The sequence below is a fragment of the Haemophilus parainfluenzae genome, assembly GCF_014931375.1.
Classification (GTDB): Bacteria; Pseudomonadota; Gammaproteobacteria; order Enterobacterales; family Pasteurellaceae; genus Haemophilus_D.
On sequence record NZ_CP063117.1, the window covers coordinates 1,763,870 to 1,821,540 of the forward strand.

Below are 57,671 nucleotides of genomic sequence, written 5' to 3' on the forward strand. Positions count from 1 at the left end.
CAAAATTGCTCTCTTATTTGGGATGATGAAAAAAATGCTGCAATTATCGATCCTGGTGGTAATGCGGAAAAGCTTATTCAACGTATTGAGGAATTAGAATTAAACCTAAAAGCCGTCTTATTAACGCATGGGCATCTTGATCATGTAGGGGCTGCTGAAGCGATTCGCGATCATTTTAATATTGAAATATGGGGCTCACAGGAAGAAGATCACTTTCTGTTTGAAAGTCTACCACAACAAGCTCAGCAGTTTGGTTTGCCTTATATTTCTGCATTTACACCCGATCGCTGGTTTAATCAAGAAGGCGAAAAAATTCAAATTGGTACATTTACCTTTGAAATTTTTCATCTTCCTGGCCATACACCTGGTCACATTGGTTTTATTGAACATGAAAAAAATATTGCTTTTACCGGTGATGTGCTTTTCCAAAACAGTATTGGTCGTACAGACTTCCCTCGCGGTGATTTCGACACATTGATCTCATCAATCAAGAATAAATTATTTACATTAAACGATGATATGGTTGTCATTGCGGGACATGGCCCTTACACAACTATTGGACAAGAAAAACGAAGCAATCCGTTTTTGAAGTAAAGATCTGAATTTTGGGTAAAAAAAAGCTCCTAATTTCTTAGAAGCACCAAAAAGGAATTTATGAATAAAATCTCTAAAGTTTAGCTTTATCAAAGGAATCTCGATAAAACGCTAACGATTATATTGACATATTCTGACAAATGCAAGCTTTTTCTTTACACTAATTTACAAATCTTTACAGTTTGCTATTTTTATAACCACTTCGACGGCTTTTTCCATCCCTTCAAGGGTCACTAATTCATGTTTGCTATGGAAATTATAGCCACCAGTAAAGATATTTGGACAAGCTAATCCTTTTTCCGCTAAAAATGCGCCATCGGTTCCACCCCGTATTGGTTTGTGATTTGGTGTAATACCGCAAGCGTTCATTGCTGCATCAGCAAGTTTAATCGCCTGTGGAACATTTTTGACTGTGTCATACATATTTTTATAACTGTCTTCAATAACACATTCCACAGGGTCTTTTAGGCTTTTCTCTCTATTAAATTTTTCTACAAGTTGATAAATAAACGCTTTACGTTGCTCAAAATTAGCTTGGTCAAAATCTCGAATGAGGTAATGTAGTTCAACTTTCTCAATATCCCCTTTAAAATCATCTAGATGGAAAAAACCCTCTTTTCCTGATGTTTTTTCGGGGACATCATCTTTTGGAAAACCTTGTTGAAACTCACAAGCTAACGTAAGCGCATTCACTAATTTGTTTTTCGCATAACCAGGATGAATTCCCCGTCCTTTAAAGGTTATTTTTGCCGTTGCTGCATTAAAATTCTCATACTCGAGCTCGCCCACTTCTCCTCCATCGATGGTATATGCCCAATCACAAGGGAAATCATCCAATGGGAAATAATGCATTCCTAAACCAATTTCTTCATCAGGCGTAAATGCCACTCGAATATTACAATGTGGTATATTTTCCCGTTGCAAGACAGAAAGTGCGGTCATAATTTCTGCGATTCCGGCCTTATTATCTGCACCAAGTAAAGTGGTTCCATCTGTCACAATCAAGGTTTTGCCAATAAGCTGATGTAAAAATGGATAATACACAGGACTAATAAACTCTTCCCCTAAACCTAATGCAATATCTCCTCCCCGATAATTTTCGATCACTTCAGGTTGAACATTTTTACCACTGCATTGAGGGGAAGTATCTAGGTGGGAAATAAAACCTATGGTTTGTGTTAAACCGGGATGATTTGAGGGTAAATAAGCCGTGACGACGGCATGCTTAGTCACATTGACATCTTGTAAACCAAGTTCAATTAATTCTTGCTGCAAATGCAAAGCTAATTTCATTTGTCCTGGCGAACTGGGTGAATGTTTTGCAGACGATTTAGATTGCGTATCAAACGCGACATAAGTTAAAAATCGCTGTAATAATTCATTGTTATTATGTTCTTCCATTTTAAAATTCTCCTTTATATCGGCACTAGTCTAATCCCAAAATTCGTTACAGTTCTTGATATATAACAATAAAGTAGAGAGTTATAAGATTTTCTGAAAAAAGTGCGGTCAAATTTTCGATAATTTTTTCCTAAAAACACGATTAAATCCTTTTCATCATTAACAATTCGCTATATCATATCTGTTCAATTTTATGTCGCCCCTGCATCATTTTTTGCAGGTTTATTTCTACTCAGTACCGATTAAATTGGTGAAATTAGGGAGAAAACCAAAGCTAGTGGAAAATCTGGTTCAAAACAAGCCTATTATTGAGCTTCGTTCTATCAAAAAATCCTATGGTTCCAACACAATCATTAATGATTTCAATCTAACCATTAATAACGGTGAATTCGTCACAATTCTTGGCCCTTCTGGCTGTGGTAAAACTACAGTTTTGCGTTTATTAGCGGGTTTAGAAGAATTAGATGAAGGTCATATTATTTTGGACGGTGAGGACATTACTAATGTTCCGGCGGAAAAACGCCACATTAACACCGTATTCCAAAGTTATGCATTATTCCCGCATATGACTATTTTTGATAACGTGGCTTTTGGTTTGCGTATGCAAAAAGTGGCAGAAAGCGAGATTAAACCTCGTGTTCTGGATGCATTGCGTATGGTGCAATTAGAGGAAATGGCCGACCGTAAACCAGCTCAACTTTCTGGTGGTCAGCAACAACGTATCGCGATTGCTCGTGCTGTTGTGAATAAGCCAAAAGTGTTGCTACTGGATGAATCTTTATCTGCGCTGGATTATAAGTTACGTAAACAAATGCAAAACGAACTTAAACAATTACAGCGTCAACTTGGCATTACCTTTATTTTCGTTACCCACGATCAAGAAGAAGCGATCACCATGTCTGACCGTATCGTCTTGTTGCGTAAGGGTAAAATTGCACAAGATGGTTCACCACGTGAAATCTATGAAGATCCAGCTAACTTATTCGTTGCTCGTTTCATCGGTGAAATTAACGTATTTGATGCCACTGTGATTGAACGTAAATCTGACGATGAGCTACTTGCTAACGTAGAAGGTCGTGTATGTGATATTCACACCAGTATCTCTGCTGAAAAAGGTCAAAAACTACAAGTGTTATTACGCCCAGAAGATATTGTGATTGAAGAGCTTGACGAAAATGAGCACTCAAATGCAATTATCGGTCGCATTGTGGATCGTACCTATAAAGGGATGACACTTGAGTCTACAGTAGAATTTGATCATAACGGCAAACGCGTATTAGTAAGCGAATTCTTTAACGAAGACGACCCACATATGGATCACAGTGTTGGTCAACGTGTAGGTATTACATGGCACGAAGGTTGGGAGGTTGTACTCAACGATGAAGATAATCAATAATAAATTCCAGAAAATTACTGTTGCAATTATCTTCAGTTGGTTAATCTTCTTTGTGCTAATTCCAAACTTATTGGTTTTAACCGTAAGTTTTTTAACCCGAGATGGTAGTGACTTTTATGCTTTGCCATTTACTTTAGATAACTACACTAACCTGTTTAATCCGCTTTATGCACAGGTTGTGTGGAATTCATTGTATATGTCTGGCATTGCGACGATTATTTGTTTACTTATTGGCTATCCATTTGCCTTTATGGTCAGCAAAATTAATCCAAAATATCGTCCATTTTTGTTATTCCTTGTGGTATTGCCATTCTGGACAAACTCACTTATTCGTATCTATGGGATGAAAGTATTTCTTGGTGTGAAAGGTGTGTTAAATACCATGTTAATGGATATGGGCATTTTGAGTGAGCCTATTCGTATTTTAAATACCGAAGTAGCTGTAATCATTGGTTTAGTGTATCTCCTTTTACCATTTATGATTCTACCACTCTACTCTGCTATTGAAAAATTAGATGGCCGTTTATTAGAAGCGGCAAGAGATTTAGGCGCAAATGCGGTTCAACGTTTCTTCCGTGTTATTTTGCCTCTAACCATGCCAGGTATCGTAGCAGGCTGTTTATTAGTATTACTACCTGCAATGGGTATGTTCTACGTAGCTGACTTACTTGGTGGTGCGAAAGTATTATTAGTCGGTAACGTGATTAAGAGTGAGTTCTTAATTTCTCGTAACTGGCCATTTGGTTCAGCGATCAGTATCGGTTTAACCATCTTAATGGCATTGTTGATTTTCGTTTACTATCGTGCAAATAAATTATTGAATAAGAAAGTGGAGTTAGAATAATGAGTCGTTTACTACGTAATATTTTTATGTTTGTGGTATACGCTTATTTGTATATCCCAATTATTATCTTGGTGACTAACTCCTTTAACGAAGACCGTTATGGTTTAAGTTGGAAAGGCTTTAGCTGGAACTGGTATGAACGTTTATTTAATAACGATACCTTAATCCAAGCTGCATTCCACTCTGTCACGATTGCTTTCTTTGCTGCAACCTTAGCAACTATTGTGGGTGGTTTAACCGCGATTGCACTTTATCGCTATCGTTTCCGTGGTAAACAAGCGGTAAGTGGTATGTTATTTATCGTCATGATGTCACCAGATATCGTAATGGCGGTTTCTCTACTTGCCTTATTCATGGTTGTAGGGATTTCGTTAGGTTTCTGGTCATTATTATTGGCGCACGTAACGTTCTGTTTACCTTATGTTACCGTAACGATTTTCTCTCGCTTAAATGGCTTTGATGCAAGAATGCTTGAAGCGGCGAAAGATTTAGGTGCTAGCGAAGTCACTATTTTGCGTAAAATTATCCTACCACTTGCCTTACCTGCAGTGGTATCAGGTTGGTTATTAAGCTTTACTATTTCATTAGATGATGTTGTCGTATCGTCTTTCGTAAGTGGTGTAAGCTATGAAATCCTACCATTGCGTATCTTCTCTCTTGTTAAAACAGGGGTAACACCAGAAGTGAACGCATTAGCAACGATTATGATCGTGCTTTCATTAGGATTAGTAATTTTAAGCCAATTAGTCACACGTAAAAATAATCATTAAACATTGATATAAAAAGGTTTCACAAATCTTTTAAGATCAAATAGAATACGCCTTGACGCACAATCAAGGCGTTTTTTTATACCTGCATTAATGCAGGTGGTTTTTTACCCCTCTTTTACGGAGAACAAACAAAAATGAAAAAATTTGCAGGTTTGCTTACTGCCGGTTTAGTTGCCGCTACATTAACTGCTTGTAACGACAAAGAAGCCAAGTCTGATGCAACAAAAGCACAGGCTCCAGCAAATGATACTGTGTACTTATATACTTGGACTGAATATGTACCAGATGGTCTTTTAGATGATTTCACAAAAGAAACTGGTATCAAAGTTATCGTAGCAAGTCTTGAATCAAATGAAACTATGTATGCCAAAATGAAAACCCAAGGTGATGCGGGCGGTTATGATGTGATTGCACCATCTAACTACTTCGTATCTAAAATGGGACGCGAAGGCATGCTACAAGAATTAGATCACAGTAAATTACCTGTTATCAAAGAATTAGACCCTGATTGGCTCAACAAACCTTATGATAAAGGCAATAAATACTCACTTCCTCAGTTGTTAGGTGCGCCAGGTATTGCATTTAATACCAATACCTATAAAGGTTCTGACTTCACTTCTTGGGGCGATTTCTGGAAACCTGAATATGCAAACAAAATCCAATTATTGGATGATGCGCGTGAAGTATTCAATATTGCGTTATTAAAAATTGGTCAAGATCCAAATACCAAAGATCCTGCAATTATTAAACAAGCTTATGAAGAGTTGTTAAAACTACGTCCAAACGTACTTTCTTTCAATTCTGATAACCCTGCAAACTCTTTCATCTCTGGTGAAGTAGAATTAGGTCAGTTATGGAATGGCTCTGTGCGTATCGCGAAAAAAGAACAAGCGCCATTAAATATGGTGTTCCCAAAAGAAGGTCCTGTTCTTTGGGTTGATACTTTAGCGATTCCTAAAACCTCTAAAAACCCAGATGGTGCACACAAGTTAATTAACTACTTATTAGGTGCAAAAGCAGCAGAGAAATTGACTTTAGCGATCGGTTACCCAACAGCTAACCTAGAAGCGAAAAAAGTGCTTCCAAAAGAAATCACTGAAGATCCATCTATTTATCCAACAGCTGAAATTCTTCAAAAAAGCCACTGGCAAGATGATGTAGGTGATGCGATTCAATATTACGAACAGTATTACCAAGAGTTAAAAGCAGCAAAATAATGCGTTTTTAAGTGATAACAAAAAGTGCGGCCAAATTTGACCGCACTTTTTTATATTTACCATTTGGGAAGAAACTATTTATAACGTTTTTTTGATGCGTTTTTATCTTGCTCTTGTAAACGTTCAAGTTTTTCTTTAATTTGAATTTCCATACCACGGTTAGTTGGGAAATAATACTGCGTATCTTTCAGTTCTGGTGGGAAATAATTTTCCCCTGCAGCATAAGCATTAGGTTCATCATGTGCATAACGATATTCAGCACCATAGCCTAATTCTTTCATCAAAGCCGTTGGCGCATTACGTAAATGAGGCGGTACATCAAAGTCAGGAAACTCTTTTGCATGTTGTTTTGCTGCATTAAATGCGTTGTAAACCGCATTACTTTTCGGCGCTACGGCCAAATAAATAATGGCTTGAGCAATAGCCCGTTCTCCTTCATAGGCGCCCACTCTAGTAAAACAATCCCAAGCCGCTAGTGCCACTTGCATTGCTCTTGGATCAGCATTACCCACATCTTCTGATGCAATCGCTAATAAACGTCTTGCAACATAAAGAGGATCACCGCCTGCAGTGATAATTCGCGCATACCAGTAAAGCGCAGCATCTGTTGCGGAGCCTCGAATAGATTTATGTAAAGCAGAAATCAAATCATAAAAGCGATCACCTTGTTTATCAAAACGAGCTTGTCTCTCACCTAATACTTCTTTCAACAAAGTGCGGTCTAATTTTTTACCGTTTTCAGTTTCAGAAGCCATATCAACCATCAGTTCAAGACAATTTAAAGCCAGGCGAGCATCACCATTCACATATTCAGCTAAAACCTGTAGCAAATTCTCTTCTAAAACTAACCGCTCTTTACCTAATCCTCGCTCAGGATCAGAAATCGCTTGTTGTAGAACTTGTTCGATTTCAGCCACTGTCAATGACTTGAGTAGATAAACTCTCGCACGAGAAAGCAAGGCATTATTTAATTCAAAGGAAGGATTTTCCGTTGTCGCACCAATAAAAATAATCGTACCATCTTCAATATGTGGTAAAAACGCATCTTGTTGGCTTTTGTTAAAGCGATGCACTTCATCCACAAATAAAATGGTTTGGCGATCTGCAAGTCGATTTTGTTTCGCGCGCTCAATTGATTCTCGAATCTCTTTCACACCGCTTGTTACTGCAGAAATTCGTTCAACTTCTGCATTGATACGATGAGCAATAATTTCTGCTAGTGTTGTTTTACCTGTCCCCGGCGGTCCCCACAGAATCATAGAATGAACATGCCCTGCTTGAATCGCTTTACGAAGCGGCTTTCCTTCCCCAATTAAGTGCGTCTGCCCATAATATTGTTCTAAATTACTTGGGCGCATACGAGCAGCTAAAGGGCGAAAGTCATTTTCAGCAAAATCAAAATTAAGATTAGACATATTCTTTCCTTAATAAGCAAAAGGTGTGAAGATTATCATTCACACCTTATGGATTATTTTTTACCTTTACGTTGGTCATCCAATTCCACGCCTTTTGGTACGCTAAATTGGAATAAGCTATCAGCTAGTGTTTGATTTGTAATGTTACGCAACACATAAAGATTGGTTTGACCATCTTTTTCTGTGGTGCTGAAATTTTTTAACACACCATTTGTATCTACACGAATATCAAATTGTTTAATATTGCTATTTTTCGCCTTCGGTTTTAACACAAACGTATCCGCATTCTGCGTCACTGAATACTGATTCCAGTGGCTTTTATCGTTACTGGTTAAAAGCACGAAAGGGGTATTATTTACCGCGTCCTTCACCCATTGAGCGGTGACTTGTTGCACGAATGGATCGTAATACCAAAGGGTTTTACCATCTGCAATAATTTGTGTTTCTTGCGGTGATTTGGTATCCATACGGAAAAGATTTGGACGTTTAATTTGAAGTTTTCCACTTCCTTGTTGGACGTTTTTACCGCCAACAGAGGTCACGGTTTGAGAGAAATCAGCGCTCAATACTGTCACTTGATTTAAGCGATTTTGCAGCTCATCAGCAGCATCGGCAAAGGCAAAATTACTCGCACTTAATAGTGCAGTAAGTGCGGTCATTTTTAATAATGTTTTTTTCATTCTACTTTCCTTTTTGTAAAGTGAAACTTAAGAGAATTAATATTCGGAACGTCGAGCTAAAATTTCTCGTTTTCCATTTTTCATTGGGCCTAAAATACCTTGTTCTTCTAGCTGATCCATAATTCGAGCCGCTCGGTTAAAACCAACACTAAATTTACGTTGAACATAAGAAGTCGAGGTATTGCCTGTGCTTAATACAAACTCAACGACTTCATCAAATAATGCATCAAGATCGCCACTACTTGTCGTTGATTTCTCACCTGAGTCTTCATCATCCGCGCCATCTAAAATGCCATCAATATAATTTGGTTTACCACGTGCACGCCAATCATCTGCTACACGCGCCACCTCATCATCACTCATAAAGGCACCATGTACACGAACAAGATCCGAAGAGCCTTGTCCTGAATATAACATGTCACCTCGGCCCAATAAGGCTTCTGCACCGCCTTGATCCAGAATCGTTCTAGAATCAATTTTACTTGCCACTGTAAAGGCAATACGGCTTGGAATGTTAGCTTTAATTAACCCGGTAATCACATCTACTGAAGGACGTTGTGTGGCTAAAATCAGGTGAATACCAATTGCACGGGCTTTTTGTGCTAAGCGAGCAATTAACTCTTCAATCTGTTTACCTGCAACCATCATCAAGTCCGCAAACTCATCAACGATCACCACAATATAACTCAATTTTTCTAATGGAGGCGGCATTTTATCCATTGTATCGCCAGGCTTCCAAATTGGGTTTGGAATTGGCATATCGAGTTTTTCATATTCTTCAATTTTTTCGTTATACCCTTCAATGTTACGCACACGTAAGGCTGACAATAATTGATAACGACGTTCCATTTCATCTACGCACCAACGCAATGCATTCGCCGCTTTTTTCATATCCGTCACCACAGGGGTAAGCAAGTGCGGGATATCGTTATAAATAGAAAGCTCAACCACTTTCGGGTCAATCATAATAAATTTCACTTCGTCCGGTGTCACACGGAAAAGCAAACTTAAAATCATGGTATTCACACCAACAGATTTACCAGAGCCTGTTGAACCTGCAACAAGTAAGTGAGGCATTTTAGCCAAATCAACTACAACAGGTTTTCCGCTGATATCTTTACCCAAAGCCATTGAAAGCAATGATGTTGAGGAACGGAATTCATTACTATCGAGCACATCACGCAATGGCACTATTTGACGGTGTGCATTTGGCGTTTCAATACCAATATAAGGTTTGCCTGGAATCACTTCCGCCACACGAATCGCACGGAACATCAATGCACGTGCTAAATCGGTATCTATACTTGTTACTTTGGATGCTTTTACACCCGGTTGTAATTCAAGCTCATAACGAGTCACCACAGGGCCAACTAACACATCTTGTACCGTTGCTTTGACATTAAAATTCTTCAATTGTTGTTCTATGCGTGCGGATGTGTCTAAAATTTCTTCACGCGTAATGTCTTGAGCTTGCGTTGGACGATGCTCAAGTAAATCTAAACTTGGTAATGGTGTCGTTGGTTTTTCACGTTTATTCGTTGGTTGTTGGAATGCAGGATGAATAAGCGTATCAGAATACGGCTTATAGGTTGTTTCAGTTGCATTCTCAATATGAATTTCACGCGCTTTAACTGGTGAAGCTGTCGGCTCATTCAAGATCACTTTTAATGCATCTTCAGCATTTGAGGCTTTTGCTCGCACTTCCATTTCTTGCATACGAGCTTGCTCTTGCGCAGCAAACTGACGCGCTAATTCATCTTCTAAACCATCATTTTCTGATTCTAAAGATTCATCATAAGTTGGATAAAGTGCGGTCGTATTTTCAGGTGTTTTTAGTGACACTTTGGGTATGACATTTTCTTCAAAAATATCATCTGAATCATCCGCACTTTGAGCATTCACTTGTGAGTTTTTCCATGTTGCTGAAAAATCTTCTTTTGTTGGTAATTCAACGGAAGAAGAGGCAGAAATAGACACATTCGGTAAATTGTCAGATTCAACCGTGAAGCCTTTAAACTTATCTTCTAATTTTTCAACATCTGCCGGCTCTGAAGCACTCGGTGAGGATAGCCCACTGATATTAATTAGTTGCTCAGGCTTAACAAAGGCATTTCCAGGCTCGTCCTCTTTCTCATTTTCTATAGATTCAGTTTCCAATTGAGAATCAGAGAAAGCAAGTTGTTGAGGTGCCTCAATCACAATTTGTTCAAGATCATCTACAGAAGTATGTTCTGCTTGCTCTTCTTCTGCCGGTTGATTTTTCATAGTTAGCCAGTGGTAGAATTTCACAATTAAACGAATTAATGATGCACCGGAACAGAAAATAAAGCCTACAACTGCACAGATAAAGCCGACTAAAATACAGCCAAACTTACCGAGTGTAGGATATAAATTCACCACTAAGCTGCCACCAAATACACCACCAGCTAGATAGTAGTTCGTATTTGAAAGCAGCAATGTTGCCATCATGGTTAAGCCAACAATGAGAGCAATAAAGCCAAAGGAACGTAATGCAATGCGAGTTGCAGAGAGAGAATGAACCGCTTTGGTTTTCAGTAAATAAATCGGTACGATGAAAATGACAAACGGAATGAGATGACCTACATAGCCGAGAAAAACAAAAAACGCATCAATTAACCAAGCACCAAAAGCACCGGCTTTATTAATGGTTTCAGTTTGAAAACTTGCCGTCGACCAAGAGTTATCTAATGGAGTATAGCTTGACCATGCCACGATTAAATATAAACCTAAAAGTGCGGTCAATCCGAGTAATAATTCTGCTAAATATTGTTTCGGTGTAAATCGTTTTGTAATTCGTTTAATCATTTTTATTTTAGTACGAGATAATTAGTTTGTTTCACTTCTTCCATGACAACATAAGTTCGGGTGTCATTCACACCGGGTAAGCGCAATAATGTGGTACCCAATAATTTTCGATATGCCGCCATATCTGCTACACGTGTTTTGAGTAAATAATCGAAATCACCTGATACCAAATGACATTCGAGAATTTCATCAAGCGCTTGAATCGCTGCATTAAACTCTTCGAAAACATCAGGTTTACCACGCACGAGCGTAATTTCAACGATCACCAATAAAGGCGCATCTAGCAATTCAGGATTTAATAATGCCCGATAGCCCATAATCACACCTTGTTTTTCTAAGCGCTTTACCCTTTCTAAACAAGGTGTTGGCGATAACCCCACTTTCTTTGATAAATCGATATTAGAGATTTTACCGTTGCGTTGTAATTCATTTAAGATTTTGATATCAATGCTATCCAACGCTTTATTTAATTTCTTTTCCATAACCTTTCCTTATGTACGGCGCATATTCTATCTAATTTATCAAAAACTTTCAGTAATCAGACAACAATAGGACAACGTTTTTTTAGAAATTATCCAAAATGGCAAGTGCATCGGCGAGTTTTTTCACCGTAAAAACTTCCATATTTTCGACCGCACTTTTGGGTTTGTTGGCGAAAGGCACAATCGCGCGTTTAAAGCCATGTTTTGCCGCTTCACTAATACGTTCTTGACCGCTGGTTACCGGACGAATTTCACCTGCTAACCCGACTTCCCCAAAAACAACTAAATCTTGTGGTAACGGTCGATTACGGAAACTCGAAATTAATGCAAGTAATAATGCAAGATCTGCTCCAGTTTCCCCGACTTTTACACCACCAACTACATTCACAAAAACATCTTGATCCGACATTTGTAGTCCACCATGACGATGTAATACCGCAAGCAATAAAGCTAAACGATTTTGTTCTAGTCCTACTGCCACACGGCGCGGATTTGCAAGCATGGAATGATCCACCAACGCTTGAATTTCAACTAAAAGCGGACGCGTTCCTTCCCAAAGAACCATTACCGAGCTACCAGGCGTTTGTTCATCAGCACGGCTTAAGAAAATTGCCGATGGATTTTTCACCTCACGCAAGCCTTGCTCTGTCATACCAAATACACCCAACTCATTCACTGCGCCAAAACGGTTTTTATGGCTACGCAACGTACGGAAACGGGAATCAGCCTCCCCTTCTAGCAATAATGAACAGTCAATAGCATGCTCCAATACTTTTGGACCCGCAAGGGTGCCGTCTTTGGTGACATGTCCAACCATAATGATGGCAACTTGTCGGGTTTTCGCATAACGAGTCAGGAAAGAGGCACATTCACGCACTTGAGCCACACTTCCTGGAGAGGATTGAATATCTGAAAGGTGCATAACCTGGATCGAATCCACCACAATAATTTGAGGTTTCAACTGATCCGCCAGATTACAAATTTGCTCAACTGAGGTTTCAGATAACATATTTAATTTATCTGTCGGCAGATTTAAGCGATTAGCTCGCATAGCTACTTGTTGAAGCGACTCTTCCCCTGTTACATAAAGTGCGATCATATTTTTTGCTAATCCACACATCACTTGAAGTAACAAGGTACTTTTCCCTGCACCAGGATGCCCACCAATTAAAATGGCACTCCCCGGCACGATCCCTCCGCCTAATACGCGATCTAATTCTTTAAACCCACTGGTGAAACGCGGTGTCTCTTGCAAACTAATTTCAGAAAGCGTTTGGATTTTTGCGCGAGTTTCTCCTGCATACCCGCTAAAACGATCATTTTTTGTGGAATTTGAGGCTGAAATTAACCGCACTTCACTAATCGTATTCCACGCTTTACAGGCAGAACATTGCCCTTGCCAGCGCGAAAATTCAGCGCCACAATCATTACATACATAAGCGGTTTTAGGAGCTTTTGCCATTTTTACTATCCTTTAGAGAACCCGTTTTACGCCATCAACATCATTAAACCAAGCATTCTTTCAAAATACGCACGACTCTTTAGTAATGCTTTTAACTTTTCAATAGTTTGAACATTATCTTTTGTCTCACTATGAAAGGTAATCAAGCCTTTAATTTCATTTAGGAAAAACTGATTACTTGCTAATAACTCAGCTGATTGACTTTCTTCCAGTTTTTCAAACAAGGCTTTGTTGTCATCATAATAATGATAAAGGTTAAAAAATGCCCCCACACGTTCAACGGTTTTCATAAAATCGAAAGCAAACACATCTGTTGGGAATGAAAGCGTTTCTTCAATTAATTGTTGTTCCATTTTCATGACCGCACTTAATTTCTGGCGAGAATCTACCGCACTTTCCTCACGTTCTTCTTTTAAGAAATCACGCCATTTATTTAACCAATCAATCAGCAGTGGTTTGCTGCCTAATTGATAGCCGCGTTTTGCTTTGCTTGCTGAACTAAAATAAACATCCTGTTCAAAAGGTAAAAGTGAGACAAAATGGAAAAGATCTGAAACAAGCCCTTCTTTTAATTCGAATTCAATTTCACAAATAGGCTGTGTTTTTTCCCCTGATAAAATTTTCCCTTGATCAAAAGCCACTTCAATTTTTGATGCACCAAACGCAATTAACCAAGAAGTGCGGTTAAAATCTGTTGAGAAAATTGGTTGTAATGTAGCGGAAGGTAAGTTTTCAAATGGATACAATGAGGTTAATTGTTCCGTTGTGGGTACGGAATTATCAGGTATAGATAAATTGTATTCTGGACGGCTATGCAATCCGCCAACCACTTTTCCGTCTGTTTTTAAAGTGAGTGTGAAATCATTATTTTCCTGACGGACACGCAATCCCATTTTTTGTTTAGCCAAAAAATGATCGGGATAATCGAAATAAGTATTTCCTAGGAAGACAGTATTTTGTTCTAAGATTTTGAATTGATTGAGATGTGTTTTTAAGGTATCGAAAGCATCAGAGGTAACTGCAAGCTTTAATTCAACTTCATTACTCATTTTATTTTTCCTTATTATTTTTAACTGTTTAAATATACAGATAATTTTATACAAATCAAGATCTTTTTCGTGTATTTCCTTATAAAATCAGGTAATATGCAACCGAAATTTTAACCCTTGTTATGGAGTAAAACACCTATGGCAATGAATAATATTCTCGGATTATTTGCCCATTCTCCTTTAAAACCACTGCAGAAACATTCTGACAAAGTGACTGAATGTTGTGATTTATTAATTCCATTCTTCCAACATACCTTTGTAAAACAATGGGATGATGCAGAAAAAACACGTCTAGATATTTCTCAATGTGAACGTGAAGCAGATAGTTTAAAACGCGAAATCCGTTTGAAATTGCCTCGCGGTTTATTTTTACCCATTGATCGTACCGACCTACTCGAATTAGTTACCCAACAAGACAAATTAGCTAACTATGCTAAAGACATTGCTGGTCGTATGATTGGTCGCCAATTTGGTATTCCTGAAGAAATGCAGGAAGAATTTTTGCACTATGTGAAACGTAGTTTAGATTCTATTCATCAAGCTCATTTAGTGATTGAAGAAATGGATAAACTACTTGAAACCGGTTTTAAAGGCCGTGAATTAAAGTTAGTGAACCATATGATTCAAGAACTAGACAGCATTGAAGATGATACGGATCAAATGCAAATTAAATTGCGTAAAATGCTCTACACGATTGAAAGTCGTTATAACCCTATTGATGTGATGTTCTTATATAAAATCATCGAATGGGTTGGCGTATTAGCCGATCAAGCTCAACGTGTTGGATCTCGCATTGAATTAATGCTAGCCCGTTCCTAATTTTGACGACATTAACTACAACATAGGAAATCACTATGGAAATTATTAATGCATACGGTTCGTGGTTAGTCTTAATTACCGCGGTATTCGGTTTTTTTATGGCATTTGGTATTGGTGCCAACGACGTATCAAACTCAATGGGCACCTCAGTTGGTTCTGGGACCATTACAGCCAAACAAGCAATTATTATTGCCCTCATTTTTGAATCTGCTGGCGCGTATTTAGCTGGTGGTGAAGTAACTGAAACCATTAAAAGCGGTGTGATCGATCCCTCTCAATTCGTCGAGATGCCAGATGTATTGGCATTAGGGATGCTTTCTACTCTCTTTGCATCAGGTGCTTGGTTATTTATCGCCACAAAAATGGGTTGGCCTGTTTCTGGTACTCACACCATCATCGGAGCTTTAATTGGTTTTGCTTGTATTACGATTGGTCCAAGTTCTGTTGACTGGTCTACTATCGGTGGGATCGTTGGAAGTTGGTTTATCACCCCCGTGATCGCAGGACTTTTAGCTTATACCATCTTTGCAAGTATCCAGAAACTCATTTTCGATACTGAAGAACCACTGAAAAACGCACAAAAATATGGTCCTTACTACATGGCGATTACCGTATTCGTACTTTGTATCGTGACCATGGCGAAAGGGTTAAAACACGTTGGTTTAAATCTTTCTAACAATGAAACGCTCGTTATTTCATTGCTTATCAGCGTTATTGGTATGATTTTCTGTCATTTCTACTTCCGCAGCAAAGCATTTACTGCAAAAGCAAGAAAAGGATCATTCGGATCGGTTGAAAAGATTTTTAGTATCTTAATGCTTCTAACCGCTTGTGCAATGGCATTCGCACATGGGTCTAATGACGTAGCTAACGCAATTGGTCCGCTTTCTTCTGTGGTATCAATCGTGCAAAATGGCGGGAAAATCCTGAGTGGTGGTGATTTAGCCTGGTGGATTTTACCTTTAGGTGCATTAGGTATCGCCGTTGGTCTTATCGCAATGGGACAAAAAGTAATGGCAACTGTAGGATCGGGTATTACCGATTTAACCCCTAGTCGTGGTTTTGCCGCACAATTTGCAACTGCGATGACTGTTGTTGTCGCATCGGGTACAGGTTTACCAATCTCCACGACACAAACTTTAGTGGGCGCAATCTTAGGTATCGGTTTCGCACGTGGTATTGCGGCGCTTAACTTGACAGTTATCCGTAACATCATTAGTTCATGGGTTGTAACGTTGCCTGCTGGTGCATTCTTTGCGATTGTGATTTTCTACATCCTTCGCGCGATTTTCCACTAGTATAATTATTATAAGTGCGGTTTGTTTCATTTTCCGACCGCACTTTCTTCATGAATCTAGGAAGTATTATGTCAAAAGTGAGCAAACTTTTATTTTCTTGTGTTCTATTGGGATCAACCATTGGAACAGTACAAGCTGAAACGCAATATGTGACAGAAAATCTGAACACATATTTACGTCGTGGTGCAGGTGATCAATTTAAGATCGCGGGTGCAATCCAATCTGGCGAAGCGGTAACAGTCTTAGGACAAGAAGGAAAATATACCCTAATTCGTGATAATAAAAATCGCGAGGCATGGATTTTAACCTCGGAACTGAGTTCTACGCCAAGTAGCCGTGAAGAAAATCCAAAATTAAAAGCACAGGTACAAGAGTTAACATTAAAGCTTAATCGAGTCGATTCAGATTGGCAACAACGCACAAACGAAATTCAACGCCGTAGCAAACAAGCTGAACAACAAAGTAGTGAATTGCTTGAACAAAATTCACAACTTAAACGTGAATTAGAAATGACGAAAAATAAAAATCGTGACTTAGAAGCCATGCTTGATGCCAATAAACGTGAAATTGCGATTCAATGGTTTATTTATGGCGGTTCTGTCTTAGGCGTAGGTTTGTTAATTGGTCTCGTGTTACCTCACATTTTACCTAGACGTAAACGCCGTGATAGCTGGTAATGATTCATCATTGAGGTAGGCTTTTGCCTACCTTTTCTTTATATATTGTGGGAGAGTAAAATGGAAATTTATCTTGTCGGCGGTGCTGTACGCGATCAACTTTTAGGTTTACCAGTAAAAGATCGTGACTGGGTTGTCGTGGGAGCAACACCAGAAATGTTGCTGGCTCAAGGTTACCAACAAGTTGGCAAAGACTTCCCTGTTTTTCTCAATCCTGAAAGCCATGAAGAATATGCGCTTGCCCGTACAGAACGAAAATCTGGCAAAGGCTACACTGGATTTATTTGTGATTTTTCAGATGATATTACGCTTGAACAAGATTTAATTCGTCGAGATCTCACTATTAATGCCATTGCCCAAGATAAAGATGGCAAGCTGCACGATCCTTATCATGGTGTAGAAGATATTCATCAACGTATTTTACGTCATATTTCCCCCGCTTTTGCTGAAGACCCACTTCGTGTATTACGTGTCGCACGCTTCGCTGCTCGCTTTCATCATTTAGGTTTCTCTATTGCCGAAGAAACCCTTAAATTAATGGCTGAACTTACTAAACAAGGCGAACTCACCCACCTAACGGCTGAGCGCGTTTGGATGGAAACAGAAAAAGCATTAAACGAACCGAATCCTGAAATTTATTTTGAAACACTGCATCATGTGGGGGCACTCAAAGTGCTCTTCCCTGAGACTGCCGCCTTAGATGGGGTACCGAACCCTGCCAAATATCACCCTGAAATTGATAGTTTTGTTCATACCATGCTCGTATTGCAACAAGCCGTTAAACTCACTGAAAATAGCAATTGGAATAAAAGTGCGGTCCGTTTTGCAGCGATTTGTCATGATCTTGGAAAAGCCCTTACCCCAAAAGAAATGTGGCCAAGTCATCATGGTCACGAAAAAGCCGGGATTAAACCGACTCGTTCATTATGCAAACGTCTTAGAATCCCTAATTATCTTCAAGAATTAGCTGAATTAACTTGCGAATATCACACACATGCACACAAAGCATTAGAACTTCGCCCAGAAACAGTAGTGAAACTCTTTAATACTTTTGATGTTTGGCGCAAGCCTCAGCGATTTGAGGAATTTTTATTGGTATGTTTATCTGATACTCGCGGGCGAACTGGATTTGAAAATAAAGAATACCCGCAAATTGATTATCTCAAAGCGCTCTACCAAGCTGCTCTTGCTGTTGATGTACAGCAAGTCATTGCAGATGGTTTTGAAAAACAAGGTATTCGAGATGAGTTAACGCGTCGAAGAATTGCCGCGGTGAAAGCGGAGAAAACACGCTTAAATGCTTAATCCAGCTTTACTAAAAGTAAACTAACCCTTACAATATGTGCAATTTTTTAGTAAATATTTTGTTATGAAATTATTAAAATCTCTTCTAGCACCTGTATTTACAAGTGTGATCTTATCTGCTTGTACTCTTGATGCAGAGCGCCCAACAGATGTTCAACATATCGATAAAAACGATATTACGTGGCAACAGCACCTCAAAAAAATCAAACAAATTCAATCTTATAGCACAAAAGGACAAATTGGTTACATCAGTCCACAAGAGCGTTTTTCGAGCCGCTTTGAATGGCAATATCAAAACCCGAAAGCCTATAAGTTAAAACTCTATTCTCTGATTAGCAAAACGACGCTAACCATGGAAATGCATCCAAATGGCATGACGATTTCAGATAATAAAGGCAACCAACAATCTGATAAAAATGCCAAATTATTGTTACGTGAGATCATCGGAATGGATGTGCCATTAGAGCATCTATCTTATTGGTTAAAAGGTCAGCCAGCGGATAACGCGGATTATCAAGTTGGAACTAATCATCTTTTATCCGAATTTAGCTACCCGCTTGATGGTTCGATTTGGACAGCTGATTATCTAAGCTATCATCCAGATAATTCGATGCCTGAAAATATTCTATTAAAGAATAAAAGTACATCACAAACCCTAAAAATTCGTGTGGATGAATGGGCGTTCTAATGAAAACACATCACTTTTCGACCGCACTTTCAACTTCTCTTGGAAAGCCTAACCGCTTTCCAAGCCCCGCAAAACTCAATTTATTTCTCTATATAAACGGTAAACTGCCAAACGGCTACCACGAATTACAAACCCTTTTCCAATTTCTTGATTTCGGCGATTGGCTCACTATTGATATTTGCCAAGATAAACAAATCCGCATCTCTCCTGAAATTCCAGGCTTACCTCTAGAACAAAACTTAATCTATCGTGCAGCGACACTCCTACAAGAAAAAACAGGCTGTACACTCGGCGCAACAATTCATTTAGATAAAATTCTGCCAATGGGCGGTGGGATTGGCGGCGGCTCATCCAATGCCGCAACGACTTTGCTTGCTTTGAACTATTTATGGCAAACCCATCTATCCATTGATGAACTTGCCGAACTTGGGCTAAAACTCGGGGCTGATGTGCCTATCTTCGTTCATGGCCAAGCCGCTTTTGCAGAAGGTGTGGGTGAAAAAATTCAATACTGCAAACCACAAGAAAAATATTATGTGGTACTAAAACCTGAAACTGCGATTTCTACTGCTGTGGTCTTTAGTGATCACGATTTGCCTCGCAATACAGAAAAAAGATCCCTTGCCGAACTTTTGAATCAACCGTTTGCAAACGATTGCGAAAAAGTCGTGCGAACTCAATATCCTGAAGTTGAAAAAGTCCTACTATGGTTGCTACAATATGCACCAGCCAGATTAACCGGAACCGGGGCTTGTGTTTTTGCTGAATTTGATGATGAAAAATCAGCACAAGCTGTTTTCCAACAAAAACCGAAGGAATTTTTCGGCTTTGTTGCTAAAGGATTAAACGTTTCACCATTACATGCGATGTTGAAACAACTCTCGACCAACCAATCTATCTACACTCAACCTGAGGTTATATAAAATGCCAGACATTAAACTCTTTGCTGGAAATGCTACCCCTGAGCTAGCGAAAAAGATTTCTGAACGTCTTTACATTTCATTAGGCGATGCCACTGTTGGACGCTTTAGCGATGGTGAAATCCAAGTGCAAATTAATGAAAATGTGCGTGGTGCAGACGTGTTTATTATTCAATCCACTTGTGCACCAACGAATGACAACCTGATGGAATTGATTGTAATGGTTGATGCTTTACGTCGTGCATCTGCCGGCCGTATTACTGCCGTTGTTCCTTATTTTGGTTATGCTCGTCAAGATCGTCGTGTACGTTCTGCTCGTGTGCCAATCACTGCAAAGGTGGTAGCTGATTTACTTTCAACTGTAGGGATTGACCGTGTATTAACTTGTGACTTACACGCAGAGCAAATCCAAGGTTTCTTTGATGTACCAGTTGATAACGTATTCGGTTCACCGGTTTTACTTGATGATATCTTGAAGAAAACCGATCTTGTCAATCCTATCGTTGTTTCTCCAGATATCGGTGGTGTGGTTCGTGCACGTGCAGTCGCGAAATTATTAAATGATACAGAGATGGCGATTATCGATAAACGTCGTCCACGCGCAAATGTATCACAAGTTATGCATATTATCGGGGATGTTGCAGATCGTGATTGTATCCTTGTGGATGATATGATTGATACAGGTGGTACATTATGTAAAGCGGCTGAAGCATTAAAAGAACGCGGTGCAAAACGCGTATTTGCTTACGCAACCCACGCCGTATTCTCTGGCGCTGCAGCGCAACATTTAGCAAGCGATGCGATTGATGAAATCGTGGTAACGGATACTGTTCCACTTTCACCTGAAATGAAAGCGCTTGGTAAAGTGCGCGTGCTTACCCTTTCAACGATGCTAGCTGAAGCAATTCGTCGTATCAGCAATGAAGAATCTATTTCAGCAATGTTTGAATAATTCTTTCGCTTAGTATTCGTTTTATAAAGTGCGGTCAGAAAATCCAGTGTTTTTTGACCGCACTTTTTTATGCTTAGACTAAAAATAAGGCAAAAAAAGTGCCCCACTGGGGCACTACTCGGAAAGCAAAATAGATGTCGGCTATTTAAAAATAGCACTTGTTTTTAGTGATTTAAGAATACGGCAAAGTCCTTTATATTGCAAATAGCAATGTTCAAATTTGTGAGCTAAATCACGCTTTTTCTTCACTTTTTTATGTTTAATCATTTTCGTATAAAAAAAGAGGAGCATACAGCTCCTCTTCTCTAGAAATAGAATTAAATTAACCGTTAATAAATTTTTCGCCTAATTCAATATCTGCACGCAATGTTGGTAACATTGCTTCTAAAGCTTCTTGTTCAAATTTGCTTAAGGTACCGATTGGTAAAATTTCTTCTACACCTTCTTTACCTAAACGAACTGGTTGAGCGAAGAAACGTGCATATTTACCGTTACCTTCTACATAAGTACATTCAACCACAGTTTCGCCACTTAAGCCTTTCACTAATGAACGCGCAAAACGTGCTGCCGCTTGAGCCATAGAAAGTGTCGCAGAACCGCCACCCGCTTTTGCTTCAACCACTTCAGTACCTGCATTTTGGATACGTTTTGTTAATGGTGCAATTTCCTCTTCTTTCCATTCAGCATATTGAACTTGTGAAAGTAATGGAAGAATGGTTACACCTGAGTGTCCACCAATAACGGGTACACTTGTACGAGAAACATTTAAGCCTTTTAATTCTGATACGAATGTTTCAGAACGTAACACGTCTAAAGTGGTGACACCGAATAATTTACGTTTGTCATAAACACCCGCTTTTTTCAATACTTCTGCAGCAATCGCAACAGTCGTGTTCACAGGGTTGGTAATAATGCCTACACAAGCTTTTGGACATGTTTTTGCAACATGTTCAATTAAGTTACGCACGATACCCGCATTAATATTGAAAAGATCTGAACGATCCATACCCGGTTTACGTGCTACCCCTGCAGAAATTAAAACGACATCAGCACCTTTAAGTGCAGGTGTTGGATCTTCTCCCGCAAAACCTTCCACTTTAACCGCTGTTGGAATATGACTCACATCTTTAGCCACACCTGGTGTCACTGGTGCAATATCATAAAGTGCTAATTCACTTTCAGCGGGTAATTGTAATTTAAGTAATAAGGCTAATGCTTGACCAATACCGCCTGCTGCGCCTAATACTGCAACTTTCATAAAATACTCCTCATGTATTAATTAATCCTAACTAGGTAGAATTTTAAAGTGTTAGTCATTAAATTACAAACAGAGAAATTCAATAATGCGATCTAGCTCAAACTTTTCAAACGGCAAATTTATTTTAATTGCCTAAAATGAATTTTTATGCAATTCTTATGCAAATTCCCCTATACGAGAATAACTATGTCAGATCAATTAACTAAAGCATTTAAAGAACTGCTCAATCAAGAACGATTTGCTTCTCAAAGTGAAATTGTTGAAGCCTTAAAAAAACAAGGATTTCAAAGCATTAACCAGTCTAAAGTTTCACGCATGCTAAGTAAATTTGGCGCAGTTCGTGCAAGAAATACGAAAATGGAAATGGTGTATTGCTTGCCAAGTGAATTAAGTGTACCCGCTACTAGCAGCCCATTAAAAAATTTGGTTTTGGATATTGATCACAATGATTTCGTTATCGTCATTAAAACCTCTCCAGGCGCTGCACAGTTGATTGCTCGATTATTGGATTCCATTGGTAAACCCGAAGGTATTTTGGGCACGATTGCGGGGGATGACACCATTTTTGTGACACCAACAAAAGACACAACAATTAAATCGCTTCTAGAGCAAATTCAAACGCTTTTTGAAAGCAGTCTATAATGAATATCTTAGTAACCGGTGGAACGGGATTTGTTGGGAAACCTTTAGTTGAATCGCTACTTTTACGTGGTGATAGCGTTACAGTACTGACTCGCTCTATTGAAAAAGCCCAAGCTGTTTTTTCTGAAAAAACACCGCAATTTTTGACCGCACTTTCCACCCTCAAAAATTTTAATGCCTTTGATGCAGTTATTAATCTTGCCGGTGAGCCAATCTTCGATAAAAGATGGACAGTTCAACAAAAAGAGAAACTGCGTCATAGCCGCATTGATTTAACACAGCAGATTGTTCAACTTATTAACCAAAGTGAACATCCTCCAGTCTTGATTTCAGGTTCTGCAACCGGAATTTATGGAAACTGTGGTAACGAGCAGATCACTGAAAACACAAATCCAAGTACTCAATTTACCGCACAGCTTTGTATTGATTGGGAAAATGCGGCAAAGCAAGCCAATACCAGAGTCTGTTTAGTGAGAACCGGATTAGTACTTTCTCTAAAAGGCGGGGCTTTTGCTAAAATTCTACCACTCTATCGCTTTGGGCTAGGCGGAAAATTAGGGAATGGTGAGCAATATTGGAGCTGGATCGCATTAGAGGATATGGTAGAAGGCCTTCTCTTTTTACTTGATCATAATAATTGTGAAGGTCCATTTAATTTTACTGCGCCACATCCTGTTAAAAACAAAACCTTTAACCAATTATTAGGTAAAGCATTACATCGTCCTTGTTTTGCTCAAGTACCTCAATTTTTATTAACTACTATTCTAGGCGAGCGCGCTTGCATTCTTTTAGACAGCCAAAATGTCTATCCAAAACATTTACAGGATTGTGGGTTTACATTCCAATACTCAGAATTAAGTGATTATTTCCATAATATACTTTAAAAACAAAAGGCTGGTCAAAACCAGCCTTCATTATTTTTCATATCTATTATGCTAAATATTCTAAAAATTCCCCTACGGTGTGGAAAGATCCAAATACCAGCACAATGTCATCTTTATCCGCAGTTTTAACCGCTCTTTTCACCCCTTCAACAACAGAATCTTCAGAAACACTTCTTGCTGATGGATAAACTGATGTTAATTTTGTATTTAAGTCATCACCCGATTGACCACGGTAACCGCCTAATGTGACACAATGCCATTGGTCAATAACGGAAGTAAGTTGGGTAAACACCGACTCGGCATCTTTATCTTTTAACATTCCGCAAACGGCAATAATTCGACCTGATATTTGTGTCTTAAGTGCTGTCAATTTTTCGGCTAAATATTTTGCCGCATGAGGATTATGCCCAACATCAATGATCACTTTTGGCAACTGTGAATAAGGTACATTCAAGCGATCTGCCAATTTTTCTAGCTGATAACCTTTCAATTGTTGGAAACGACCAACTAATTCCACTTCAATTAATGAACGTTTAATGGTCTCAACAGAAATATCAAAAGGCAGCTGTTCAACGGCAGCCAAAGCTGTTGCGGCATTAGCTAATGGAATTTGGCAAAACGGCAAATTTTCTAACCGCACTTTATTACTCTGCCACATCCAAGTTTGCTCATTAGCTTTAAACGACCAAGTGACATCTCGGCGTGAAACGAGACAATGTAATTTCTCCGCTTGTTCTAACATAGGTTGCGGAACATTTGGTTCGCCGATTACAACCGGTTTATTCGCACGGAAAATCCCCGCTTTTTCAAAGCCAATTTCTTCGCGAGTTGACCCAAGAAAATCCGTATGATCAATATCAATACTGGTGATAACCGCCAGATCATTATCGACAATATTGGTTGCATCTAAGCGTCCACCAAGCCCTACTTCTAAAATAACCACATCAAGCTTCGCTTGTTTAAATAAATGCAAAGCCGACAATGTGCTAAATTCAAAATAAGTGAGGGATTGCGTTTTACGCTTTTCGATGAAATCAAAAGAAGCAGTATGCATTTCATCTGGCAAGTCTTGATTTTGAATACGAACACGTTCGTTATAACGCAATAAATGAGGGGAAGAATACACACCCACACGCAAACCGTGATTTAACAAAATAGTTTCAAGCAAACGACAAGTCGTGCCTTTACCATTTGTGCCCCCCACCGTGATCACATAAGGTGCGGGATTCAAAAGATCCAATTCTTCTGCCACGGATTTAATACGCTCCAGCCCTAAATCAATAGCCTTAAAGTGACTATTTTCCAAATAAGAAAGCCACTCAGCGAGTGGCGAAGTGGCTTTTAAATTTATTGTATTACTCATGTTCAACAACTTCTACTTCAACAAAAGGTGAAGGTTGATTGGTGAGTTTGCTCAAAAGGTTTCCAAGGGTTGAACGCATTTCTGAACGTTTCACAATCATATCAATCGCCCCTTTCTCGAGTAAGAATTCACTACGTTGGAAGCCTTCTGGTAATTTTTCACGTACGGTTTGTTCAATAACACGTGGGCCTGCAAAACCGATTAATGCTTTTGGTTCAGCAATGTTCACATCACCTAGCATCGCAAAACTTGCAGATACACCACCTAATGTCGGATCCGTTAATACGGAAATAAACGGCACACCTTTTTCACGCATTTTTGCTAATACTGCACTAGTTTTTGCCATTTGCATTAAGGAGAAAAGTGCTTCTTGCATACGTGCACCACCACTTGCAGAGAAACAAACAAACGGACAATTTAATTCCATTGCTTTTTCTGCTGCTTTCACAAATTTTGCACCCACAACCGATCCCATTGAGCCACCCATGAAGCTAAAGTTTGAAGCAGCAACAACAATCGGCATATTGTAAAGTGTACCTGTCATTGTGATTAACGCATCTTTTTCGCCCGTTTCTTTTTGAGCTGCAGAAATACGATCTTTATATTTTTTTAAATCTTTAAATTTAAGAATATCTTTTGGTTCTAAATCAGCCGATAATTCTTGGCTTGACCCTTCATCTAACAAGGCTAAAAGGCGCTCACGAGCATCAATACGCATATGATGACCGCACTTTGGACAAACATACAAATTACGTTTTACTTCTTCACCGTAAAGAACTTGTTCACAAGAGGTACATTTTGTCCAAACCCCTTCTGGTACGTTAGCTTTACGTGATGCAGAGGAAGAGGTTCCTTTGCTAAAAATTCTATCAATCCAGCTCATTTTTTACCTTTTTTATTAACTAGAAAAGTTTGCGTATTTAATCATAATTTAGCGAAATTTGCTAGTCAGATGAGATTATCTTCTAAAAACAACGGTCCTAAATTTTTCTGTGGAATCGCAAATTTTTCAGGGTAAATGACATTGACTAAATATAAGCCTTCGGGTTTCGCTGTTGGAGCCGCTAATTTGCGATCTTTTTGCTCTAACAACCATTTTATCCACTCAACAGGTTGATTGCTGGCACCAACTTCAATCAGGCTTCCCACAATGTTGCGTACCATATGATGTACAAAGGCATTGGCTTGAATATCCACAATAATGTACTGCCCTTTTCGCACCACATTTAAATGATGCACATTTCGCCAAGGCGTATTCGATTGACATTGTGCCGCACGGAAAGAAGAAAAATCATTTTCGCCCAATAAAAACTGCCCAGCTTGGTGCATTTTCTTTTCGTCTAAATCTAAATGGCAATGGGTAATTCCTTCCGGCAAAATGGCTGAACGCAATTTATTACAATACAAAATATAACGATAGCGACGCGCGGTTGCCGAAAAACGGGCATGAAATTCATCATCCACCACTTTTGCCCAACTCACTGAAATATCATCAGGCAAATTCGCATTGGTCCCAAATGCCCATGCTTTTTCAGGCCGAACCGCGGTAGTCTCAAAATGCACAACTTGTCCTGTGCCATGTACTCCAGAGTCTGTTCTGCCCGCACAAAACACTTCAATTTTTTCATTTGCCACGAAAGATAACGCTTTTTCTAATTCTTCTTGTACGCTACGCACTTTCTCTTGTCGCTGCCAGCCACAATACTGTTTTCCGTTATATTCAATGCCTAAGGCTATCTTCATTGGAAAATACTCCTAAAATGATTTCAAATTTGACCGCACTTTGCCCAAAAAGAAAAAACACCAATAACTCATCATTATTGGTGTTCTTATCACAAGCTAAAAATTAAGCACGTTTGAAGTCAATGTGAACCAATTTTGGTTTGAATGGGTGACGTTGCATTGCTTGAACTTTCACTGCAACTTCTTTACCTTCAACCACTAAAGTGATTACATCGCTATAGAAAGAATCGTGAGCTTGTGCGTTGTTTAATTCATCGTGATTTAAGATGATTGAAACAGGTGCTTCGCTGCCACCATAAATGATTGCAGGGATTTGACCGTTGTGACGCAGGCGGCGGCTCGCACCCTTACCTTGCGCTTGACGAACTTCAGCGTTAAATTTAAATGCCATTTTAATGTTCTCTTGATTAAAAGTTTAAAATAAAAAATTGCAGGCGACCCAGCAATTTTCCTAAATTTGCTCAAAGACAAACTTTGAGAGCGACGGATTATAAAATATTCAGCCCCACAATGCAAATTTACACAGCAATTTTTTTCTAGGCTTTTCAAGGCAAAGCGATTAAAATAAGCCCCAATTTTTAATTAATTTTAACTAACTGATTGTAAGTGGGTTTCAAATGGAATTTCTTATCAGCTTTTTTACCGATTACGGTTATTGGGCGGTGCTATTTGTTCTTATTATTTGTGGTTTTGGTATACCTATTCCAGAAGATATCACACTTGTATCCGGCGGTGTAATCGCTGGCCTCTATCCTGAAAGCGTCAATTCCCACTTAATGTTAGTCGTGAGTATGATTGGCGTACTTGCCGGCGATTCAACCATGTACTGGCTTGGTCGCATTTACGGAACGCGTATTTTACGTTTCCGCCCAATGCGTAAAATCATCACATTAGAACGCCTCAAAATGGTGCGTGAAAAATTTGCCCAATACGGCAACCGTGTTTTATTTGTGGCTCGTTTCCTTCCAGGATTACGCGCACCAATTTATATGGTTTCAGGCATCACCCGCCGTGTCAGCTACACTCGCTTTGTATTCATTGATTTCTGTGCCGCGATTATTTCTGTGCCAATTTGGGTTTACCTTGGCGAATTTGGTGCGAAAAACTTAGATTGGTTACACGAGCAAATTAAAAAAGGCCAACTCGTGATTTATATCCTGATCGGTGTTTTAGCTCTGTACCTATTTTGGAAATGGAAAAAAGCGAAGAAACAGGCTAAATAATTTCCTATAAAGTGCGGTCAAAATTTTATAAATTTTCGTCAATAAAAAAACGCTTAATAATTTTATTAAGCGTTTTTTGTTTCTCTAAACGATTCTATTAACCTCTCACAAATACCTTGTCTATCTTTTAATATATTTTTCTGAGTTAATTATTATGAAAATCATTGTCAAAGGAACTTCCAAAATCACTATTAAAAGGACTTCCTAAATCATGAAAAGATGTATCAATAGAGCTATTAAAATCTGTTCCGATAGGATTACCTAATACATCTACACCACCGTAAGAAGGGAGTCCTGTAGCTGGATTTATTTCAATAGTATCCAGTAATTCATTTTTTTGATCACCCACCAATTCTACTTCATTTTTGTGGTTAAATTCATCAAAACTCTTGGCCTCAGAGGGATAGTGAATAAATGGATTAGATACTGTTTCTTCTGATTCACTTAATATATTTTTAAAAAAATCATAAAATTTTTTTATCACATTATTCTCCTCGTATATCCTATAGTAGTATTTTTTACGATTATTCGTATGTTCATCTATCTCATAATCATTACTTGATTTGAATCAGATTTTATCATGGGAGTCGCTTTTAAGGCTCTCTTTATTAACAACTAAACTCAAATAATCAAATTTCTTCCCTTCAAATACCGTTCCACCGTATCCACAATCGCTTGTGTTTGCGGATCGATTTCAATATTCACTAAATCGCTAATTTGTCGTTTACCGATAAGTGTTCGGTGTAAGGTTTCAGGAATTAAATTCACGCAGAATTCATCGTCTTTCACTTCACCAATAGTAAGACTGATGCCGTCAATCGCAATAAATCCTTTTGTTAGAATATATTTCATCACGTCTTTATTGGGCAATTTAAACCAAACCTGACGATTGTTTTCGCTTTCGATAATTTGTGAAACGCTTGCTGTACAATAAACGTGACCAGATAAAATATGCCCGCCAATTTCAGCCCCCATTTGCATTGCGCGTTCGATATTGACAAAATCCCCTGCTTTTAAACTGCCGAGATTCGTGATGCGCAAGGTTTCCTGCATTAAGTCAAAGCTCACAAGATCATCATGAATGTCAGTCACGGTTAAGCATACACCGTTATTCGCTACTGATGCGCCGATTTCTAAGCCTTTTCGCATTTCAGCTGGTAATTTTACGATCTGTGTTCTAAAATTATCACTGTCTTTAATTTCATGAATTTGGGCGATGCCCTGTACAATACCCGTAAACATTATTATTCCTTTATTAAAAATTTTTCCAATATTATAGCAAAATTTATGAATTCTCGTCTTTTTTCTCAATACCGTATTGATATTCAAAAACTTATCCGAATTGCGACACCTATCGGGCTTGCTCAGTTAGCTCAAACAGGCATGGGCACCGTGGATGTGATTATGGCAGGACGTGTGAGCTCGGCTGATGTCGGTGGTGTCGGTATTGGTGCCTCCATTTGGCTACCTTTGGTACTTTTCGGGCAAGGATTATTACTCGCCTTGCCACCAACAATTTCCTATTTAAATGGATCTGGACAACGCCATCGCATTGCTCATCAAGTAAGACAAGGCCTTTGGATTTCATTTTTAGTGATGATTCCCCTAGCACTCATCATCTATCATAATGATTTCATATTACAGTTTATGAATATGGATGCCCACATGGCTGATGTGACGATGAACTATTTGCGTGCGATGGTGTGGGGCTTGCCTGCCTATTTATTGCTGATTAATTTCCGCTGTTTGAATGATGGCATTGCCAAAACAAAACCTGCCATGGTGATTACCTTCATGGGGTTAATGCTAAACATTCCGCTGAATTATATGTTTATTTACGGCAAATTTGGTGCGCCTGCATTAGGCGGTGTCGGTTGTGGTGTAGCAACGGCTATTGTCAACTGGGCAATGGCAATCTTGATGATTACCTATTCTGCCAAAAACTATAATGAACGTAGTTTGAAAGTCTTTGAAAAGATTATTGAAAAGCCAGATATCAAAACGCTGAAAAAATTGACCGCACTTGGCTTGCCTATTGCTATTGCGCTGTGCAGTGAAGTCTCACTGTTTGCCTTAAGTAGTTTATTACTTTCCCCATTAGGTGCAGATGTGGTCGCCAGCCACCAAATTGCCTTAAACACCAGTGCCGTAGCCTTTATGTTCCCCATGTCTATTGCCATGGCGGCAACCATTTTAGTGGCGCAAGAACTGGGTAACCATGCACCACAAAAAGCCAAAATCATGGCTCACGCGGCTATTATTCTTGGCTTGATTGCGGCAAGTGTATTGGCGTTGGTGATTTGGATATTTAGTGCAGAAATCGCTGCATTAATTGTCGGCGATAATGCCACCGTTATTGCTCTATCTGGCAGCTTATTAGCGATGGCTGCGATTTATCAATTTTCAGATTCAGTACAAGTCGTCGTGAGCGGTATTTTACGTGGCTATAAAGACACTAAAATTATTCTCTACATCACATTACTTGCCTATTGGGGCGTAGGTATCCCTGTTGGTTATATTCTTTCCCGCACGGATTGGATTGTTCCAAGCATCGGCGCAAGAGGTTTCTGGGTTGCCTTTATCATTGCATTAACCATTGCTGCGGCTTTACTCTTTATGCGTATGCGAAAAATCCAATCACAACCTGATGAAACCATTATTCAACAGTTAGAAAGATTGAAGTAGTTAAAGTAAAAAGTGCGGTCAAAATTGACCGCACTTTTGTCTTCTATCTATTTAAATACTTTAGCAAATCCCAGTAATACATTTCGGTCATAGTCATAAAATTCATATTTATCTAAAAGTACATCATTCCAACAATAATTTTTCTTATCTGTGCTTTTAATAAAATAATGACCAGGTTTAGCTATAAGAAATGATGAGAAATCCTCAGAAAAAATAACGAACTCACCACTATAGTATGAGATTAATGACCCTACACATTTTTTAAAAAATCTATTGTTTGAACGTGATTTCATAGCAATAGGTGGGATGTTTTCATTTTTTATATGATTTAAATCATCATAACTAAAGACTACAGGAATAGCGTACAAACAATCGAATTCTTTAAGGAATCCAGATATATATAAATCAGTTCTACACTCATCGGAATAATCATCATCTAGAAACTCTATAAATTTATACTTCCTAAAATTGTCATAATTATACTCTTCTTTATCAAAGTTAATTAAGTACTTATAGTTATTGAATACTTTTTCTATCTCATCTTCAGAAAATAAAATATCATTTTTATCTAATGTTTTTTTATAATCTTCATACCAAGAGTTACTCGCCATATAATGCCTCAAAATTCGCCATTCTATATCAATTAGATTAAGTACTTATTTAATTTATTATTCGGATTACTTACAACGTGACACACTAAGAAGTGTGTCCCATCAAAATTTGATAACATAAAAAGTGCGGTCGAATTTAACCGCACTTTTGTCTTTTACATCACCACCACATCAAACTGTTCTTGGTTGTAGTACTGCTCGGTTTTAACTTGAACTTGTTTGCTAATGAACATTTCTATCTCTGGCAATAAACCGTGCGATTCTTCTTTGATTAAGTAATCTGCCACGGCTGGAGAGGCATAAACCACAAATTGTTCACTCGAGAATAAGTGGTTAACACGAATGATCTCTCGCATAATTTCGTAACATACTGTTTCGACGGTTTTCACACGTCCACGACCTTGACAAGTTGGGCATTCATCACACAATACATGCTCTAAACTTTCGCGAGTACGTTTACGCGTCATTTCCACTAGGCCAAGTTGAGTAAAGCCATTTACATTGGTTTTTACGCGATCTTTCGATAGAGCCTCTTCCAAGGATTCAATCACGCGATTGCGATGCTCATCGGTTTGCATATCAATAAAATCAATAATGATAATACCGCCTAAATTACGTAGTTGTAGCTGCTGAGCAATAGCTTTAGTGGCTTCAATATTGGTGTTAAAAATGGTTTCATCTAAATTTCGATGACCAACGAATGCTCCCGTATTGATATCAATGGTCGTCATGGCTTCGGTTTGCTCAATAATGAGATAGCCGCCTGATTTTAAATTCACGCGTTTCTCTAAGGCATTTTGAATACCACGTTCTACGCCATAAATATCAAAAATCGGCTGACTGCCCGTATAAAGCATTAATTTTTCACTCAATTCAGGCATAAATTCATCGGTAAATTCTTTCACTTCGTTAAAACAAAGTTTGGAATCGATATGAATTTTCTCTAAATTGGCGCCGATAAAATCACGTAAAATACGCTGTGGTAATGCAGGCTCGCCATAAATTTTAGAACGGGTTGGATATTTGCCTTTACGCTCAAGCACTTTACGCCATAAACGTTTTAAAAATTCTGCATCTTGATGCAATTCTTCTTCTGTTGCACCTTCGGTAGCAGTACGAATAATAAAGCCGCCTAACTCATCACAAAAAGGCTCAACTAACGCTTTTAGTCTTGCGCGTTCTTCTTCGCTTTCAATACGTTGCGAGACACCAACATGGCTATTTTCTGGCATAAAGACGAGATAACGAGAAGGTAATGTAATATCGGTAGTTAATCTTGCACCTTTAGTGCCCAAAGGATCTTTTACCACTTGGACTACGATATCCTGCCCTTCGCGTACGAGTTCAGAAATGCTTTTTGCTCGGAATTGCTTTTGCTCGTTCACATCCACACATTCGGTATGTGAAACAATATCGGAAGCGTGTAAAAATGCGGCTTTTTCTAAACCGATATCCACAAATGCGGACTGCATTCCCGGTAAAACACGGGTTACTCGTCCTTTATAGATATTCCCCACGATGCCACGTTTGGCTTGACGTTCAATATGAACTTCTTTTAAAACGCCCGTTTCCACCAACGCAACGCGAGTTTCATTGGGCGTAACATTCATTAATAATTCAACAGAATCCATTTTTTCGACCTTAGTTTTAATGGTATAAGTCTATCGAAAAGGAAAATAGAATAATAGACCCAAATAAGGTAAAATATGACCTTTCTCAAATTTTCATGACTTTTTTTGAGGTACTTAATGTTTGGTTTAGACCCAACACTTATTACTTTTAGTATTTATATTTTCGGCATGATTTTAATCGGTGTCCTTGCCTATTATTATACAAACAACTTATCCGATTACATTTTAGGTGGCCGTAAACTCGGAAGTTTTGTGACAGCCATGTCTGCTGGCGCATCTGATATGTCAGGCTGGCTATTAATGGGCTTGCCTGGTGCAGTATATGTATCTGGTTTAGTAGAAGGTTGGATCGCCATTGGTTTAATCTTCGGGGCTTATTTTAACTGGTTACTCGTGGCTGGTCGTTTACGGATTTATACCGAATTTAACAACAATGCGCTCACATTACCAGAATATTTCCACCATCGCTTTGGCACATCACATAATCTCTTAAAAATTGTGTCTGCAACAATCATCCTGGTATTCTTCACTATTTATTGTGGTTCTGGTGTGGTTGCAGGGGCGAAATTATTCCAAAACCTATTCTCTGTCGACTACTCCACCGCCATTTGGTACGGTGCATTAGCAACGATTATTTATACTTTTATCGGTGGTTTTTTAGCCGTAAGTTGGACAGATACCATTCAAGCTACATTGATGATTTTTGCACTGATTTTAACGCCGCTCTTCATCTGTTTAAGTTTGGGTGATACATCACAATTTACAGAAGTGCTACATCAAGCTGAAATCTCAGCGAATAAAGACTTTACCGATTTATTTAGTTCTACCACGCCATTAGGTTTATTAAGTTTGGCGGCTTGGGGATTAGGTTATTTTGGTCAACCGCATATTCTTGCGCGTTTTATGGCCGCTTACTCGGTGAAATCTCTCATTAAAGCACGCCGCATCAGTATGACATGGATGGTGATTTGCCTCGCCGGTGCGATTGGTATCGGTTTCTTCGGGATTCCTTATTTCTTTGCTAACCCCAATGTGGCTGGCTTGGTAAATAATGAACCAGAACAAGTCTTTATTGAATTGGCTAAATTGCTCTTTAATCCATGGATTGCTGGTATTCTACTTTCTGCGATTTTAGCAGCAGTAATGAGCACACTTTCTGCACAATTATTAATTTCTTCAAGCTCTATTACTGAAGATTTTTATAAAGGGTTTATTCGCCCAAAAGCCGCTGAAAAAGAATTAGTTTGGTTAGGTCGTGCAATGGTTTTAGTTATTGCCGCTATCGCCATTTGGATTGCGCAAGATGAAAACAGCAAAGTACTAAAACTCGTTGAATTTGCCTGGGCTGGGTTTGGTTCTGCATTTGGTCCTGTGGTGCTTTTCTCCTTATTCTGGAAACGCATGACTTCATCAGCGGCGATGGCTGGCATGGTTGTCGGCGCAGTTGTCGTATTTGCTTGGAAATCCGTCATTCCTAAAACCAGTGAGTGGTTTAATGTTTATGAAATGATCCCTGGATTTGCTCTCGCTAGCCTAGCAATTATTGTGGTTTCTCTTCTGTCTGGAGAACCGGAAAATGAAGTTAAAGAAACCTTTGAGAAAGCCGAAAAAGCTTATAAGGAAGCAAAATAATGATTGATTTTCGTCCTTTTTATCAGCAAATTGCCACCACCAATTTATCTGCTTGGCTAGAAACGTTGCCTTTGCAGTTAAAAGAATGGGAAAAACAAACCCATGGTGATTATGCCAAATGGTCAAAAATCGTGGATTTTCTCCCTGATTTGCAGGCAGATATTATTGATTTAAAAAATGCCGTGAAATCTGACCGCACTTCCCCACTTTCAGAGGGTGAAAAACAACGCATTATCCACCATTTAAAGCAATTGATGCCATGGCGAAAAGGACCTTATCATTTATTTGATATTCATGTAGATTGCGAATGGCGTTCTGATTTCAAATGGGATCGTGTTTTGCCTCATCTTGCACCATTAAAAGATCGTACCATTTTAGATGTGGGCTGCGGTAGCGGTTACCATATGTGGCGAATGGTTGGTGAAGGTGCAAAAATGGTGGTGGGTATTGATCCAACCGAACTTTTCCTTTGCCAATTTGAGGCCGTTCGAAAATTATTAAATAATGATCGACGAGCTAACTTAATCCCATTAGGCATTGAAGAAATGCAATCACTTGCGGCATTTGATACGGTATTCTCAATGGGTGTGCTTTATCATCGTAAATCACCGCTCGATCACCTCACTCAACTAAAAAATCAATTAGTAAAAGGTGGCGAGCTCGTCTTAGAAACCTTAGTGGTTGATGGCGATGTGAATACGGTATTAGTGCCTTCAGATCGCTATGCCAAAATGAAAAACGTATATTTTATTCCTTCTGTTGCTGCACTCATCAATTGGTTGGAAAAAGTCGGCTTTACTAATGTGCGTTGTGTGGATGTCGCCACCACAACATTAGAAGAACAGCGTAAAACGGATTGGTTAGAAAATGAAAGTTTGATTGATTTCTTAGATCCAAATAATCACAGTAAAACTATCGAAGGCTATCAAGCACCAACTCGTGCAGTGATTTTAGCCAATAAATAATTGCTTAAATAAAAGAGCGGTCAAAAAATTCAATGTTTTTTTGACCGCTCTTTGCTTTTCTATTTTAATTATTTTAATGCAATATGCACCGTAATCTCTTCTCGATCGTGATACAAATGCTTAGCCTGAATATCAAATTCCAGTTCTTTTTCTGCCAACATCACTGCAAGATTTTCTAGGCACAACATCACTTCTTGATAACGTTTTTTCATTGGCAATTTCAAGTTGAAAATGGTTTCTCGGCACCAGCCGTTAATCAGCCATTTTCCGATTAAATTGGCTATGCGGCTTGGTTGTTCCACCATATCACACACAAGCCAATCAATATGCTTGCGTTTTGGTGGTTGGAATTTAAATCCGTCTTCTGGGCAATGTTCTATTCTACCGGTATCATGCAAACTGGCCGCCATTTTGCCGTGATCGACCGCATACACAAATAAACCACGTTTCACTAATTGATAGGTCCAGCCGCCAGGGCAAGCTCCAAGATCAACGCCAACCATATTTTCATTTAAGCGTTTACTTTCTTCATTTCGAGGAATAAAGGTTAAAATCGCTTCTTCCAATTTTAAAGTTGAACGGCTTGGCGCATCCGCTGGGAATTTCAAACGTGGTATCCCCATAAAATGGGTAGAGTTATTGCCAAGATAAGAATACCCTACATAGCAGCAATTCGGCTGAGTGAAAAAACAATGTAAAATCTGACCGCGCTTTGCATTCGGCTTACCTTGTAACCAACCTTGTTTTTTCAACGCTTGACGTAACGGCACGGTGAATTTTCGGCAAAATGTCGAAAGCTCTTTGGCTTCATTGGTATCTGCTGTTTCGACAAATAACTCTACCGCTTGCTTAAGATTAATGTCTTCTGCAATATGTTTATATTGAGCAAGAATTGGCGAGATACGATCTTGAGGATCGAGATTTTCTAAGAGATCTGAAACAACGAGCATTTGACGCGCAAAAATCAAACGATTAAAAGGGATTTCTCGCGCTAAACGATCTGCATCACCCGGTTGATAACATTCAAAAATGACATAGCCGCTGTTTTCTACTACGCGAGCAAAACCAAATACACCACGCTCAGAGGCTCGGTCAGTAATTTCTGCGGCGACTTCTTTTTCAAAGCCAATTCGACAATATAAGGCTAATTTATTCATGTTTTCCTAATTTAATTGAATCTTTAATCCATTTTCTAAAGGCTTGAATTTGTTCATCATCTAAACGATCTAAATGATTGACCACATAGAATGATTTTGGATCCCGCAATTCGGTTGGTAACACAATTTGCAAATGACCGTTTTCAATTTCTTGCTGAGCCAAAATACGATTAGCTAACGCAATACCCTGCCCATGAACGGCCGCTTGCAATGCCATAAAAGTATGGCTAAATAACGGACCTTGCTGAATATTCAAATCATCTAATTTGAGATAATCCGCCATCGCTTGCCAGTTATCTCGAGTATGCGTATGAATCAGCGTATGCTTTTTCAAATCATCAGGGCAACGCACCGGCGTTTTCTCAAGCAATGAAGGTGCAGCTAAAATCACGAGATTTTCTTCGCCTAAACGATCAACCTGTAAGTTCTCCCAATCGCCTTTGCCATAATAAATGGCAATATCAATTTCTTTATTCAATAAACCTTCATCTTGATCCACGCCCTTCAAGCGCACTTCAATTTCAGGGTGTTGTTTATTAAAATCACTCAAATGAGGCACAAGCCATTGAATACCAAAGGTTTGTGGTACGCTAATTGCCAAATGTGGCTCAGCTTTAAGCGTTAATAAACGTTCAGTCGCTTCATTTAATTTTCGTAACACTTTGTTAATATCAACAAAGTAGGCTTTCCCAAATTCAGTCAATTCGAGCGAACGATTTTTTCGAATAAAAAGCTCAACACCTAAAAAATCTTCTAATAATTTTATTTGATGGCTCACTGCGGCTTGTGTCACAAAAAGTTCATCTGCCGCTTTTGTGAAGCTTAAATGTCGTGCAGCAGACTCGAAAGACTTTAATGAATTCAAGGGAGGCAAACGTTTATACATGATTCTTCCCAACAGCTAAATTTTAGTTTATAATAATAAAAGTTCAATTCGGATTAGTTTTTTTTATGCGTCAAATAAAAAAACATCACTTGTCCTTCCATCACCTTCTACCTACAATACACCCATACTTAATGATTGGTAATTCCTTACAAGTTAATGAGTTTCAGACTTAAGTATGATGTTGTGTTTGCATATAGTTCGGTTCTCCGAGCTGGAGTAACAATTAAGTTACTCATTTACTTCCTATATATATTAAACCATTCTGGTTAAGCGCTGCTCGTTTCGAGCGGCGTTTTTTTATTCTTAGCATTCTAACATAAGCAAAATTTTATTTCCTGACCAACTTCACAAATTTGAAAATCCAATAAAAATTTTGAGAAATCACAATATTTTTGTGTTTAAAGGTTTTCATAGTTATCGTAATGGTGTAGATTAACTGCATTTCCATTCATAAAATTATTTATACAAATTAAGGAAGCAAAATGAAAGACTTAGACTGGAACAATCTTGGATTTAGTTATATCAAAACAGATTACCGATTCATCGCACATTGGAAAGATGGTAAATGGGATGAAGGTAAACTCACCACCGATAATATGCTACATATCCACGAAGGTTCAACTGCAATTCACTACGGTCAACAATGCTTTGAAGGCTTAAAAGCCTATCGTTGTAAAGACGGTTCAATCAACTTATTCCGTCCTGATCAAAATGCAAAACGCATGCAACACACCTCTGATCGCTTATTAATGCCACAAGTGCCAACAGAATTATTTATCCGTGCTTGTAAAGAAGTGGTGAAAGCAAACCAAGAATGGTTAGGTCCTTACGGATCTGGCGCAACATTATATTTACGTCCATTCCTCTTTGGTACAGGCGCGAATATCGGTGTAAAAACCGCACCTGAATTTATTTTCTCTGTATTCTGCTGCCCTGTTGGCGCTTATTTCAAAGGTGGTTTAGCACCATCTAACGTCATTACGACTGATTACGACCGTGCTGCCCCTATGGGTACAGGTGGCGTAAAAGTGGGTGGTAACTATGCTGCAAGCTTACTTCCACATGAATTAGCGGCAGAGGCTAGCACATCAGAGCGTAAATTTGCAGATGCGATCTATCTCGATCCAAAAACACATACTAAAATTGAAGAAGTGGGTGCAGCAAACTTCTTTGGTATCACTAAAGATAATAAATTTATCACTCCTGCATCTGAATCCATTTTACCAAGTATCACCAAATACTCCTTACTTTACATTGCAAAAGAGCGTTTAGGTATGGAAGCTATCGAAGGTGATGTGTATATCGATCAACTTGATCAATTTGCAGAAGCGGGGGCTTGTGGTACTGCCGCAGTGATTACGCCAGTAGGCGGTATTCAACACAAAGGCAAATTCCACGTGTTCTATTCAGAAACTGAAGTAGGTCCTGTCACACGTAAACTTTACAACGAATTAACGGGTATCCAATTCGGTGATGTTGAAGCACCTGAAGGCTGGATTGTAAAAGTAGAATAATCTCTTCCTTTCCATCAAAAAGTGAGACTCACGTAATTCAAGGACTAAGTTCTGTCATCTACAGGCTTGGTCCTTTTAGTTTTACACGCTGAGATATCCCTTATTAATAATATTTTTCTCACACAAAATATCTTCAAAATTGACCGCACATTTCCCCCTTTTATTGTGTGCCTATATTTCAAATTATGATCTTCATCACAGTTTTATTTGAATAGATCGATTAGAATAAAATCGTCCATTTTTTCAAATAAATAAGGAAGAAAAATGATGACTCCCTCAGAGCTTATAGGCGAAGGAATTAACCTGATGTTTTCAGGGATGGGTTTTGTGTTGGTCTTTTTGCTCATTTTAATTTGGGCAATTGGAGTGATGTCTAAACTTATCAATCGATTCTTTCCTGAACCACAACCCGAACCCAAAACTTCCCCAAATTCAACCGCACTTTCTGCGACACCAACTGACGATTTTGAGCGTTTACGTCCTGTGATTGCAGCGGCTATCGCACACCATCGCCGTACCCAACAGTTCAAATAACATAAGGATTTTACTATGACTAAAAAAATTAAAATGACAGAACTGGTGCTTCGTGATGCCCACCAATCACTTTTCGCAACTCGCTTGCGTCTTGATGATATGTTACCAATTGCCCATGAATTAGACGATATTGGCTATTGGTCATTGGAAGCTTGGGGCGGTGCAACATTTGATAGCTGTATTCGCTTCTTGGGTGAAGATCCATGGGTACGTTTGCGTGAATTGAAAAAAGCCTGCCCAAAAACCCCATTACAAATGTTATTACGTGGTCAGAACCTATTAGGCTATCGTCACTATGCTGATGACGTGGTAGAACGTTTCGTAGAACGTTGTGTAGCGAATGGTATGGATGTTTTCCGCGTATTCGATGCGCTCAATGACCCGCGTAATATGAAAGCAGCGTTGCAAGCAGTACGTAAATTTGGTGGTCATGCTCAAGGGACATTAAGTTACACAACCAGCCCTGTTCATACCATGCAAACCTGGCTCGACACCACAGAACAATTACTTGAAATCGGTATCGACAGTTTGGTCATCAAAGACATGTCAGGTATTTTAAACCCAATGGCGGCTGCAGACTTAGTACGCGAAATCAAAAAACGTTTTGACGTTGAATTGCATTTACACTGCCACTCTACTACTGGTATGGCAGAAATGGCGCTATTAAAAGCGGTTGAAGCTGGTGTAGATGGTATTGATACGGCAATTTCTTCTATGTCAGGCACTTATGGTCACCCTGCAACTGAATCCCTAGTCGCCACCTTACAAGGTACTGAATATGACACCGGTTTGGATATTCCTCGCTTGGAAAAAATTGCTGCCTATTTCCGTAATGTGCGTAAAAAATATGCCAAATTTGAAGGCCAATTACGCGGTGTAGATAGCCGTATTTTAGTAGCACAAGTGCCAGGCGGCATGCTTACTAACTTGGAAAACCAACTAAAACAACAAAATGCGTCCGATAAATTAGATTTAGTGTTAGAAGAAATTCCACGCGTACGCAAAGACTTGGGCTACATTCCTCTTGTTACACCAACCTCTCAAATTGTTGGTACACAATCGGTCATTAACGTACTTACAGGCGAACGCTACAAAACTATCGCCAAAGAAACTGCTGGTATTTTAAAAGGTGAATACGGTAAAACGCCTGCACCAGTAGATAGTGCGTTGCAAGCTCGAGTATTAGAAGGCGCTGCGCCAGTAACTGACCGTCCAGCCGATCATATTGCGCCTGAAATGTCGAAAATTGAAGCTGAAGTTGCAGAACAAGCTAAAGCGAAAGGCGTGAAATTAGCAGACAATGCTGTGGATGATGCTTTAATCGTGGCGCTCTTCCCTCAAATTGCGTGGAAATTCTTAGAAAACCGCAACAACCCTGCCGCCTTTGAGCCAGCCCCTACCGGCAATGAAAGTGCGGTGGAAAATAAACCTGTTTCTAAAGCTGCACCAGCTGCTTCAGGCTCTGCTGTTTATACCGTGGAATTGGAAGGCAAAGCCTTTGTGGTGAAAGTAAGCGAAGGCGGTGACATCTCTCATGTCGCAACTACTGCTCCGCAAGCTGCGCCACAGGCAGCTCCTGCTCCCGCAACTAGTGGCACACCAGTAACGGCGCCGATGGCGGGCAATATTTGGAAAGTTGTTGCAACAGAAGGTCAAACCGTAGCAGCTGGCGATGTATTATTCATTCTCGAGGCCATGAAAATGGAAACTGAAGTGAAAGCCGCACAGGCTGGTACCGTACGTGGCATTTGCGTCAAAGCTGGTGATGCGGTAGCGGTGGGTGACACCGTGATGACCTTAGCATAAGGAATGGTCTATGGAGAGTATTATTGCGTTAATTAAAGGGATGGGCATATTCCACCTGCAATGGGGACAAGCAGTAATGATCGCTGTGAGCCTACTGTTGCTGTGGCTTGCCATCTCGCGCAAATTTGAACCTTTGCTGTTGCTACCAATTGGTTTCGGTGGATTATTGTCAAATATTCCTGAAGCGGGGCTAGCCATGACAGCATTGGAGAATTTGCTTCATCTCGGCTCACCGGAACAAATTGCGGTAATCGCTGCTCAGTTGGGTGTTTCACCCGATCTTGCTGCGATTAAAACAGCGCTAAATTCTGTGCCGATATCGATGATAAATCAATTAGAAACGTTATCTGTGGATATGGGTTATAGCGCCGGTATTTTGGCATTGTTCTATAAAGTGGCTATCGGTTATGGCATTGCGCCGTTAGTAATTTTCATGGGCGTAGGCGCAATGACAGACTTCGGTCCGTTATTGGCAAATCCGAAAACGTTGCTGCTTGGTGCGGCTGCTCAATTCGGTATTTTCGCGACCGTACTCGGTGCATTGGCATTGAACTATTTCGGCATTATCGAATTCACGCTCCCACAAGCAGCGTCCATCGGTATTATCGGTGGTGCAGACGGCCCGACTGCGATTTACCTCACCAGCAAACTCGCACCGGAATTGCTCGGAGCCATTGCTGTAGCGGCTTATTCCTACATGGCGTTAGTGCCATTAATTCAGCCACCGATTATGAAAGCATTAACCACCGAAGAAGAACGCAAGATCCGCATGACACAAATGCGTCATGTGAGCAATCGTGAAAAAGTCTTGTTCCCGGTTATTTTGCTGTTGCTCGTTGGTTTACTCCTACCGGATGCAGCCCCATTACTCGGGATGTTCTGTTTCGGTAATCTCATGCGCGTGAGTGGCGTCGTTGAACGTTTAAGCGACACCACACAAAACGCCTTGATTAATATCGTAACCATCGTGCTTGGCTTGTCAGTGGGATCTAAACTGATTGCGGATAAATTCTTGCAACCACAAACACTGGGTATTTTAATTCTTGGCGTGATTGCTTTCGGAATCGGTACGGGTAGCGGTGTATTAATGGCCAAATTGATGAACAAATTCAGCAAAAATAAAATCAACCCACTCATAGGTTCTGCCGGTGTATCTGCCGTGCCAATGGCGGCGCGCGTATCCAACAAAATCGGATTGGAAGCGGATAATCAAAACTTCCTACTCATGCACGCCATGGGACCGAATGTTGCCGGTGTAATTGGCTCGGCCATTGCCGCTGGGGTCATGTTAAAATATGTCGGCACGTTGATGTAATGTTAAACTGAAAAAACTAAATGAGGTTCATTAAATAACAAAAAGAGCGGTCAATTTGACCGCTCTTTTATTTATTACGATTTTCTTTACTTAACCAAACTCATCGCCAGATTCTTCGCACCTTTGAAATCCACTTTACCACTTCCGAGCATCGGAATTTCATCCACTAAGAAGACTTGGCTTGGTAGCATAATCGGCGGAACATTTAATCCTTTAATGCGTTCATTGATTTCATCTAAAGAAAATGCAGACTTAATTAAAAGTACAATGCTCTCGCCTTTTTTATCATCGCTCAAGGCAACGGCAACAAATTGAGTTTCTTCATCAAATACTTGTGAAAGTTTCTCTTCCACGCTGCCGAGGCTGATCATTTCGCCGCCGACTTTAGCAAATCGAGAATAACGATCCACAATGGTAATAAATCCGTTATGATCGATATGGCCTTTATCGCCGGTTTTGTAATAACGTACACCATCAATTTCAACAATCACTTCTGCTGTTTTTTCAGGGGCATCCAAATAACCTTTCATGACTTGTCCACCACCAATCAAGATCAAACCGTCTTCGCCGACTGGTAATTCCTGCAAGCTTTCCGGATCCACAATTTTGATAATGGTGCCCGGTAATGGCATACCTACCGTACCAGCTTGATTGAAGGTAAATTCTTGTAAGGTTTCCGGATCAAGTAAATTAGGCATATTGACACTAGCTACCGGTGCTGTTTCAGTCGCCCCATAACCTTCGTAAATTTCCAAGCCAAATTTAAGTTTGAAGGCTTCTTTCACATCTGCTTTCAATTTTTCGGCACCCGCAATAACCATACGCACGTTTTGTAGCATTAACGGATGGAATTTCTTATTGCGTACATACAATCTAAAGAAAGTTGAAGTACCAAATAAAATACTCACCCGATGTCGAGCACACATTTTTCCGACTGTCGCCCCATCTGTTGGGTCCGCCACACTCACCATTTTAATCCCTTCACACAATGGCAATAAGGTTGTCACGGTTAAGCCAAATGAGTGGAAAATTGGTAAGGAATTCAAAATCACATCATCTTTATGGAAATTTAATAATTCACCGATCTGTTTAATGTTCGTCAGTAAATTTTTATGGCTTAATTCAATGCCTTTCGGATCACCTTCACTACCACTACTGAATAAGATGGTTGCATTATCTTCCAAGCTTACGTCTGCAAAGTAACGTAATTTAATCCACCATTGTGGCGCTAAAAACGCCGTTAAAAATGACCGCACTTTATTCACTTTAGTAATCGATTTTCCTAAATTTTCCATAAAGAGGGCTTTATCAGCCACCACTTGGCTAAAGTCAAAACCTTTTGCGTTCAACTTATCCAAGAATTTTTCAGAGGTAATGACTTGCGAAATGTTGGCTTTTTTCAACGCTTTTTCCATCACTTCAGGGCTTAGCGTATAGTTTAAATTTACTGGTACTTTGCCCATCACCATTAAGGTCATATTGATAATTGCCCCGATTGATGAACTTGGTAATAACACACCGACATTTTTTTCATTCCCTAAAGCGACTTTCAAGGTTTTCACAAACATCAATACTGCAGCAATAAATTTCAAGTTATTCAGTTTAGTGCCTTGCGCATCCACCGCGGCTTCTTTGAATAAATTTGATTTTGCCGAATTCAACCAATGATGCATTAGCGGTTTACGTTTACTCATGACTTTTTCCCATACGGAGAAAGAAAGTTCGAGCACTTTTTGCTTCATCGCTGTCGCATCAATAAAGCCATGAATGGGTTTACCAAATGCTACTAAAATTTCACGTTTACCTTGGCGTTTAGTTAAATTCTTATAGAAAGAATCCGCACGAGAGAAGCTGCTTCCCCATAATCCACGTAAATAGAAAGGTACAGTCTTCACATTCTCTAAATCTTTTAATACGTGCTCAAAGCCTTTTTGGAACTCATTGATTTGACCGTTATAGCTGATATGGCCTTCAGGGAATAAAGCCACCACTTCACCACGTGCTAAATATTCACGAATGTTTTCAATAGATTCACGACTTGAGCCTCCACCAATTGGGATCACTTTGAAAATACGGAAGAACCAAGTGAGATACCATTTGTTGTAAATCGGACGATACATCACAAATTTAATCGCACGAGGGCTAGCCGCTTGTAATACTAACCAGTCAATCCAGCTAATATGGTTACCTAATAACAACACGCCACCACTTTGTGGAAGATTTTTTAACCCCTCCACATGAAAACGGTAATTTGCTTTTAACGCAAAGAGTAAGAATAAACGCGTAAATAAATGGGGTACTTTCGACATGGTATATAAACTTGCAGCAAAACATGCAGCAGAAGTCACTAAGAATAAACCTTGAGTCGAAACATTAAGTTGTACAAAAACAATGCTTAATAGCAAAAAGACCACCATGAACACGTTTTGCACAAAGTTGTTACCCGCCATAATTTTGCCGCTGATTTTCTCAGGTGCGAAATACTGAATAGTTGCATTCAATGGCACGATCAATAAACCGCCAGAGAAACCAAAAACAAAAGAACAAAGTGCTAATACTACTCCACTTTGAGCTAGGGTTAAGAAGAATAACGACACACAAATACCCAACGCACCAAGCGGAACAATACCTAACTCAATATGCAAACGAGAAGCACGTCCTGCAAGATATGAACCAAGCGCAAGCCCTATTCCACTCACCGCAAGAATCGCTTGAATGACAACAGCATTATCTTCATTGAACATCGCTTTATAATGTGCAGGGAACGCTGCCACAATAATTTGTGACACACCCCAAAAGAGACTTAATCCAATGACACTCAACCAAATATTTTGATCTGCTTTTAATGTGCGAACGTTATCTTTTAAATACCCTAAAGAAAGGTATTTTCTCATATCAAACTGACCATCTGTATTCTCAGCTTCTTGCTTAAAGAATGGGATTTTAAACGCAAAATAGGCTTCTAGTGCACTCAATAATACTAATGCTACACCTATCACCCAAACACTTTGTAATACTTCATTCGGATCATCTGATGCCACATAATGCGCTTCAAAGAAGAAAGAAAAGGCAAAAGAACTAAATAGAATGGCCACAATGGTGAGCGCTTGAATCACACCGTTTGCCATACCGATATTCTCAGTGCCCACAATTGATTTAATAATGCTATATTTGGCTGGAGAATAGACCGCACTTTGCGCTGCCAAAATCAATGTCAATACAAAGGAAATAGCAAACATTCCCGTCATATAACTCAATAAAATCCCAGCACTGATCACCACAGCCGCTAAACTGCTATAACGAATCACATTGGTGCGAGAAAATTTATCGTTAATAAATGCCGAAGGGGAAAATAAGAAAATAAACGGCAATAAAATCATGGCATTAATTAATGCCGTTAAAACCACCAAACTCTCACCTGAAAAGCTTTTCAGTAATACATTTTGAATGGTAATTTTATGTGCCAAATCCACACTGGCATTAATAAAGGCAATGGCTAAATAAGGCACAAAGCCAGCATATTTTAAGAGTTTCATTTCGCACTCTCCGCTTGATAAAGATTGAAGGTTTTCATATTCAAGAGATAAGGTTTTAACACCAATAATAAATCAAATAAATGTTTTAATTTTTCATCTTTTTGTTCACTATTGGCTAATGCCGCTAAAGTCACATTCACCTCTTTTTCTGCTAACATTTTTGCTGCAGCTAAATAAGCTTTCACTACATCCATTTCGGCTTCATCACAACGAGCTAAGATCGCCAAAATATCACGTTCTTTTGCTGTAAAAATGCCTTCACGAGGATTCAATAATCCTTCCGCTACCATCTCTTCGATTTGCTGAGTAGAAAGATGAAATTCTGCAGAGAGTTGCTCCACTGAAAATACTTCATTTTCAGCGCCCATGATGATGTCTAATAATCCAATAAGACTTTCATAAGGATTATTCCAATCAAAATGAGGATGTGCAAAAAGTGCTTTAATTTGTGAAATCGTCGCATTGAAATTGCTTTGTAGATATTTAATAAAGCTGAGTAACTTCACACAATGTTCATCATAGAGATGAAAATTCGGTTTATCTTTCACCGGCTCAGGCAACAAACCTTCTTTCACATAGTACAGCACCGTGGATTTTGGTGTCTGACTAAGCTTAACCAAATCATTCATTTTTAACATAAGGATTTCCCTCTAGGTTGATTTGTTGTGTATTGTATCGCATAAAAATAAAAAGTAAACAGTGTTACTCTACGCTTTTTATAAAATTTAATAAAAAAGTTGTTCACCAAATCATGAACAACTTTCTTAATCAGCTTTAGCTTTCAACTTTTCGCCATAGATCCTTACTGTAAATGACGCCCACTGGATTTTTCTTCGCCCCCATAATAGTTGGAGAAATATAAACCGGTGTAGTGTATTGGAAAAGCGGTAAAGCAAGGTTTTCCTGTTGGATCTTCTCACTTAATTTTAAGTAAATTTCTGACCGCTCTTTTTCATTTAAGCTTCTCAGTGCTTGCTCAAAAAGTTGATCGTATTCTGCATTAGCATAGCCATTTTTATTATCGGGACTTTTAGAATAGAACAAGCCTAAAAATGCCATAGGATGATTAAAGTCTGCACACCAGCCAGAACGAATGACTTGGAAATCACCCTTTTGGCGTTTCATTTGTAATGTTTGCCAATTGACGGGTTGGGCATCCACGCGCAACATATCGGACTGCGTTAATTGCCCTACTACACGTTGCGCGATATTCACATGCAAGGGTGCATCATCATAGAGCACATTTAAATGTAGCGGATGTCTTTCATCAATTTTATTTTGAGCCAATAACTGCTCGGCAACAACGGGCTCCCATCTTGAATCTTGTCCATTTAGCATAGCTTTCGGTAAAAAATAAGAACTTGGAATTGCCGCTGGAATCTCATTATTCACAATATTTGTAACCGAAACCAACGAAGCGATCGCCTTACGCACATCTGCCTTAGCAAGTTTAGGATCGTTTAAATTAAATTCATAAAAATACTCACAAAGCTTCGGAAAATGCTGAAGATCTGAATGAACTTCAGGCACATCAACCACCACATCAAATTCAGCCAATTTAGGCGCAACAAAAGGTAGATAAGCTACGCGTTCAAAAGCAACATTATTTTTCTGCCAATAATAGGGATTTTTCGCTAAGTGTATGCTTCTCACACTTTCACTTTCGATCATATAAGCCCCATTAGTCACAGGGGAATCAGGATCGCTATATTGTGGCACGAGGCTAATATGCGCCAACATTTCCGGCAAATACGGTGTTGGTTTATCAAGCTCAATGCGTAAAGTGCGGTCATTTTCCGCATAAATGCCTAAACTCTTAAAAGGTTTATTTTTTTCTAAAACGCCTTTCGCATTTTTTAGATTAAGATAAGCCAAATAAGATCTTAATGGACTATTGGATTGAGACAGTGCTTGCCAAGAAAGCATCACATCTTGAGCGACTAAAGGTTCACCGTTTGACCAACGAAGCCCTTCACGTAAGGTAAAGAGCCAAGTTTTGTTGTCTTTTGTTTGCCAACTTTCTGCGATACCTGGCACGATTCGTCCTTCCTGATCATAAGCGGTTAAGCCTTCATATAAATCGCGCAATAAGTTTTCTTGTTCAGGATAACGCACAAACCAAGGCTCAAAAGAAGGAGAATGAGTAAACGCCCGAGTCAGTAAAGTTCTACTCGGTTTTGAAGTATTTTCTTGTTCAATAGACTGGCTTTGTGTTGGTTGCTCTTCTGATACCGTATTTGTAGATTTCGGGCTATTTAATTTGTCACAACCGCTTAATCCCAAAACGACACCTAAAATGACCGCACTTTTAAGCCAAGTAAGGAAAGCATTATCCATTTTCAACGTCTTCTGTTTTAATCCAAAAGAAAAAGAACCAATATTTTACCGCAATTAAAATCGCAATGATCGTTCGTCCCACAACACTTGGAGTAAAATAAAAACCAATTAAAAGCATCGTGGTTGAAAAGGTTAAAATAGAGATTTTTGTTTTTTTCGTTAATGAACGTCGCTCATTAAAGGATTTTAGGTATTTTTGATAAAGTTTCGTCTCCAAGAACCAACGTTCTAAACGAGAAGAACCTTGCGCAAACGAATAAAGCGTGAGTAATAAAAAAGGTGTGGTCGGCAGAAATGGTAGAAAAACACCAATCACGCCTAAAACCAAAGAAATACAGCCTAGTATAATATAAATGGCTTTAATTAAAGGATTTTTTGGAAAAAATTTAAGTGCAACAAAACCGACTATAATCGAAAAAGTGATTAAGCCAGAAAACAATAACACGCCGTTCATTATTATTCCTAAATAAAAGTAATACGCAATTATTACTGATTTTTTAGATTTTTCAACCTTGATATTATAGAATTTGTCGCAACTTACTAAAGAAACTGTTAGCAAAAGGAATATTTATGTCTAATCCATTACTTCATATTGAAGGCTTACCGCCGTTTTCTCAAATCAAACCAGAACATATTCAACCGGCAATCCAAGAACTCATCGAAGAAAATCGTCAAGCCATTGAACAAGTTTTAAAACAACCGCACTTTACTTGGGAAAACTTTATTGAACCGCTTTCTGAAGCAGGCGAACGCCTAAGCCGCGCTTGGTCACCAATCTCTCATTTAAATTCCGTGAAAAATAGCCCTGAATTACGTGATGCGTATCAAGCCTGCTTACCACTACTCTCTGAATACAGTACCTGGGTAGGCCAACACAAAGGCTTATACAACGCTTATTTAGCCTTAAAAAATAGTCCTGAATTTGCCACTTATTCAGTAGCACAAAAGAAAGCCATTGAAAATGCACTGCGTGATTTTGAGCTTTCAGGTATTGGTTTGTCCGAAGAAAAACAAAAGCGTTATGGTGAGATTGTGGCACGTTTATCAGAATTAAGTGCACAATTTAGCAATAATGTACTCGATGCCACCATGGGTTGGGAAAAGGTTATTGAAGATGAAAGCCAATTAGCGGGTCTTCCTGAATCTGCATTACTTGCAGCAAGACAATCTGCTGAAAGCAAAGGCTTAAAAGGCTATCGCTTTACGTTGGAAATCCCAAGTTATTTGCCTATCATGACCTATTGTGAAAATGCAGCATTACGCGAAGAAATGTATCGTGCTTATGCGACTCGCGCTTCTGATCAAGGTCCAAACGCAGGCAAATGGGATAACACAGCGATCATTGAAGAAATCATGACGTTACGCGTAGAACTAGCCAAACTATTAGGTTTCAATACCTATACTGAACGCTCACTTGCGACCAAAATGGCAGAAAATCCACAACAAGTGTTAGATTTCTTAAATAATCTTGCGGATCGTTCAAAAGCACAAGGCGAGAAAGAATTAGCGGAACTCAAAGCTTATTGTGAAAAAGAATTTGGTATAACGGAACTTGCCCCTTGGGATATCAGTTTCTACTCTGAAAAACAAAAACAACATTTATATGCGATCAATGATGAAGAACTTCGTCCTTATTTCCCTGAAGATCGCGTTATTTCGGGCTTATTTGAATTAATTAAACGTATTTTTAATATTCGTGCAGTTGAACGTTTTGGCGTCGATACTTGGCATAAAGATGTGCGTTTCTTTGATTTAATTGATGAAACGGGAGAAGTACGTGGCAGTTTCTATCTCGATCTTTATGCGCGCGAAAATAAACGTGGCGGCGCATGGATGGATGATTGTATCGGCAGAAAACGTAATGCTGACGGTTCAATTCAAAAACCTGTTGCCTATTTAACCTGTAACTTCAATGCACCTATTGGTGATAAACCTGCACTATTCACCCATGATGAAGTCACGACTCTCTTCCACGAGTTTGGTCACGGCATTCACCATATGCTCACTAAAGTTGATGTGCCCGATGTTGCCGGTATCAATGGTGTACCTTGGGATGCGGTAGAGCTTCCAAGTCAATTTATGGAAAACTGGTGCTGGGAAAAAGAAGCCCTTGATTTTATTTCGGGTCACTTTGAAACGCACGAACCGTTACCAGAAGAGAAATTAAATCAACTTTTAAAAGCGAAAAACTACCAAGCGGCAATGTTTGTGTTACGTCAACTTGAATTTGGCTTGTTTGATTTTACCCTTCATCATACTTTTGAACCAGGCAAAGCTAATCAAGTACTTGATACCTTAAAAGCAGTGAAAGATAAAGTGGCCGTAATTAAAGGCGTTGAATGGGCAAGAACACCACATAGCTTTAGCCATATCTTTGCTGGCGGTTACGCAGCCGGTTATTACAGCTACTTATGGGCTGAAGTGTTATCTGCAGATGCCTTCTCTCGCTTTGAAGAAGAAGGAATTTTCAATCCAGTTACCGGTAAATCTTTCTTGGATGAAATTCTCACTCGCGGCGGCTCTGAAGAACCAATGGTCTTATTCAAACGCTTCCGTGGACGTGAACCTCAATTAGACGCATTGCTTCGTCATAAAGGCATTGCGAACTAATAACTAAAAAAAGAGCGGTCAAATTTTTGGCCGTTTTTTTATCTTCCAATATGCAGAAAATAAAAAAGCCCTCGGTAATCCGAAGGCTTTTATTTTACTATCGTAATAAAAATTAGCGACGTAAACCTAAACGAGCGATAGTGCTTTGGTATAAAGCAAGATCAGTACGTTTTAAGTAGTCTAAAAGTTTACGACGACGAGAAACCATACGTAATAAACCACGACGACCATGGTGGTCTTTTTTGTGCTCAGCGAAGTGAGCTTGTAAGTGGTTGATTTGTGCAGTTAATAATGCGATTTGAACTTCAGAAGAACCAGTATCTTTCGCATCGCGACCAAATTCAGCAACGATTGCTGCTTTTTTTTCAGTACTTAGAGACATTTTTTACTCCTAAAAGGTAGTGTTATTAATACATCATTCGCCGATCTCTAACTCAGCGATGACAAGGAGCCTGAATTTTAACGATTGAGCAGGATAAAGGCAAGCTTTATTCTACTCATTCCTTAATAAATTAATCTTTCAGCGCTTTGATTTTCTCAATTACGTTAGTGGTTGAGCAGCCATTTTCGAAATTCAATACTCGAACATCGCCACCATTCGCCCACACTTCTTTGCTGCCTGCAATCTCTTCAGGTTTGTAATCGCCACCTTTTACTAATAAATCCGGTAAAATCTCACCGATTAAACGTTGCGGCGTATCTTCATCAAAAGAAACCACCCAATCCACTGACGCTAAGCCTGCCAATACAGCCATACGTGCATTCAGATTGTTAATTGGACGACTTTCACCTTTTAAGCGTTTGACTGAATCATCCGTATTCACCGCAACAATTAAACGATCGCCAAGTTTGCGAGCATTTTCTAAGTAAGACACATGTCCTGGATGAAGAATATCGAAACAACCGTTTGTCATCACGATTTTCTCACCGCGAGCTTTAGCATGATCGACCGCCATTTTTAATTGGCTTTCTGACATAATACCGAAGCCGGTTTCAGAACGACCATGGATCGCATTCTCTAACTCCACAGTAGAAACCGTTGATGTACCCAATTTACCGACCACAATACCTGCCGCCACATTGGCTAAATAGCAAGATTCTTCAAAAGAACGACCATCTGCAAGTGCAGTAGCTAAGACACTGATTACTGTATCACCCGCACCTGTTACATCGAATACTTCTTTGGCAACGGTTGGCAAATGGAACGGCTCTTGATTTGGACGAAGTAATGTCATGCCTTTTTCTGAGCGCGTCACTAAAAGTGCGGTCAATTCGATGTCTGAAATTAATTTTAAACCTTTCTCAATGATTTCTTCTTCAGAACTGCATTTACCTACCACCGCTTCAAACTCTGACATATTTGGCGTCAGTAAAGTCGCACCACGATAACGCTCAAAATCTGTGCCTTTTGGATCGATCAAGACTGGTACGTTTGCTTTGCGTGCAATTTGAATCATTTTTTGCACATCTTTTAACGTGCCTTTACCATAATCAGAAAGCACTAACGCACCAAAGTTTTTCACTTCGGCTTCTAATTTCGCAAGCAACTCATGACATTCCACATTTTGGAAATCTTCTTCAAAATCCAAACGAAGTAATTGTTGGTGACGAGACAAAATGCGTAATTTCGTAATAGTTGGGTGAGTATCCAATGCCACAAAATTACAATCAATTTTTTGATGTTGTAATAAATTGGTTAAGGCTGTGCCTGTTTCATCTTGACCAATTAAACCTAAAATTTGCACAGGGACATTAAGAGAAGCAATATTCATCGCCACGTTTGCTGCACCACCTGCACGCTCTTCATTATCTTGTACTCTAACCACAGGAACCGGTGCTTCCGGTGAAATACGATTAGTTGCACCAAACCAGTAACGGTCAAGCATGACATCGCCTAACACTAATACTTTTGCTTGATTAAAATTGGCAGAATATTGAGCCATTTTGAAATCTCTCTGTTGGAATAATAAAAATTTGGCGCAATTTTACCACAACTCAAATTTGCGATAAACTACACGCCGAACTAACCAGAAAAGAATTATGAAAAACGAAAAACTCCCTCAATTTCAACCGTACTTTCTAGCCCCTAAATACTGGGGATTTTGGCTTGGTGTGGCGATTTGGCGAAGCCTTTTGTTACTTCCCTATCCAATTCTACGTCATATCGGCAATGGCTTAGGCTGGCTTTTCTCAAAATTAAAAGTGGGAAAACGTCGTGCGGCGATTGCCCGTCGAAATCTTGAGCTCTGCTTCCCTGAAATGCCCGTTCAAGAACGTGAAGCCATTTTGCAAGAAAACTTACGTGCTGTTGGAATGGCAATTATTGAAACCGGCATGGCATGGTTTTGGTCTGATGCGCGCATTAAAAAATGGTCAAAAATTGAAGGATTAAATTATTTAAAAGAAAATGCCCAAGACGGCATTATCTTTGTTGGTGTCCATTTTCTTACGCTTGAATTAGGCGCGCGTATTGTGGGATTACATCATCCTGGCGTAGGCGTTTATCGTCCCAATGACAATCCTGTACTGGATTGGTTGCAAATTAAAGGTCGTTTACGTTCAAACAAAGATATGCTGAACCGAAAAGATCTGCGTGGTATGCTCAAAGCCTTACGCAAAGGTGAAACTATTTGGTATGCGCCTGATCATGATTACGGACGAAAAAATGCCGTATTTGTGCCTTTTTTTGCTGTAAAAGAAGCGGCTACCACGACGGGCAGTTACTATCTACTTAAATCTGCGCCAAATTGCAAAGTCGTGCCTTTTGCCCCATTACGTAATAAAGATGGTTCAGGCTATACGGTCAGTATTTCTCCACCTGTGGATTTTTCTGATCTTTCAGATGAAACTGCAATTGCTGCAAGAATGAATAAAGTCGTGGAAAAAGAAATCTTAAAAGGTGTGGAACAATACATGTGGCTACACCGCCGATTTAAAACGCGTCCAACGGAAGATGAACCAAGTTTGTATTCGTAAGTGCGGTTGATTTTTCATTTGTTTTTAAAGACAAAACGACATATCGAAAAATAAGGAAAATTTTCCTTATTTTTTTCTTGATCTTTATATAATTAAATATATAATGAATCTCGTTTTAGATAGTAAACTTGTGTTATGACAGACACTCTACTGGCTAGTGCATTCCCCCCCACTCCTTTTGCACTAGCCATTTTTTTTGAAATCTCTTACCATATCTCACCTTTTTCTTTTTTCTTAGAAATCATGAACAATCTAGAACTTGAACGTTTACTCAACGAAAAACTTAGCACAGACAGAATTAACGATTATGCACCTAACGGTTTGCAAGTAGAAGGCAAAGCGGAGATCAAAAAGATCATCACGGGTGTCACCGCAAGCCAAGCACTAATTGATTATGCCGTTGCACAACAAGCTGATGCGGTACTTGTCCACCATGGCTATTTTTGGAAAAGTGAAAATCCATGTATTCGCGGCATGAAAGGCAAACGCATCAAAACCTTACTTGTAAATGATATTAATTTATACGGCTACCACTTACCTTTGGATGTTCACCCGGAATTAGGCAACAACGCAAAACTTGCTCAGTTATTAGGGATTAGCGATCTCCAACCTTTAGAAAATAGCTCAACCAGCATTCCTGTTTGGGGAACGTTAAAAGATCCTGTTTCCGCTGAAGAATTTGCTCAACGTATTGAACAAGTACTTCAACGTAAACCTCTAATTTGCATCGAAAATGGACCGCACTTAATCCGTAAAATTGGCATTTGTACCGGTGGCGGACAAGGCTATATTGATTTAGCTGCAACACAAGGCTGTGATGCTTTTATTACCGGTGAGGTTTCGGAGCAAACAATTCACTCTGCTCGTGAGCAAGGTATTCATTTCTTTGCGGCTGGTCACCATGCAACAGAACGCTACGGCATTAAGGCATTAGGTGAATGGCTAGCGGCTGAATATGACTTGGATGTAGAATTTAAAGATATTGATAATCCCGCCTAACTGGTACAAAGTGTGATTGATTGCCAAAAGCACACAAAACAAGTATAATCTCGTCGATTTTTTTAACTCAAACATAGGAAAAAATATGGGTTTCTTAACTGGTAAACGTATTTTAGTAACAGGTCTTGCAAGCAACCGTTCTATGGCTTACGGGATCGCAAAGGCAATGAAAGAACAAGGTGCTGAACTTGCTTTCACTTATTTAAACGATAAATTACAACCGCGCGTAGAAGAATTTGCAAAAGAATTCGGTTCTGACATCGTCCTTCCTTTAGACGTAGCGACCGATGAAAGCATCCAAAACTGCTTTGCAGAATTAAGCAAACGCTGGGAAAAATTTGATGGTTTCGTGCACGCTATCGCATTTGCACCAGGCGATCAATTAGATGGTGATTACGTAAACGCCGCAACTCGTGAAGGCTACCGTATCGCTCACGACATCAGTGCATTCAGCTTTGTTGCAATGGCACAAGCGGCACGTCCTTACTTAAATCCAAATGCAGCGTTATTAACCCTTTCTTACTTAGGTGCAGAGCGCGCAATTCCTAACTACAACGTCATGTGTTTAGCGAAAGCGTCTCTTGAAGCAGCAACTCGCGTAATGGCAGCTGACTTAGGTAAAGAAGGTATTCGTGTGAATGCGATCTCTGCAGGTCCAATCCGTACTTTAGCGGCATCAGGTATTAAAAACTTCAAGAAAATGCTTTCTGCATTTGAGAAAACCGCAGCATTACGCCGCACTGTTACTATCGAAGATGTGGGTAACTCAGCAGCATTCTTATGCTCTGATTTAGCATCGGGTATCACTGGTGAAATCGTTCACGTAGATGCAGGTTTCAGCATCACCGCAATGGGCGAATTAGGCGAAGAATAATTTTTCGTACAATCTATTTTTAGGCAGGCTTTTCAGTCTGCCTTTTCTCTTTTTTTAAATATAACTATGTTCCAAGATAATCCATTACTCGCACAACTTAAGCAACAAATCCACGATAGCAAAGAACACGTTGAAGGCGTGGTAAAAAGTACAGATAAAGCTTATGGTTTTTTAGAGTGCGATAAAAAAAGCTACTTTATTGCCCCACCTGCAATGAAAAAAGTGATGCACGGTGACAAAATCAAAGCCACCATTGAAAAGCAAGGCGATAAAGAGCAAGCTGAACCTGAAGAATTAATTGAGCCAATGCTCACGCGCTTTATTGCCAAAGTGCGGTTCAATAAAGACAAGAAATTGCAAGTTTTGGTTGATCATCCAAGTATCAACCAACCCATTGGTGCGCAACAAGCCAAATCCGTCAAAGAAGAATTACAAGAAGACGACTGGGTTGTCGCAAATTTGAAAACGCACCCATTACGTGATGATCGCTTTTTCTATGCCACCATCAATCAATTTATTTGCCGTGCTGATGATGAATTAGCCCCTTGGTGGGTGACATTGGCACGTCATGAGCAATCTCGTCATCCTGTGCAAGGTGCAGAAAGTTATGAAATGTTAGATCAACAAACACGTGAAGATCTGACCGCACTTCATTTTGTCACCATTGACTCTGAAAGTACTCAGGATATGGACGATGCCCTTTATATCGAACCTATCGAGCAAAATGGTACGCAAACCGGCTGGCGATTAATCGTTGCCATTGCGGATCCCACAGCTTACATTGCATTAGATTCACAAATTGAAAAAGATGCAAAACAGCGTTGTTTCACCAATTATTTGCCTGGCTTCAACATCCCAATGTTGCCACGTGAATTATCTGATGAATTATGCTCATTAATGGCAAATGAAACTCGCCCTGCATTAGTGTGTTACATTGAAACAGATCTTGCTGGTAATATTACGGCTAAACCGCGCTTTGTATCGGCTTATGTACAATCTAAAGCAAAATTAGCCTATAACAAGATTTCAGATTATTTAGAACAAGTACCGGATGCATGGCAACCGGAAACACCTGAAATTGCCCAGCAAATTGATTGGTTACATCAATTTACTCAAGCGCGTATTCAATGGCGTAAAACCCATTCATTGTTATTTAAAGAGAAACCGGACTACTCCTTTATTCTCGCTGAAAATGGCAAAGTGAAAGAAATTAAGGCGGAATATCGTCGTATTGCAAATCAAATCGTGGAAGAATCCATGATTATTGCCAATATCTGTGCGGCTCAATTCTTAGCGGAGCATGCTAAAACCGGTATTTTCAATACACACACTGGTTTTGATAAGAAATTCTTAGAAAATGCCCATAATTTCTTAATGGCAAATTTAGCTAATGAAGAAAATCAAGCCGAGCTTGCAGAGCGTTATTCAGTGGAAAATTTGGCAACCTTAAAAGGTTATTGCCAAATGCGTCATGATATTGAACCAATTGAAGGTGACTATTTAGAATTCCGTTTACGTCGTTATTTAACCTTTGCGGAGTTTAAATCCGAACTCGCTCCACATTTTGGGCTTGGATTAGAAGGTTATGCGACCTGGACATCGCCTATCCGTAAATATTCCGATATGGTGAACCATCGTTTAATTAAAGCCGTGCTCACACAGCAAGCTTGTGAAAAACCACAAGATGAAGTCCTT

The 57,671-nt window shown here is 39.3% G+C and carries 51 protein-coding genes (2 of these 51 running past the window's edge); 27 read left to right on the forward strand and 24 right to left on the reverse strand.

The window, feature by feature from the left end; genetic code table 11:
• A protein-coding gene (locus tag INP95_RS08535) for an MBL fold metallo-hydrolase (protein WP_197560525.1) crosses the window boundary here: on the forward strand, nucleotides 1-594 show its 3' portion. Its footprint begins 36 nt before the window's first position; 594 of the gene's 630 nt are visible here — the last part of the coding sequence; its start codon lies off the left edge, out of view; its stop codon occupies nucleotides 592-594.
• 165 nt (nucleotides 595-759) lie between these two features.
• Here INP95_RS08535 and pepT read toward each other — a convergent pair whose 3' ends face one another.
• On the reverse strand, nucleotides 760-1,995 hold the full coding sequence (gene pepT / locus INP95_RS08540; protein WP_197560526.1) for a peptidase T: 1,236 nt from the start codon (nucleotides 1,993-1,995) through the stop codon (nucleotides 760-762).
• Between the two features lie 277 nt (nucleotides 1,996-2,272).
• Here pepT and potA point away from each other — a divergent pair, with 277 nt between their 5' ends.
• From potA to INP95_RS08560, 4 genes are all read left to right on the forward strand, one after another.
• Entirely contained in the window at nucleotides 2,273-3,391 is a 1,119-nt protein-coding gene (gene potA, locus INP95_RS08545) for a spermidine/putrescine ABC transporter ATP-binding protein PotA (protein ID WP_005698520.1), read from the forward strand.
• On the forward strand, nucleotides 3,375-4,235 hold the full coding sequence (potB, locus tag INP95_RS08550; RefSeq protein WP_005695833.1) for a spermidine/putrescine ABC transporter permease PotB: 861 nt from the start codon (nucleotides 3,375-3,377) through the stop codon (nucleotides 4,233-4,235). The genes potA and potB overlap by 17 nt, the downstream gene beginning before the upstream one ends.
• Nucleotides 4,235-5,005, forward strand: coding sequence for a spermidine/putrescine ABC transporter permease PotC (gene potC, locus INP95_RS08555; protein ID WP_005695832.1), 771 nt, complete (start codon nucleotides 4,235-4,237; stop codon nucleotides 5,003-5,005). The genes potB and potC overlap by 1 nt, the downstream gene beginning before the upstream one ends.
• A 134-nt stretch (nucleotides 5,006-5,139) precedes the next feature.
• Nucleotides 5,140-6,222, forward strand: a complete 1,083-nt coding sequence (locus INP95_RS08560; protein WP_178164277.1) for an extracellular solute-binding protein — start codon at nucleotides 5,140-5,142, stop codon at nucleotides 6,220-6,222.
• Nucleotides 6,223-6,296: 74 nt separating this feature from the next.
• Here INP95_RS08560 and INP95_RS08565 read toward each other — a convergent pair whose 3' ends face one another.
• From INP95_RS08565 to INP95_RS08590, 6 genes are all read right to left on the reverse strand, one after another.
• Nucleotides 6,297-7,637 carry a replication-associated recombination protein A gene (locus INP95_RS08565; protein ID WP_197560527.1) on the reverse strand — a complete coding sequence of 447 codons (1,341 nt, stop codon included), beginning with the start codon at nucleotides 7,635-7,637 and terminating at the stop codon, nucleotides 6,297-6,299.
• A gap of 53 nt (nucleotides 7,638-7,690) precedes the next feature.
• Nucleotides 7,691-8,317: an outer membrane lipoprotein periplasmic chaperone LolA gene (gene lolA / locus INP95_RS08570; protein ID WP_049362704.1), complete on the reverse strand. Its 627-nt coding sequence runs from the start codon at nucleotides 8,315-8,317 to the stop codon at nucleotides 7,691-7,693.
• Between the two features lie 36 nt (nucleotides 8,318-8,353).
• Nucleotides 8,354-11,143 carry a DNA translocase FtsK gene (locus tag INP95_RS08575; protein ID WP_197560528.1) on the reverse strand — a complete coding sequence of 930 codons (2,790 nt, stop codon included), beginning with the start codon at nucleotides 11,141-11,143 and terminating at the stop codon, nucleotides 8,354-8,356.
• Nucleotides 11,144-11,145: 2 nt separating this feature from the next.
• Nucleotides 11,146-11,625 carry a leucine-responsive transcriptional regulator Lrp gene (lrp, locus tag INP95_RS08580; RefSeq protein ID WP_005695827.1) on the reverse strand — a complete coding sequence of 160 codons (480 nt, stop codon included), beginning with the start codon at nucleotides 11,623-11,625 and terminating at the stop codon, nucleotides 11,146-11,148.
• A gap of 82 nt (nucleotides 11,626-11,707) precedes the next feature.
• On the reverse strand, nucleotides 11,708-13,087 hold the full coding sequence (gene radA, locus INP95_RS08585) for a DNA repair protein RadA (RefSeq protein WP_197560529.1): 1,380 nt from the start codon (nucleotides 13,085-13,087) through the stop codon (nucleotides 11,708-11,710).
• Nucleotides 13,088-13,113: 26 nt separating this feature from the next.
• Complete coding sequence (locus INP95_RS08590; protein ID WP_197560530.1) at nucleotides 13,114-14,136, reverse strand: CYTH domain-containing protein; 1,023 nt, start codon at nucleotides 14,134-14,136, stop codon at nucleotides 13,114-13,116.
• A 138-nt stretch (nucleotides 14,137-14,274) separates the two neighbouring features.
• Here INP95_RS08590 and INP95_RS08595 point away from each other — a divergent pair, with 138 nt between their 5' ends.
• The 7 genes from INP95_RS08595 (at nucleotide 14,275) to INP95_RS08625 (ending at nucleotide 20,795) form a co-directional block, all read left to right on the forward strand.
• Nucleotides 14,275-14,955, forward strand: a complete 681-nt coding sequence (locus INP95_RS08595) for a TIGR00153 family protein (RefSeq protein WP_049365956.1) — start codon at nucleotides 14,275-14,277, stop codon at nucleotides 14,953-14,955.
• Nucleotides 14,956-14,990: 35 nt separating this feature from the next.
• Nucleotides 14,991-16,253 (forward strand): inorganic phosphate transporter, encoded by a 1,263-nt coding sequence (locus INP95_RS08600; RefSeq protein ID WP_070582233.1) that lies wholly within the window; start codon nucleotides 14,991-14,993, stop codon nucleotides 16,251-16,253.
• Nucleotides 16,254-16,321: 68 nt separating this feature from the next.
• On the forward strand, nucleotides 16,322-16,930 hold the full coding sequence (locus tag INP95_RS08605) for a TIGR04211 family SH3 domain-containing protein (RefSeq protein ID WP_070582232.1): 609 nt from the start codon (nucleotides 16,322-16,324) through the stop codon (nucleotides 16,928-16,930).
• A gap of 60 nt (nucleotides 16,931-16,990) precedes the next feature.
• Nucleotides 16,991-18,235 carry a multifunctional CCA addition/repair protein gene (locus INP95_RS08610; RefSeq protein WP_070582231.1) on the forward strand — a complete coding sequence of 415 codons (1,245 nt, stop codon included), beginning with the start codon at nucleotides 16,991-16,993 and terminating at the stop codon, nucleotides 18,233-18,235.
• A 64-nt stretch (nucleotides 18,236-18,299) separates the two neighbouring features.
• A complete protein-coding gene (gene lolB / locus INP95_RS08615) occupies nucleotides 18,300-18,923 on the forward strand; it encodes a lipoprotein insertase outer membrane protein LolB (RefSeq protein WP_070582230.1) in 624 nt (207 codons plus the stop codon).
• Nucleotides 18,923-19,846 carry a 4-(cytidine 5'-diphospho)-2-C-methyl-D-erythritol kinase gene (ispE, locus tag INP95_RS08620; RefSeq protein ID WP_197560531.1) on the forward strand — a complete coding sequence of 308 codons (924 nt, stop codon included), beginning with the start codon at nucleotides 18,923-18,925 and terminating at the stop codon, nucleotides 19,844-19,846. Before lolB ends, ispE begins: the two co-directional genes overlap by 1 nt.
• Before the next feature lies 1 nt (nucleotide 19,847).
• Nucleotides 19,848-20,795: a ribose-phosphate pyrophosphokinase gene (locus tag INP95_RS08625; RefSeq protein WP_005698775.1), complete on the forward strand. Its 948-nt coding sequence runs from the start codon at nucleotides 19,848-19,850 to the stop codon at nucleotides 20,793-20,795.
• A 322-nt stretch (nucleotides 20,796-21,117) separates the two neighbouring features.
• Here INP95_RS08625 and mdh read toward each other — a convergent pair whose 3' ends face one another.
• Nucleotides 21,118-22,053: a malate dehydrogenase gene (mdh, locus tag INP95_RS08630; protein ID WP_197560532.1), complete on the reverse strand. Its 936-nt coding sequence runs from the start codon at nucleotides 22,051-22,053 to the stop codon at nucleotides 21,118-21,120.
• Nucleotides 22,054-22,239: 186 nt separating this feature from the next.
• On the opposite strand from mdh, the gene argR reads away from it, so the two are divergent.
• Nucleotides 22,240-22,695: a transcriptional regulator ArgR gene (gene argR / locus INP95_RS08635; RefSeq protein ID WP_070582228.1), complete on the forward strand. Its 456-nt coding sequence runs from the start codon at nucleotides 22,240-22,242 to the stop codon at nucleotides 22,693-22,695.
• A complete protein-coding gene (locus tag INP95_RS08640; protein ID WP_197560533.1) occupies nucleotides 22,695-23,579 on the forward strand; it encodes a TIGR01777 family oxidoreductase in 885 nt (294 codons plus the stop codon). The genes argR and INP95_RS08640 overlap by 1 nt, the downstream gene beginning before the upstream one ends.
• Nucleotides 23,580-23,625: 46 nt before the next feature.
• Here the strand turns inward: INP95_RS08640 and folC are convergent, their stop codons facing one another.
• The 4 genes from folC to rplY all read right to left on the reverse strand — a co-directional run bounded on the left by folC (nucleotide 23,626) and on the right by rplY (nucleotide 27,076).
• Nucleotides 23,626-24,930 carry a bifunctional tetrahydrofolate synthase/dihydrofolate synthase gene (gene folC, locus INP95_RS08645; protein ID WP_070582466.1) on the reverse strand — a complete coding sequence of 435 codons (1,305 nt, stop codon included), beginning with the start codon at nucleotides 24,928-24,930 and terminating at the stop codon, nucleotides 23,626-23,628.
• A 4-nt stretch (nucleotides 24,931-24,934) separates the two neighbouring features.
• A complete protein-coding gene (gene accD / locus INP95_RS08650; RefSeq protein WP_049372637.1) occupies nucleotides 24,935-25,825 on the reverse strand; it encodes an acetyl-CoA carboxylase, carboxyltransferase subunit beta in 891 nt (296 codons plus the stop codon).
• Between the two features lie 65 nt (nucleotides 25,826-25,890).
• On the reverse strand, nucleotides 25,891-26,685 hold the full coding sequence (gene truA, locus INP95_RS08655; RefSeq protein ID WP_197560534.1) for a tRNA pseudouridine(38-40) synthase TruA: 795 nt from the start codon (nucleotides 26,683-26,685) through the stop codon (nucleotides 25,891-25,893).
• A 103-nt stretch (nucleotides 26,686-26,788) separates the two neighbouring features.
• Nucleotides 26,789-27,076, reverse strand: a complete 288-nt coding sequence (gene rplY, locus INP95_RS08660; protein WP_005698823.1) for a 50S ribosomal protein L25 — start codon at nucleotides 27,074-27,076, stop codon at nucleotides 26,789-26,791.
• A 226-nt stretch (nucleotides 27,077-27,302) separates the two neighbouring features.
• Here rplY and INP95_RS08665 point away from each other — a divergent pair, with 226 nt between their 5' ends.
• Nucleotides 27,303-27,908: a DedA family protein gene (locus INP95_RS08665; RefSeq protein WP_197560537.1), complete on the forward strand. Its 606-nt coding sequence runs from the start codon at nucleotides 27,303-27,305 to the stop codon at nucleotides 27,906-27,908.
• 145 nt (nucleotides 27,909-28,053) lie between these two features.
• Here INP95_RS08665 and INP95_RS08670 read toward each other — a convergent pair whose 3' ends face one another.
• Together INP95_RS08670 and INP95_RS08675 are read right to left on the reverse strand one after the other, a co-directional pair.
• Complete coding sequence (locus INP95_RS08670) at nucleotides 28,054-28,392, reverse strand: hypothetical protein (protein ID WP_197560539.1); 339 nt, start codon at nucleotides 28,390-28,392, stop codon at nucleotides 28,054-28,056.
• Between the two features lie 137 nt (nucleotides 28,393-28,529).
• The gene (locus tag INP95_RS08675) at nucleotides 28,530-29,150 is read right to left on the reverse strand and encodes a riboflavin synthase subunit alpha (protein WP_197560540.1); all 621 of its coding nucleotides are present in this window, start codon (nucleotides 29,148-29,150) and stop codon (nucleotides 28,530-28,532) included.
• 45 nt (nucleotides 29,151-29,195) lie between these two features.
• Between INP95_RS08675 and INP95_RS08680 the strand changes: the two genes are divergently transcribed.
• Nucleotides 29,196-30,593, forward strand: coding sequence for an MATE family efflux transporter (locus INP95_RS08680; RefSeq protein ID WP_197560542.1), 1,398 nt, complete (start codon nucleotides 29,196-29,198; stop codon nucleotides 30,591-30,593).
• Nucleotides 30,594-30,640: 47 nt separating this feature from the next.
• Here the strand turns inward: INP95_RS08680 and INP95_RS08685 are convergent, their stop codons facing one another.
• Nucleotides 30,641-31,204, reverse strand: a complete 564-nt coding sequence (locus INP95_RS08685) for a hypothetical protein (protein ID WP_111316093.1) — start codon at nucleotides 31,202-31,204, stop codon at nucleotides 30,641-30,643.
• A gap of 155 nt (nucleotides 31,205-31,359) precedes the next feature.
• Nucleotides 31,360-32,835 carry a ribonuclease G gene (rng, locus tag INP95_RS08690; RefSeq protein WP_049373973.1) on the reverse strand — a complete coding sequence of 492 codons (1,476 nt, stop codon included), beginning with the start codon at nucleotides 32,833-32,835 and terminating at the stop codon, nucleotides 31,360-31,362.
• A gap of 117 nt (nucleotides 32,836-32,952) precedes the next feature.
• Here rng and putP point away from each other — a divergent pair, with 117 nt between their 5' ends.
• Nucleotides 32,953-34,467 carry a sodium/proline symporter PutP gene (gene putP / locus INP95_RS08695; protein WP_197560543.1) on the forward strand — a complete coding sequence of 505 codons (1,515 nt, stop codon included), beginning with the start codon at nucleotides 32,953-32,955 and terminating at the stop codon, nucleotides 34,465-34,467.
• A complete protein-coding gene (gene cmoB, locus INP95_RS08700; protein WP_197560544.1) occupies nucleotides 34,467-35,432 on the forward strand; it encodes a tRNA 5-methoxyuridine(34)/uridine 5-oxyacetic acid(34) synthase CmoB in 966 nt (321 codons plus the stop codon). The genes putP and cmoB overlap by 1 nt, the downstream gene beginning before the upstream one ends.
• Nucleotides 35,433-35,500: 68 nt before the next feature.
• Here the strand turns inward: cmoB and rlmM are convergent, their stop codons facing one another.
• Together rlmM and gcvA are read right to left on the reverse strand one after the other, a co-directional pair.
• A complete protein-coding gene (gene rlmM / locus INP95_RS08705) occupies nucleotides 35,501-36,589 on the reverse strand; it encodes a 23S rRNA (cytidine(2498)-2'-O)-methyltransferase RlmM (protein WP_065243526.1) in 1,089 nt (362 codons plus the stop codon).
• The gene (gene gcvA, locus INP95_RS08710; protein ID WP_197560545.1) at nucleotides 36,582-37,475 is read right to left on the reverse strand and encodes a transcriptional regulator GcvA; all 894 of its coding nucleotides are present in this window, start codon (nucleotides 37,473-37,475) and stop codon (nucleotides 36,582-36,584) included. The genes rlmM and gcvA overlap by 8 nt, the downstream gene beginning before the upstream one ends.
• A gap of 482 nt (nucleotides 37,476-37,957) precedes the next feature.
• Here gcvA and INP95_RS08715 point away from each other — a divergent pair, with 482 nt between their 5' ends.
• The 4 genes from INP95_RS08715 to INP95_RS08730 all read left to right on the forward strand — a co-directional run bounded on the left by INP95_RS08715 (nucleotide 37,958) and on the right by INP95_RS08730 (nucleotide 42,644).
• Nucleotides 37,958-38,989 carry a branched-chain amino acid aminotransferase gene (locus INP95_RS08715; protein ID WP_197560546.1) on the forward strand — a complete coding sequence of 344 codons (1,032 nt, stop codon included), beginning with the start codon at nucleotides 37,958-37,960 and terminating at the stop codon, nucleotides 38,987-38,989.
• A gap of 267 nt (nucleotides 38,990-39,256) precedes the next feature.
• Entirely contained in the window at nucleotides 39,257-39,523 is a 267-nt protein-coding gene (locus INP95_RS08720) for an oxaloacetate decarboxylase subunit gamma (RefSeq protein ID WP_197561042.1), read from the forward strand.
• Between the two features lie 15 nt (nucleotides 39,524-39,538).
• A complete protein-coding gene (gene oadA / locus INP95_RS08725; RefSeq protein ID WP_197560547.1) occupies nucleotides 39,539-41,329 on the forward strand; it encodes a sodium-extruding oxaloacetate decarboxylase subunit alpha in 1,791 nt (596 codons plus the stop codon).
• A gap of 10 nt (nucleotides 41,330-41,339) precedes the next feature.
• Nucleotides 41,340-42,644: a sodium ion-translocating decarboxylase subunit beta gene (locus INP95_RS08730; protein WP_197560548.1), complete on the forward strand. Its 1,305-nt coding sequence runs from the start codon at nucleotides 41,340-41,342 to the stop codon at nucleotides 42,642-42,644.
• A gap of 86 nt (nucleotides 42,645-42,730) precedes the next feature.
• Here the strand turns inward: INP95_RS08730 and INP95_RS08735 are convergent, their stop codons facing one another.
• From INP95_RS08735 to INP95_RS08750, 4 genes are all read right to left on the reverse strand, one after another.
• Nucleotides 42,731-46,180, reverse strand: a complete 3,450-nt coding sequence (locus INP95_RS08735) for an acyl-[ACP]--phospholipid O-acyltransferase (RefSeq protein ID WP_197560549.1) — start codon at nucleotides 46,178-46,180, stop codon at nucleotides 42,731-42,733.
• A complete protein-coding gene (locus tag INP95_RS08740) occupies nucleotides 46,177-46,818 on the reverse strand; it encodes a MerR family transcriptional regulator (protein WP_014065589.1) in 642 nt (213 codons plus the stop codon). Before INP95_RS08740 ends, INP95_RS08735 begins: the two co-directional genes overlap by 4 nt.
• Before the next feature lie 136 nt (nucleotides 46,819-46,954).
• The gene (locus INP95_RS08745) at nucleotides 46,955-48,517 is read right to left on the reverse strand and encodes a peptide ABC transporter substrate-binding protein (protein ID WP_197560550.1); all 1,563 of its coding nucleotides are present in this window, start codon (nucleotides 48,515-48,517) and stop codon (nucleotides 46,955-46,957) included.
• Nucleotides 48,510-48,881, reverse strand: a complete 372-nt coding sequence (locus tag INP95_RS08750; RefSeq protein ID WP_041918331.1) for a YbaN family protein — start codon at nucleotides 48,879-48,881, stop codon at nucleotides 48,510-48,512. Before INP95_RS08750 ends, INP95_RS08745 begins: the two co-directional genes overlap by 8 nt.
• A 206-nt stretch (nucleotides 48,882-49,087) precedes the next feature.
• Here INP95_RS08750 and prlC point away from each other — a divergent pair, with 206 nt between their 5' ends.
• On the forward strand, nucleotides 49,088-51,127 hold the full coding sequence (prlC, locus tag INP95_RS08755) for an oligopeptidase A (protein ID WP_049384099.1): 2,040 nt from the start codon (nucleotides 49,088-49,090) through the stop codon (nucleotides 51,125-51,127).
• Nucleotides 51,128-51,239: 112 nt separating this feature from the next.
• Here the strand turns inward: prlC and rpsO are convergent, their stop codons facing one another.
• Together rpsO and hldE are read right to left on the reverse strand one after the other, a co-directional pair.
• Complete coding sequence (gene rpsO / locus INP95_RS08760; RefSeq protein WP_005628925.1) at nucleotides 51,240-51,509, reverse strand: 30S ribosomal protein S15; 270 nt, start codon at nucleotides 51,507-51,509, stop codon at nucleotides 51,240-51,242.
• Nucleotides 51,510-51,639: 130 nt separating this feature from the next.
• The gene (gene hldE, locus INP95_RS08765; RefSeq protein WP_197560551.1) at nucleotides 51,640-53,070 is read right to left on the reverse strand and encodes a bifunctional D-glycero-beta-D-manno-heptose-7-phosphate kinase/D-glycero-beta-D-manno-heptose 1-phosphate adenylyltransferase HldE; all 1,431 of its coding nucleotides are present in this window, start codon (nucleotides 53,068-53,070) and stop codon (nucleotides 51,640-51,642) included.
• A gap of 97 nt (nucleotides 53,071-53,167) precedes the next feature.
• Here hldE and INP95_RS08770 point away from each other — a divergent pair, with 97 nt between their 5' ends.
• The 4 genes from INP95_RS08770 to rnb form a co-directional block, all read left to right on the forward strand.
• On the forward strand, nucleotides 53,168-54,103 hold the full coding sequence (locus tag INP95_RS08770; RefSeq protein ID WP_049374554.1) for a Kdo(2)-lipid IV(A) acyltransferase: 936 nt from the start codon (nucleotides 53,168-53,170) through the stop codon (nucleotides 54,101-54,103).
• Between the two features lie 243 nt (nucleotides 54,104-54,346).
• On the forward strand, nucleotides 54,347-55,102 hold the full coding sequence (locus tag INP95_RS08775) for a Nif3-like dinuclear metal center hexameric protein (protein WP_197560552.1): 756 nt from the start codon (nucleotides 54,347-54,349) through the stop codon (nucleotides 55,100-55,102).
• A gap of 85 nt (nucleotides 55,103-55,187) precedes the next feature.
• Nucleotides 55,188-55,976 carry an SDR family oxidoreductase gene (locus INP95_RS08780; protein WP_197560554.1) on the forward strand — a complete coding sequence of 263 codons (789 nt, stop codon included), beginning with the start codon at nucleotides 55,188-55,190 and terminating at the stop codon, nucleotides 55,974-55,976.
• 66 nt (nucleotides 55,977-56,042) lie between these two features.
• Nucleotides 56,043-57,671, forward strand: the 5' portion of a protein-coding gene (rnb, locus tag INP95_RS08785; protein ID WP_197560556.1) for an exoribonuclease II. Its footprint extends 351 nt past the window's final position; the window shows 1,629 of its 1,980 coding nt (coding positions 1-1,629); the start codon lies at nucleotides 56,043-56,045; the stop codon falls past the right edge of the window.

Coding starts and splice junctions, on each gene's coding strand:
- pepT (WP_197560526.1), bottom strand. CDS start 1,995: ATGGAAGAACATAATAACAATGAATTATTACAGCGATTTTTAACTTAT.
- potB (WP_005695833.1), top strand. CDS start 3,375: ATGAAGATAATCAATAATAAATTCCAGAAAATTACTGTTGCAATTATC.
- potC (WP_005695832.1), top strand. CDS start 4,235: ATGAGTCGTTTACTACGTAATATTTTTATGTTTGTGGTATACGCTTAT.
- INP95_RS08560 (WP_178164277.1), top strand. CDS start 5,140: ATGAAAAAATTTGCAGGTTTGCTTACTGCCGGTTTAGTTGCCGCTACA.
- INP95_RS08565 (WP_197560527.1), bottom strand. CDS start 7,637: ATGTCTAATCTTAATTTTGATTTTGCTGAAAATGACTTTCGCCCTTTA.
- lolA (WP_049362704.1), bottom strand. CDS start 8,317: ATGAAAAAAACATTATTAAAAATGACCGCACTTACTGCACTATTAAGT.
- INP95_RS08575 (WP_197560528.1), bottom strand. CDS start 11,143: ATGATTAAACGAATTACAAAACGATTTACACCGAAACAATATTTAGCA.
- lrp (WP_005695827.1), bottom strand. CDS start 11,625: ATGGAAAAGAAATTAAATAAAGCGTTGGATAGCATTGATATCAAAATC.
- radA (WP_197560529.1), bottom strand. CDS start 13,087: ATGGCAAAAGCTCCTAAAACCGCTTATGTATGTAATGATTGTGGCGCT.
- INP95_RS08590 (WP_197560530.1), bottom strand. CDS start 14,136: ATGAGTAATGAAGTTGAATTAAAGCTTGCAGTTACCTCTGATGCTTTC.
- INP95_RS08595 (WP_049365956.1), top strand. CDS start 14,275: ATGGCAATGAATAATATTCTCGGATTATTTGCCCATTCTCCTTTAAAA.
- INP95_RS08600 (WP_070582233.1), top strand. CDS start 14,991: ATGGAAATTATTAATGCATACGGTTCGTGGTTAGTCTTAATTACCGCG.
- INP95_RS08605 (WP_070582232.1), top strand. CDS start 16,322: ATGTCAAAAGTGAGCAAACTTTTATTTTCTTGTGTTCTATTGGGATCA.
- INP95_RS08610 (WP_070582231.1), top strand. CDS start 16,991: ATGGAAATTTATCTTGTCGGCGGTGCTGTACGCGATCAACTTTTAGGT.
- lolB (WP_070582230.1), top strand. CDS start 18,300: ATGAAATTATTAAAATCTCTTCTAGCACCTGTATTTACAAGTGTGATC.
- ispE (WP_197560531.1), top strand. CDS start 18,923: ATGAAAACACATCACTTTTCGACCGCACTTTCAACTTCTCTTGGAAAG.
- INP95_RS08625 (WP_005698775.1), top strand. CDS start 19,848: ATGCCAGACATTAAACTCTTTGCTGGAAATGCTACCCCTGAGCTAGCG.
- mdh (WP_197560532.1), bottom strand. CDS start 22,053: ATGAAAGTTGCAGTATTAGGCGCAGCAGGCGGTATTGGTCAAGCATTA.
- argR (WP_070582228.1), top strand. CDS start 22,240: ATGTCAGATCAATTAACTAAAGCATTTAAAGAACTGCTCAATCAAGAA.
- INP95_RS08640 (WP_197560533.1), top strand. CDS start 22,695: ATGAATATCTTAGTAACCGGTGGAACGGGATTTGTTGGGAAACCTTTA.
- accD (WP_049372637.1), bottom strand. CDS start 25,825: ATGAGCTGGATTGATAGAATTTTTAGCAAAGGAACCTCTTCCTCTGCA.
- truA (WP_197560534.1), bottom strand. CDS start 26,685: ATGAAGATAGCCTTAGGCATTGAATATAACGGAAAACAGTATTGTGGC.
- rplY (WP_005698823.1), bottom strand. CDS start 27,076: ATGGCATTTAAATTTAACGCTGAAGTTCGTCAAGCGCAAGGTAAGGGT.
- INP95_RS08665 (WP_197560537.1), top strand. CDS start 27,303: ATGGAATTTCTTATCAGCTTTTTTACCGATTACGGTTATTGGGCGGTG.
- INP95_RS08675 (WP_197560540.1), bottom strand. CDS start 29,150: ATGTTTACGGGTATTGTACAGGGCATCGCCCAAATTCATGAAATTAAA.
- INP95_RS08680 (WP_197560542.1), top strand. CDS start 29,196: ATGAATTCTCGTCTTTTTTCTCAATACCGTATTGATATTCAAAAACTT.
- INP95_RS08685 (WP_111316093.1), bottom strand. CDS start 31,204: ATGGCGAGTAACTCTTGGTATGAAGATTATAAAAAAACATTAGATAAA.
- rng (WP_049373973.1), bottom strand. CDS start 32,835: ATGGATTCTGTTGAATTATTAATGAATGTTACGCCCAATGAAACTCGC.
- putP (WP_197560543.1), top strand. CDS start 32,953: ATGTTTGGTTTAGACCCAACACTTATTACTTTTAGTATTTATATTTTC.
- cmoB (WP_197560544.1), top strand. CDS start 34,467: ATGATTGATTTTCGTCCTTTTTATCAGCAAATTGCCACCACCAATTTA.
- rlmM (WP_065243526.1), bottom strand. CDS start 36,589: ATGAATAAATTAGCCTTATATTGTCGAATTGGCTTTGAAAAAGAAGTC.
- gcvA (WP_197560545.1), bottom strand. CDS start 37,475: ATGTATAAACGTTTGCCTCCCTTGAATTCATTAAAGTCTTTCGAGTCT.
- INP95_RS08715 (WP_197560546.1), top strand. CDS start 37,958: ATGAAAGACTTAGACTGGAACAATCTTGGATTTAGTTATATCAAAACA.
- INP95_RS08720 (WP_197561042.1), top strand. CDS start 39,257: ATGACTCCCTCAGAGCTTATAGGCGAAGGAATTAACCTGATGTTTTCA.
- oadA (WP_197560547.1), top strand. CDS start 39,539: ATGACTAAAAAAATTAAAATGACAGAACTGGTGCTTCGTGATGCCCAC.
- INP95_RS08730 (WP_197560548.1), top strand. CDS start 41,340: ATGGAGAGTATTATTGCGTTAATTAAAGGGATGGGCATATTCCACCTG.
- INP95_RS08735 (WP_197560549.1), bottom strand. CDS start 46,180: ATGAAACTCTTAAAATATGCTGGCTTTGTGCCTTATTTAGCCATTGCC.
- INP95_RS08740 (WP_014065589.1), bottom strand. CDS start 46,818: ATGTTAAAAATGAATGATTTGGTTAAGCTTAGTCAGACACCAAAATCC.
- INP95_RS08745 (WP_197560550.1), bottom strand. CDS start 48,517: ATGGATAATGCTTTCCTTACTTGGCTTAAAAGTGCGGTCATTTTAGGT.
- prlC (WP_049384099.1), top strand. CDS start 49,088: ATGTCTAATCCATTACTTCATATTGAAGGCTTACCGCCGTTTTCTCAA.
- rpsO (WP_005628925.1), bottom strand. CDS start 51,509: ATGTCTCTAAGTACTGAAAAAAAAGCAGCAATCGTTGCTGAATTTGGT.
- hldE (WP_197560551.1), bottom strand. CDS start 53,070: ATGGCTCAATATTCTGCCAATTTTAATCAAGCAAAAGTATTAGTGTTA.
- INP95_RS08770 (WP_049374554.1), top strand. CDS start 53,168: ATGAAAAACGAAAAACTCCCTCAATTTCAACCGTACTTTCTAGCCCCT.
- INP95_RS08775 (WP_197560552.1), top strand. CDS start 54,347: ATGAACAATCTAGAACTTGAACGTTTACTCAACGAAAAACTTAGCACA.
- INP95_RS08780 (WP_197560554.1), top strand. CDS start 55,188: ATGGGTTTCTTAACTGGTAAACGTATTTTAGTAACAGGTCTTGCAAGC.